The sequence below is a fragment of the Streptomyces humi genome, from assembly GCF_001005085.2.
Classification (GTDB): Bacteria; Actinomycetota; Actinomycetes; order Streptomycetales; family Streptomycetaceae; genus Streptomyces; species Streptomyces humi.
This window is the reverse complement of record NZ_LBMU02000136.1, coordinates 1-56,200: the sequence shown is the minus strand read 5'-3', so window position 1 is coordinate 56,200 and position 56,200 is coordinate 1. Positions and strand designations below refer to the sequence as shown.

Sequence of the window (56,200 nt, the reverse complement as noted above, 5' to 3'; positions counted from 1 at the left end):
GATCGAGCACGGTTCCCTCTACGTAGGCGCCCCGGAGACGGTGGCCCGCAAGATGGCCCGTGCCATCAAGACCCTCGACGTCGGCCGCTTCGACCTCATGTACGGCAACCAGTCGATCAGCGCCCGCCTGCGCGCCGTCGAGCTGTACGGCACCAGGGTGCTCCCGATGGTCCGTGACCTCCTCGCGAGCTGACACCGTGGACGGAACCGCGCGCGATGCTCTTCCGCTTTCCGGAGACGGAGTGCGGAAGAGCCGTCCTTGATGCGCGGGCCGCCGCTCACGGTTGATGTGTCGCCCTTGCCTGGCCGGCACGGCCCACCGGTCCGTGCCGGCCGCGTGACGCCGGATGACACAGCGCCGCGGACGTCAGGGGCGCGGTATGTTGCGCAGGTTGGCGCGGGCCAGGTCGAGCATCCTGCCGACGCCGCCGTCGAGCACGGTCCGGCCCGCCGCGAAGGCGAACCCCTTGACCTGGGCGGCCGAGATGTGCGGCGGGATCGACAGTGCGTTGGGGTCGGTCACCAGGTCGACGAGGAACGGTCCGTCATGGGCGAGCGCATGCTTGAGGCCCTCGACGACATCCTCCGGGCGTTCGATGCGGACAGCCTCGATTCCCGCCCCGCGGGCGATCGCCGCGTAGTCCACCGGCCCGTGGTCGGTCTCGTGTTCGGGCAGCCCCTCCACCAGCATCTCCAGTTTCACCATGCCGAGGGAGGAGTTGTTGAAGACGATGGTCTTCACCGGCAGGTCGTGCAGTTTCACCGTCAGCAACTCGCCCATCAGCATGCCCAGTCCGCCGTCCCCGGACATCGAGATCACCTGGCGGCCGGGGTAGGCGAACTGCGCGCCGATGGCGTGCGGCAGCGCGTTGGCCATCGTGCCGTGCAGGAACGAACCGATCACCCGGCGCCGCCCGTTGGGAGTCACATAGCGCGCCGCCCAGACGTTGGACATGCCGGTGTCCACGGTGAACACCGCGTCGTCGGCGGCGAGTTCGTCCAGGACCGCGGCCGCGTACTCGGGGTGGATGGGCAGGTGCCGCTCGACGTCGTGGGTGTAGGCGGAGACCACCGTCTCCAGTTGCCTGGCGTGTTTGTGCAGCATCCGGTCCAGGTAGGCGCGGTCCCCCTCCGCCTCGACCAACGGCAGCACGGCACGCAACGTCTCCCGTACGTCGCCGTGCACGCCCAGTTCCAGTACGCTGCGGCGGCCGAGGCGGCCCGCGTCGTGGTCGATCTGCACGGTTCGCGCCTGCGGCAGGAAGTCGTTGTAGGGGAAGTCGGTGCCCAGCAGTACAACCAGGTCGGCCTCGTGCATCGCCTCGAAGCAGGCTCCGTAGCCCAGCAGTCCGCTCATGCCGACGTCGTACGGGTTGTCGTACTGGATCCACTCCTTGCCGCGCAGGGTGTGCCCGATCGGGGCGGCGGTCTTCTCGGCGAGGGCCATCACCTCGGCGTGGGCGTCGCGGACTCCGGCGCCGCAGAACAGCATGACCTTGCGTGCGGCGTTCAGCCTCTCCGCCAGCGCGCGTACCTGGCTGTCCGGCGGGACGACCCGGCCGAGCTCGGTGACCAGGTCGCCGGCCCCGGTCGGGTGGCTGGCCTCGGCGTGTGCGACGTCGCCCGGTATGACGAGGACCGACACCGCGTTGTTGCCCACGGCCCGCTGCATGGCGATGCGCAGCACCCGGGGCATCTGCTCCGGGGTGCCGATCATCTCGCAGTAGTCGCTGCACTCGGTGAACAGCCGCTCCGGGTGCGTCTCCTGGAAGAAGCCGGTGCCGATCTGGCGGGAGGGGATGTGCGAGGCGAGCGCCAGGACGGGCGCCCCGGAACGGTTCGCGTCGTACAGCCCCTGGATCAGGTGGGTGTTTCCGGGGCCGCAGCTGCCGGCGCACACCGCGAGCCTGCCGGTCAACTGGGCATCGGCCGCCGCGGCGAACGCGGCGGCCTCCTCGTTGCGGACGTGCACCCACTCGATGCCGTCGGTGCGCCGCACCGCGTCGACCACCGAGTTCAGGCTGTCGCCCACGACGCCGTAGATCCGCTCCACGCCCGCCTGACGCAGGATGTCCACCAGCTGCTGGGCTACGTTCAGGTTCCGCATCGACGCGCTACTCCCCTCGGGCTGCACACCCGTGCCAGGTGACTCTCGACAGCCTCAATATAGTTGATGCGTCTACCTTGAGTGCGCGGGTATCCCCGTGGGTACCGGTCGCCGCTCCCGCGCGGCTCCCCCGCTGGCGCGGCACATCGTCCCGCCAGCAGCCAGAACTGACGCAATGTCGCATCAGCCACGGTGGGAACACATTCACTGTCGCCTTCGACATTGGCCTGCGTATGGCCGCGCCCCCATGCTCCTGCACACCGAAGGCACCGCCTCATCTCCGACGATGCCCTGGAGCGATCAAGGAGCACGGCAGTGACCGTTCTGGACATCACGACGATCCACGCAGCGCAGCACTCCGGCCGTCCCGACCGGCGCCGCTTCACCCGCACTCCGGCGGGGCCGGCGCTGTTCGACACCCCGCCCCACAGAACCGACCGGCCCGCGCCCGACCGCACCGCCTGACCACCCCGTCGGCAGCCTCTCCTGACCCAGGGCCCGCGGTCCGCTCCGGTCGCAGGGATGTCGCCCACTGGCGCCCGCTACCGCGGCGCCCCCTTTCCGTCCTCGCCGTTCCGCGCCGCTCCGAAGAACGCCGGGCGACCGCGAGGCGATCCGAACCCTTTCACCAGCAAGGAGCCGCACACATGAATGAGCCGCAGACCAACGGCACCCAGCCGGCTGTCTCCCCGGACCCCGGATCCGTCACACGCCGCCGCTTCTGGCAGGTCGGCGCCGCCGCGGCGCTCACCGTCGGCGCAGCGACCTTCCTTCCGGGAAACTCCGCCGGAGCCGCCACGTCCAGGCCCTCGGGCAAGCCGTCGAGCACTGCCTCCAGCACTCCCACCAGCAGCCCCTCCAGCACGAGCAGCGGTGGTACGACGTCGACGTACTACTTCGACGAGGCTTCCGCGCTGGCCGGCACCAACCCGATCCTGACGGACCTCGTCACCACGCTCACCTCCGGCTTCACCCCGCCGCACCCGGACGCGCCCGACCCGACGATGATCTTCGACGACGTCGCGGTGCTGAGCGTCGGCTGGGTGTCCGCGACGGCGATCCTCACGTCTGACGGAATCATCCTCATCGACTCCCTCACCTCGCCCAGCGACGCCGAGAACACCATCGCCGCCGGGCTACAGACCCTCGGCTACGATCCGTCGACGATCAAGTACGTGGTCGTCACCCACGCCCACCCCGACCACTACGCGGGCGCCCAGTACCTCGCCGACACCTACGGCGCCCGCGTGATGATGTCACCGACCGACTGGACCACCCTCGCCGGCAGTTCGGGGTCCAACATCCCGACCCGGGATCTGGACATCAGCGACGGCGAGCGGCTGACCCTCGGCGACACCACGATCACCCTTCACTACACGCCGGGCCACACGCCCGGCACCGTCTCCGCGATCTTCCCCGTCACCTGGCAGAACGCCGCGCACACGGCGATGCTGTGGGGCGGCACCGGCGTGCCCACCGCCACCGCCGACAAGGAGACCTACCTCTCCTCCGCGATCAGCTTCGCCTCGACGATGTCGCAGCAGGGCGTCGATGTCGAACTGAACAACCACGCGTTCGCCGACTACGGGCTGGAGCGCATGGCGGAACTGAGCAGCACCGACAACCCGTTCGTCGTCGGCACCTCGGACACCCAGCTCTTCATGGAGGTCATGCAGGACATGCTGAACGGCCGCATCCTCGAGGACGGGGAGTCCTCGTCCTCCAGCACGACGGTCACCACCGCCGCGTTCACCACCGGCGCGGCGGTGGCCGCAACGGCCACCCACAAGGGGGCCTGCAACTGCTGACGCCCAGGTGAGCGGCTGGGCGTGACTGGTACGACAGCACCGGCCACGCCCAGCCGACAGCCCGCCCGAATGCCCCTCCACCCCGCAGGGAACCCGCGCACCGCCGGGCTGCACCACCGGGGAGTCACTGGACTACGACCGCCCCCGCCACCACATCCGCTCCGCTCCCGCTTCGAGGAGTCGGACTGCGTCGTGGTCCTGGACGACGAGGACGAGGCGGAACCCGATCAAGCAGGTTCCGCCTCGAACCGGGGCCGTCGTGGTGGCGGCTCGGAAGGGTGTGGCTGTCAGCAGTAGCAGCCGGCCCTGCCCGGGCTCGTCCCGGCCAGCGCCACAGCCGTTGTGGCGGTGCTGGCGGCGGCGGAGCTCGAGGACTCCTGGTCCTGAAGGATGCGACCGTTCACCATGGTTCGCATGACCTGCATGAAGAGCTGGGCGTCGGCGGTGCCGACGACGAACGGGTTGTCGGCTGTGTCCGGCGCGCCGCTCAGCTCCTGCATGCGCTCCAGACCGTAGTCGCAGAACGGGTGGTTGCTCAGTTCGACGTCGACGCCGGCCCGCTTCATGAGAGAGCCGAAGGTGCGGGCCGAGGAGAGGTACGTCTGCTTGTCCGCGGTGGCGGTGGGCGGGTTGGTGCCGCCCCAGAGCATCGCCGTGTGTGCGGTGCCCTGCCAGTGGACGGGGAAGATCGGGGAGACGGTGCCGGGGGTGTGGCCCGGGGTGTAGTGGAGGGTGATCGTGGTGTCGCCCAGGGTCAGCTGCTGGCCGTCGGTGATGTCCAGGTCCCGGGCAGGGGCGTTGGCCGGATTGCTGGTGGCCAGGGTGGTCCAGTCAGCCGGCGCCATCATCACCCGGGCGCCGTACGTGTCGGCGAGGTACTGGGCGCCGCCGAAGTGGTCGCCGTGGGCGTGGGTGACGACGACGTACTTGATCGTCGACGGGTCCGCCCCGAGCGCCTTCAGGCCCGGGACGAGGGTCCCCTGCGCATCGGTGGGCGAGGTCAGGGAGTCGATCAGGATGATTCCGCCAGACGTGAGGATGGCCGTCGCGGACACCCATCCGACGCTCAGCACAGCGACGTCGTCGAAGATCTTCAGCGGATCCGGCGCGCTCGGGTGCGGAACGGTGAAACCTGAGGTGAGCGCGCTGACGAGATCCGTGAGGATCGGGTTGTCACCGGCCAGCTTGGCGGCACGGTCGAAGTAGTCCTGCGAGGAGGCGGCGGTCGCGGCGCCGGCGAACTGGCCTTGCAGGAGCGACGCCGCGCCGGCGGTGACTGCTGCGGCGGCGCCGAACTGCCAGAACCTGCGGCGGGTGAGGGACCTGTGACGGGGGCCTTCGGGAAGCGCCGGACGTGTCGTGTCGGCCGTCGGGTCGTTCATGTGGTTGTGGCTCCTTACCGGGGACGTCATGGGTAGTTGATACATCATCAATATGTGTGCTGACGGCCGGCGGGCGACCCTGGGGGTCGGCCTCCGGCCGTCAGCGGTTCATCAGGCGGTGACGCTGGTCTCCTCGCTGCGCTGCTCGGTGTGGGCGCCGGTGTCGGAGAGGGGGGTGTCCCGCCGTTCCTTGAGGAAGAAGGTCACACTGAGCCCGACGAGAGTGACGGCTGCGAGGTAGACACCGACGGAGTACACGGTGCCGGTGCTGGTCTGAAGGGCCTCGGCGATCATGGGGGCGAAGGCGCCACCGAGGACGGCCCCCAGGGCGTACGAGAGCGCGGCGCCGCTGTAGCGGACGGCGGTGGGATACATCTCGGCGAACAGGGCGGACTGCGGGCCGTAGGTCAGTCCCAGGCCGATGCTGTAGACGACCAGGGCCAGCACGATCAGACCGGTGTTCGCGGTGTTGAGCAGGGCGAAGAACGGGAACATCCACACGAGTTGGATGAGGAAACCGATGCGGTAGACGCGGATGCGCCCGACCCGGTCGGACCAGATGCCGCCTGCGAGAGTACTGGCCAGCCAGCCCACCGCCGCGGTCATGACGCAGATCAGGATGGTGGTGGGGTTGATCTCGAGGTGGTTGACCGAATAGGCCTGGACGTATCCGCCGGTGGTCATGTAGCCGACGGCGTTGTTGGCGGCGAACAGCAGGGCGCCGGCGATGACCAGGGGCCAGTGGTCGCGGAAGAGTGCCGCGAGCGGGGTGCGGGCGCGCTCACCGGTGTCCTTCAGCTCCCGGTAGACGGGGCTCTCCTCGACGCGGCGGCGGATGACGAAGCCGGCGGCGACGAGGACGACGCTGAGCAGGAAGGGGATGCGCCAGCCCCAGGAGAGGAACTGCTCGTCGGTGGTGAGGGCGGTGACGAGGGCGAGGACGCCGTTGGCGAGCAGCAGGCCCAGCGGGGCGCCGAGCTGAGGGAAGGCACCGAACCTGCCGCGCTTTCCGGTGGGGGCGTGTTCCACGGAGATCAGGGCGGCGCCGCCCCACTCCCCGCCGGCGGACATGCCCTGAAGGATCCGCAGGAAGACGAGGATGACCGGGGCGGCCATGCCGACGGAGTCCCGGGTGGGCACCAGGCCGATGACGGTGGTGGACACGCCCATCAGCACCAGGGTGGCGATCAGCATCGCGCGGCGGCCCAGCCGGTCGCCGAGGTGGCCGGCCACAGCGGCACCGACCGGGCGGAAGAAGAAACTGATGCCGATGGTGGCGAAGGAGATGATCAGCGAGTCCTCGCCGAATCCTTCGAAGAACACCTTGCCGAAGACCAGGCCGGTGCACAGGGCATAGATGAAGAAGTCGTACCACTCGATGGTGGTGCCCGCCATGGCGGCAAGCGCGACCGTACGGTGCTGGCGGCCTGATGCCGTTGAGGGCTGGGACATGGCTGGTCCGATCGTCTGCGGGTCGTCATCGACCCGGAACGGGGAGGTGAGCGGTGGGGGTGTGGACAAAAAGGGTTCGGGTGTGTGTCAGACGGCGTAGTCCGGGGCGATCCTGTCGACGCGCCGACGCAACGCGGTGAACAACGTCCGCCCCGCCTGCGTACGGTCCCCCATCTGGAAGGACTCCCTGGTCGAGCGCACCGCCGCTTCCGAGGTCACCGGCATCAGCGGCTGCCCGGACGACTGGGCGGCCAGTTGGATCTCGCAGGCCCGCTGCAACGTCCACAGGGCGGAGAAGGCGGCCGGCAGGGTCGGGCCCAGTGCGAGGAGGCCGTGGTTGCGCAGGACCATCAGGTTGCGCTCGCCGAGGTCGGCCACCAGTCGTGGCTTCTCCTCGGGGTCGACGGTGACGCCCTCGAAGTCGTGGTAGGCGACCATGCCGTGCAGCTGTGCGGCGTAGAAGTTGTCCGGGTCCAGTCCGCCGCGCAGGCAGGCCACACCCGTGCCCGCGGTGGTGTGGGTGTGCATGATGCAGTGGGCATCGGGCCGGCTGGCGTGGATCACCGAGTGGATCAGCAGTCCCGCCTCGTTGACGGGCCAGTCGGAGTCGGACAGGACGTTCCCGTCGAGATCGATCTTCACCAGGTTCGAGGCGGTGACCTCGTCATACATCAGGCCGAACGGGTTGATCAGCAGGTGCCCGTCCTCGCCGGGCACGCGCACGGTGATGTGGTTGAAGATCATCTCGACCCAGCCGAGGTGGTCGAAGATCCGGTAGCAGGCAGCCAGTTCGAGCCGCGCCTGCCACTCGGCCTCACTCATGCCGGCAGGCTTCTTCGTGCTCGTGGGGATGTCCAGAACCGTCACTGCCGCGCTCCTTGGGCCATGGGTGTCGCCGCAGGCGTCTCCTCCGGGGGAGGTTTGCCTCGGTGTCCAGGAGCATGAGTGCGTGCCCCCTCGGCGGCCAATGTCGAGGACGCCACGAAAAGCGCTCGCGCGCTGTGCGATCCGACACTACGGCCCCGTGAGTGCGGTGAGTTCCAAGGTCAGCAGAAGGCGTCTGGTCGGGTCGGCGAGCGACACCCCGAAGAGCTCCTCGGCCCGGCGCAGCCGCAGCCGCAGTGTGTTCTGATGGATGTGCAGCGCCCCGCTGGCCGCGACGACGTCTCCGAAGTGCCGCAGATACGCGTGCAGGGTGGCCGCGTACTCGGTGGCGTGTTCGGCGTCGTGCGCCCGCAGGCGGTCCACGAAGCCGGTACGCAGTTCACCGTCGTCACGCACGGCCCGGACGAGCCGCCGCAGCACCAGCTCCGGCCGCAGGTCCTCGGTGCGGTACGCGCCCGGATCCGCGCACTGCCCCCGGAGGTGGTCCAGCGCGGCGTCGATGTCGCGGCGGGCCCGGAGGAGGGGTGAGAGTGCCCCGACGGTCGGCGAGCAGACCGCGACGAACGACCGATGCAGGCTGTGCCGGGCCCGGTCGAGAAGGTGGTCCAGCAGGACGCCGGTGGAGACTCGCCCCGAACCGGCGGCGGGCAGCAGTACGTAGACGTGCTCTCCGAGCAGAGCGGCCGCCGGTTCGTAGCCGAGGGAGCGGCCGTCGAGGACGGCGAGATCGACCAGTCGCAGCAGAGCGGCGTGCAGCCGGGCAGCCACACCGGCGTCGCCCGCTTCGTCGCCTTCGTCCACGGCCTCGCTCAGCCCGACCAGGACACCCGGGAGGCAGACACCGCCGGGCAGGTCGCTCTGCCCCGACCGGCCCTCCAGCGCGGAGCGCAGGGCCCGGTCGCGTCTCTCCTGTTCCGCGTCGACCTGGCGGCGCAGCGCCAGCATGTGCAACGCGGCCACCCGGGCCGCCTCCTGCAAAGTGGGACCGCAGTCCGGGACCGGGGTGTCATCGGGGAACGCGGCCCACAGGGAGCCGAGCACGTCCTCCCCCGCCCGTATGACCACGGCCATACGCGGCAGGCTTCCGGTCCGCTGGTGGTGCACGACCGTGTCACTCGTCCACACCTTCCGGTCCAGGTGGTCGGCGATGGCGTCCTCGGGCACGCGGCGGCCCAGGATCCCCTGTCGCCGGATCTCGTCGATGGGCTGGTCCGGCAGGTTCGAGTAAGCGACGATGATCTGCTGCGTGTCCATGATCGCCACTGCCCCACCGACGATGCCGGCGACCGCGTTGGCCAGGGAGAACAGATCACCTCCCGTGGGTGGACCGCCGGGTTCGGAATCCGCCGCCCGCGCGGCCAGCACCGTCGTCGCCAGGCGCTGGACGCGCGTCCACGGCATCTGCGGATTGACCGCGAGCACGGGAACCCCGGTGGCGCGGATCCGGGCCAGCAGATCCTCTCGTGCGGGAACGGCACACTTGACGGCGAGCGCGCACGACGTGTCGGCCGCCGCGCGGAGGGCGGCGTCCATGACGTCGTGGTCCGCGATGTCCACACCCACTCCGAGCAGCAGGTGGCCGGACGCGGTCGCCCGCACTACCTCGGGAGAGTCCAGCAACTCCACGCCGACGACCCGCGGTTCGGCCTCGGCGCCCTCCGACAGCACGCTGACCACGTCGTCCTGAAGAGCGACGACGAGCTGCTCCAGGAGCATGGCGGTCATACGGGTTCCTCCCGCCCGACGGAAATGAGGTGATGGCGGAATCTACATCAGGCGATGGCCGCGAGTGTAGGTGTCGACATTGTCGTGGCCCGTGCCGCGGCGCATGCTCGCTGCCATGGGACATCGGATCACCATCGTCGGCCCGGGCGCCGTCGGAGCCGTCCTCGCCGGGGCGTTCGCCATGTCGGACGCCGAGGTCTCGCTGCTCGGCAGGCCGGGCCCGCACTTCGACGCGATCGCCGCGCACGGGCTCGCGCTGCGTGACCGGCAGACGGGAGCCGCGCACCGCCACTGGTTCCCCACGGCGTACGACGCCTGGCGGCTTCCCGTCCCGGATCTGGCGGTCCTCTGCGTCAAGAGCCAGCATCTGCTCTCGGCGGCACGCTCCGTCCGGACGTGGATCGAACACGGTACGGACGTGCTGGTCGTGGCCAACGGAGTGCCCTGGTGGCTGCTCTCCACGGTCGAGCACTCCGCGGAGGACTCCGTCCTGCGCCCGGTCGACCCCGACGGGGAACTGCTGGACCTGCTGCCCGCCGAGCGTGTGATGGCGGGGGTCGCGCACTTCAGCAGTGTCGTCGAAAGTCCCGGCCGGGTGGCCCAGGTCAGCGGCACCAGGCTGATCATCGGCGACCCGGCAGGCGGAGTCTCCGACCGGGTCACACGGTGCGTCGCCGCGCTGTCCGCGGCGGGCTCCGTCCGCCCGGAGCCCGCCGCGGACATCCGCCGGGACATCTGGGAGAAGCTCCTGGGCAACGTCAATCTCAACCCGGTCAGCGCGCTCACCGGCGCCACCGTCCTGGACATCCTCGACGATCCCGACACCCGGCGGCTGTGTGTCGCCATGTTCGAGGAGACCGCGGCTGTCGGCGCCGCACTGGGCCTGGACAGCGCCATGACGGCCGAGGAACGGCTCGCCGTCACCCGCGGCCTCGGCGCGTTCCGTACCTCCATGTTGCAGGACGCGGACCGCGGCCGGCCCCTGGAACTCGACGCCGTCGTCGGCGCCGTGCGCGAACTCGCGCGCCGCACCGGTGTCCCGTCCCCTTCCCTCGACTCCGTGCACGGCCTGCTCGCCCTGCGCGAGCGCGTCCGCGGCCACGCCCAGACGCCCGGCACCTGAAGGAGCCCCGTGCCACACCCGTTGGGGAACACCCCGTCCAAGATCGTCGCTGTCCATCTGAACTACCCCAGTCGCGCCAGGGAGCGCGGACGGGTCCCGGCCCAGCCCTCGTACTTCCTCAAGCCCCCCTCGTCGTTGTCCGGCACGGGCGAAGCGATCGTCCGGCCGGACGGCTGCGAACTCCTGGGCTTCGAGGGCGAGATCGCCCTCGTCATCGGCGCGCGCGCCCAGCACGTGACGCCGGACGACGGCTGGTCGTACGTCCGCTGGGTGACCGCCGCCAACGACGCGGGCGTGTACGACCTGCGGTACGCGGACCGCGGCTCCAATCTCCGTTCCAAGGGAGCGGACGGCTTCACCCCGATCGGACCGCGTCTGCTGGACGCCGCCCGACTCGACCCGGCCGCACTGCGGTTGCGGACCTGGGTCAACGGTGAGCTGGTCCAGGACGACACGACCGACACGCTGCTTTTCCCGTTCGGGCAGCTGGTCGCCGACCTGTCCCGACTGATCACTCTGGAACCCGGGGACGTGATCCTGACCGGTACTCCGGCCGGCGCCTCGGTGGTCTCGCCCGGCGCTGTGGTCGAAGTCGAGGTCACCGGGGGAGAGTTGTCGACCGGGCGGCTGCGCAGTCCGGTCGTCGCCGGTTCCTCGCTGGAGCCGTTCGGTGCGATGCCCAGGGCGGATCCGGTCGAACGGGAAGCCGCGTACGGCACCGCCCTGCCGCTGCTGGACCCGGCCTTGCGAGCAGGGCTGGCCTCCGTGGCGGTCGCGACGCTGAGCGCCCAGCTCCGTGCCCGCGGCCTGCCGCACATGTCCGTCGACGGGGTACGAAGGCTGCGGCCGGCTTCGGCGAACATGGTCGGCGTCGCCCACACACTGCGGTATCTGCCGCTGCGCGAGGACCTGTTCAAGCGGTACGGCGCCGGCATGAACGCCCAGAAACGGGCGATCGAGGAGCTGCGTCCCGGGCACGTCCTGGTGATGGACGCCCGCCGGGACGCGAGCGCCGGCACGCTCGGCGACATCCTCGCCCTGCGGGCGGCGAAGCGGGGCGCGGCCGGGGTCGTCACCGACGGCGCGGTCCGCGACAGCGCCACCGTCGCCGACCTGGACCTGCCGGTCTACGCGGCCGGCGCCCATCCGTCCGTGCTCGGCCGCCGCCACGTCCCCTGGGACACGGGCGTGCCGATCGCCTGCGGCGGCGCCCTCGTCCAGCCCGGTGACCTGGTCGTGGGTGACGCGGACGGCGTGGTCGTCGTACCCCCGGAGCTGGCCGCCGAGTTGGTCGCCGACTGCCGGGAGCAGGAGCGGCAGGAGCGGTTCATCGCCGAGCAGGTCGCCGCGGGCGAGAGCGTCGATGGTCTGTATCCGCTGGGTCCCGTCTGGCGGGACGCCTATGAGAACTGGTGCGAGGGAGAGACACAGTGAAGTTCCGCAGCGATCCATCGGTCATCCGGGGGTCCATAGCTCCCGTCGTGACGCCGTTCACCGATGAGGGAGCGGTCGACCACGACGGTCTCGCCGGACTGATCCGCTTCCAGCTGGACAACGGCTCGCACGGTATCTCCCTGGGCGGGTCCACCGGTGAGCCGAGCGCGCAGAGCGTCGCCGAGCGGATCGCCGGTATGCGCACCGCGGTGGAGGTGATCGGCGACCGGGTGCCGTTCCTGCCCGGCACCGGCTCCCACAAGCTGGGCGAGACCATCGAACTGACCGCCGCAGCGCATGAACTGGGTGCCGACGCGGTCCTGGTGATCACGCCGTACTACGCACGGCCCACCCAGGACGCCCTCTACCAGTGGTACGCGACAGTGGCCGGCGAATTCCCGGACCTGCCGATCGTCGCCTACAACGTGCCCTCGCGTACGGCCGTCGACATCGCCCCGGAGACGGTCAAGCGGCTGTTCACCGACTTCGACAACTTCGTCGGAGTGAAGGAGACCACGAAGGACTTCGAGCACTTCTCCCGCGTCCTGCACGCCTGCGGGCGTTCCCTCCTCGTGTGGTCCGGCATCGAGCTGCTGTGTCTGCCCCTGCTCGCCCTGGGCGGCGCCGGCTTCGTCTCCGCCGTGGCCAACCTGACACCGGGCGCGGTGGCGCGGATGTACGAGCTGTGGGAGGCGGGCGACTTCGACGCGGCCCGTGACCTGCACTACCGGCTCCACCCGCTGGTGGATCTGCTCTTCGTCGAGACCAACCCGGCGCCCGCCAAGTGGGTGCTCGCACAGCAGGGCCGTATCTCCTCCCCGCACGTCCGGCCACCGCTGACGACACCCACGGACGCGGGCCTGGCGAAGATCCGCGCGCTGCTCGCCGAGGGCGGCGACCTCACCGCAGGGATCGGAGCCGGCCGGTGATCCCCGAGAACCTTCCCACGGTCATCCGGCACTGGATCGGCGGCGACCTCGTCGACGCGGCCGACGGCCGCACGTTCGATGTCGCCGATCCGGTGTCCAACACGGTGTACGCGCAGGCCGCGCGTGGTTCGGCGGCCGACGTCGACCGAGCCGTGACCGCCGCGCGGGCCGCCTTCCCGGCCTGGTCCCGGATCTCGAACCGGGAGCGCGCGGGCGTGCTGTACCGGATCGCTGACGCCGTCGAGGCACGCCACGACCGCCTCGCCGCCTTCGAGACGTACGACACCGGACTGCCCGTCACACAGGCGAAGGGCCAGGCGCGCCGCGCCGCGGAGAACTTCCGCTACTTCGCGGACGTGATCGTCGCTCTCGGCGAGGAGGCCTTCCGGCAGGGCGAGGAGCAGTTCTCCTACGTCGTCCGCACACCGGTCGGAGTGGCTGGGCTGATCACACCGTGGAACACCCCGTTCATGCTGGAGAGCTGGAAGCTGGCCCCGGCCCTGGCCGCCGGCTGCACGCTGATCCTCAAGCCCGCGGAGTGGACCCCGCTGTCCGCCTCCCTGTGGCCGGAGATCTTCACGGAGGCGGGCGTGCCCGCGGGCGTCGTCAACATCGTCCACGGCATCGGCGAGGAGGCCGGCCAGGCCCTGGTCGACCACCCGGACGTGCCGCTGATCTCCTTCACCGGCTCCACTGACACCGGCCGTCACATCATCCGGTCGAGTGCCCAGCACCTGAAGACCACCTCGATGGAACTGGGCGGCAAGTCACCGGCCGTCGTCTTCGCGGACGCCGACGTGGAAGCGGCCCTGGACTCGGTCGTCTTCGGCGTTTTCTCCCTCAACGGCGAGCGCTGCACGGCCGGTTCACGGGTCCTCGTCGAGCGCCCGTTGTACGAGGAGTTCACCCGGCGGCTGGCCGAGCGGGCAAGCGCTGTCCGGGTGGGGCTGCCCGCCGACCCGGCGACCGAGGTCGGCGCGCTGGTCCACCCCGAGCACTACGAACGAGTCCTGAACTACGTCGAGATCGGAAAGAAGGAGGCCAGGCTGGTCGCCGGCGGCACCCGCCCCGGCCACCTCGCCGAGGGCAACTACCTCCAGCCGACCGTCTTCGCCGACGTCGAGCGCGACGCCCGGATCTTCCAGGAGGAGATCTTCGGCCCGGTCGTCGCGGTCGCCCCCTTCGACACCGAGGCCGAGGCGGTCGAACTGGCCAATGCCACCCAGTTCGGCCTGGCCGCCTACATCTGGACCTCGGACCTGAAGCGCGGCCACCGGATCGCCCACGCCGTCGAGTCCGGCATGATCTGGCTCAACTCACACAACGTCCGGGACCTGCGCACCCCCTTCGGCGGGGTAAAGGCCTCCGGCGTGGGCCGCGAGGGGGGCGCCCACTCCATCGACTTCTACACCGAGTCGAAGATCGTGCATGTCGCCCTCGGCGCCGTGCACACCCCGCGCTTCGGGGCCGCCTGATGATCCTGCCCGACGCACCCGACGTCATCCGCTCCGCCTACGCCCAGCTGGCCGTCACCGACCTCGGCGCGGCCCGCTGGTTCTGGGTGGACATGCTGGGCTTCCACATCCAGTACGAGGACCCCGGCATCCTCTGCCTGCGCGGCACGGACGAACTCACCCACCATTCACTCGTGTTGAGGCATGCCGAAGTGGCGGCTCTCGACCACATCGCCTACCGGGTCCGCACCCCGGAGGACGTCGGCAAGGCGGAGCGGTTCTTCACCGCACTGGGTCGGACGGTCCGGCGCGTACCCAAGGGCGAGGGCACCCCCGGCGTCGGCGACGCAGTCCGCGTCATCGACCCGCTCGGCTTCCCGGTCGAGTTCTTCTACGACATCGAGCGCGCCGAACGCCTCATCCAGCGCTACGACCTGCGCCACGGCGCCGAGATCGCCCGCCTGGACCACTTCAACATCTGCACCCCGGACATCCCGGCCGCCTACGACCACTACAGATCTCTCGGTTTCGGCTGCTCGGAGACCATCGAGGGCGACGAGCACGAGCTGTACGCGGCCTGGATGTACCGCAAGCAGACCGTCCACGACGTCGCCTTCACCTGCGGGGCCGGACCGCGCCTGCACCACCTGGGCGTGGCCACCCACGAGTCGCATCAGGTGCTGCGCGCGGCGGACATCTTCGGCGCGCTGCGCAAGGAGCACCACATCGAGCGCGGACCGGGCCGGCACGGCGTCTCCAACGCCTTCTATCTGTATCTGCGCGACCCCGACGGTCATCGGGTGGAGATCTACACCTCCGACTACTACACCGGTGACCCGGACCACGAGACCCATCGCTGGAACGTCCACGACGACCGCCGCCGCGACTTCTGGGGCAACGCCGTCATCGAGTCCTGGTACAAGGAGGCCACCCCGGTCCTCGACCTGGACGGCGCCCTCCAGCAGGTGACCGACGGCCTCGTCGACGAGTCGGCCGTACAGGTCGGCGCCGACGGGCTCGGCTGACGCCGGACCGGAGGGCCCACTTGTCCCGTCTCGCAGTCGTGCCGGCGACCGCGGTCGCCGCCGTCGTCGCCGTCGTTCTCGCATCCGGGAAGGTGGCGAACGCGCCGCTTGGCTTCGCCGACCTCTGGTGCGACGTGATCGCCCTGCTCTCCTCCACCGGTGCGCCGTTCGCCGGCCCGCGCGAGCGGCTCCTGGTCGGTCTCGGGGCGCTCGCGTCGAGCATGCGCGAACCGATTCCCGTGTCGCATCGTCGGCGGAAACCCGCAGGGAAGGTGGCGGTCGTGCCGCGGTACGGCCCCGGGCAGGGACATCTGGAGGCCCGGCCGGGCACTCCATTCGAACAGGACGCCTGGCACGCCACGCTGTTCCGGCGCGCCGTAGAGATGTCCACGCTGTTCCAGCGCGCCGTAGAGGTGTCCATGCCGTCCGCGGAGAGGTCCTGGTGAGACCGCTGTTCGCGCAACGTCGCGCACGAACCGACGCGCCCGGTCCCGCCCCGGCCGTTCTCTCCCTCAGCCCGAACGCGGCCCGCCTGACCGCAGGCATGCGGCAGCGACGCGCTCAGGAGCGCCTGGACCACCGCGCCCACCTGGCGGCGCACGGCCCGCTTCCTGTCCCCGGGGAGTTCGGACTCCGTGACCTGCTCGTGCTGACCGAGCGGATCGCCCTGCGTGATCGCGGTGCAGCGGGCTTCCCTTTCCACCGCGAGGTGCGCGCCTTCCGGAACTCGACCCGGCGAAGCGGGCCACCGACGGCCGTCATGGTCGACGCGACGGAGGGCGAGCCGTCGTGCCGCAAGGACGAGCTGCTTCTCCGCGGCGCGCCGCATCTGGTGCTTGACGGCGCGCTGTTGACCGCGGCGGCTCTGGACGCGAGGCAAGTGGTGGTCCAGGTGTCCCATCCGTCGGCAGCGGCCGCCGTGCAGGCCGCGGTCGCCGAACGGAAACCATGGCGGCGCTCCCGCGGAGCACCGGTACGAGTGGTGCGGCAGCCGGAACGTTTCTTCACCGGAGAACGCGGCGCCACGGTACGCGGACTCGACGGGCTGCCGACGCTCCTTGCGAACGCCGAGACATGGGCGCAACTGGCGGTCGCGGTGCGGACGGGCGCGGAACGGTTCGCGGCGATCGGGGAGCGAGACGAGCCGGGAACGTTCCTGGCGACGGTGACCGCCTATGCCCCGGACGACGGACGGCTCGCGCAGACGGTGGTGGAAGCGCCGCTCGGCGCGCCCTTGCCCGCGCTTCTGGAGCGCTGCGGGACGGACGCCGGACAAGCGGTGCTGGTCGGCGGCTACCACGGGGCCTTCCTGGGGCGCCAGGCGGCGGCCACCGCTGTGATGACCCGCCGGGGAATCGAAGCCGCGGGCGCCACGTTCGCAGCAGGCTCCGTAGTGCGGATCCCGGAGGAGACCTGCCCGCTGGGAGAGACGGTGCGGGCGGCGCACGGTCCGGCAGCGGAGATGGCGGCGCGCTGCCGGCCCTGTTTCCGGAAGCTGTCGGCGATCACGGCGGCTCTGGACGATGTCGTGTGCGGTGGCGGCTCTCCGGCGATGGAGCGGCTGCGGGAGTACATGGCCGCGGTCGGGAGCCGGCGCTGGGGTGACTGTTCGCATCAGGACGGGGCCGCGAGGTTCGTGGTGTCGGCCGTGTCGACGTTCGCGGACGACCTCACGGCGCACCTGTTGGGGCCCGGTTGCGGACGGCCGGTGCTGGGGGCGCTGCCGTTGTTGACCGCTCCGGAGGTGACGGCGGCGGGGACGGCCGATCGGTTCGCGGTCGACTGGACGCTGTGCGACGGCCACGCGCTGTGCGCGGACGTGGTGCCGGAACTGATCCGGATGGAGCAGGACGGCTTTCCGGTTCTGTCGGCCACGGCGATCCCCGCGGCGCTGGCCGCGCGAGCCCGGATCGCGGTGCGACGGTGTCCTGCGCTGGCCCTTCGCGTGGAAGCCATGTGACAGGAGGGGCACCGCCGCCACGGGTCTGCCGGCAGTGCCCCTTCCGCTTAGCTGAGGCGCTGTCGCGTCAGAGCCGGACGTGTGGCTCGCTCCAACTGCTGGATGACCGAGGTGTAGGCCGCCCCGGTGGCATGGTGGAGGCCGATCTCGCAGGTGCGGTTGGCGCTGAGATGGGCCTGCGCGTCGAGTCGCCCGACCTCGTCCGCCTCGGGCGCGGTCGCGCTCTCCGTCAGCTCGCGGTGCAGGAAGCCGCGGTCACCGGCGAACCCGCAGCAGGACTCGGCGATCGGCTGGACAACGCTGTCGGCGACCGCCTGTGCCACGGCCTTCAGGGCCGAACCGTTGTCGGTCTGCTGCATCGAGCAGGTGGTGTGGATCACCGCGGTGGGGACCCGGTCGGTGACCGTGAGGTGTGGCAGCAGTTCTTTTTGGGCCCAGTCGACGGCGTCATGGACGGCCAGGCGGCTGTGGCGGTCCCGGTCGGCCGGGCTCAGGTGGGGCACCACGTCCCGCAGGGCGCCGAGTGAGCAGGAAGAGGCGTCCATGACCACCGGTAGCCGTCCCTCGTCGCTCCACCGCCACAACCGTTCCACGAGCACCCCCGCCATGGTGGCGTGGCCCTTCTCGTAGCCCTTGCTGTGCCAGATGGTGCCGCAGCAGGTGCCTGCCACGTCGGCGGGGATCCACAGCGGCCTGCCGGCCCGCTCCGCGAGCGTGACGAGGGCCTGGACCACGGTAGGCGCGTTCTCGCCCGCGGGCGCGCCGAAGATCCGGTTGACGCAGGCGGGTACGTAGACGGCGTGTGCCGTCTGCCGCCGGGTGGCGGGCAACCGCTTCGGGGCGGCCTGGGGCACTTCGGGCAGCCAGGCGGGGATCAGTTCGGCGCCGAGTACGCCGCGAGCCGCGGAGGTGACGGCGCGCAGCGGCGCGTCTCCGGCGATGTCCGCGGTGCGCCGGGCGATGCCGACGGCGACCCGGGCGCCCCCTTCCAGACCTGCCCAGTGCCGTGCGGCCCAGGTCGCGGCGCGTTCGGCGAGGGGGCCGTGCCCGGCGTGCCGCAACTTCTTCATCGCGGCGCCGGTGTCGATGCCGACGGGACAACTCACCGCGCAGCTCGAATCCCCGGCGCAGGTGTCCACCGCGTCGTAGGCGTAGTCCTCGGTGAGGGAGAGCACGAGTGGGGACTCGGCCCGGTGCCGGGCCATCTCCCGTTGCAGCACGATGCGTTGGCGAGGTGTGGTGGTCAGGTCATGGCTGGGACACGCCGGTTCGCAGAACCCGCACTCGATGCACGGGTCCAGGGCCGCGTCGACCGGGGGCAGCGTCTTCAGGTTGCGGACGTTCGCGTCCGGGTCGTTGTCGAGGATCACGCCCGGGTTGAGGACGCCGTGCGGATCGAAGGCGGCCTTGAGCCGCCACATGAGCCCGACGGCGACGCCTCCCCACTCCTGGGTCACGAACGGCGCCATGTTGCGTCCCGTGCCGTGTTCTCCCTTGAGCGCGCCTTCGTAGGTGTTCAGTACCAGGTCGGCCACTGCCTGCATGCAGGTGCGATAGCGGTTCACTTCCTCGGGCGAGGAGGGGTCGAGCATGAGCGGGAAGTGCAGGTTTCCGGCGGAGGCGTGCCCTGCGATGGGCGAGGCGAAACCGTGGGACCCAAGGAGCAGGAACAGATCGCGGGCGGCGTCGGCCACCCGGCCCGGAGGGACACAGACGTCCTCCACCAGCAGCACGGTGCCCGGGGGACGGGTGCTGCCGACGGCGGCCAGCAGGCCCTTGCGGACCCGCCAGTACGCGCCGGCGGTGGCGGCGTCCCGGGTGAACTCCCCCATGACCGGCACCGATGAGGCGGCCAGCACGGCTTCGGCACGCTGCTGCTGGGCACTCAGGTCGTCCGGATCGGCGGCCCGGAACTCCACCAGCAGTGCGGCGTCCTCCGCGTCCTCGGCGAGTTCGGCGAGCCAGCGGGGGGCTCCCGAGACGCCGGCGGTGGAGCGCAGGGAGGGAGCGTCCAGGAGCTCGACGGCGTGCGCACCGGCCTCGACGAGATCGGGGACGAGGGCAGCCGCGTCGTGCAGCCCTGGCAGGCGCAGCAGCGCGGTGGCGTGATGGCGGCCGAAGGGCACGGTGTCGAACACGACTTCGTCGAGGAAGCCGAGCGTGCCCTGGGAGCCGACCATGAGCCCACGCAGGATCCCGGCGGGAGTGTCGGCGTCCAGGAAGGCGTCCAGGCGATAGCCGTTGGTGTTCTTGATGGCGAACTTGGTCCTGATGCGGTCGCACAGCGCGGGGTCGGCCTCGAGTTCCTTCTTGATGGCCATGAGTTCGCGGGCAAGGGCGGGTTCGGCGCGTTCCAGGTGCTCGTCGGCCGCCGGGTCGGCGGTGTCCACGACCGTTCCCGAGGCGAGGACGACGCGCAGGGACCGCACCGTGTGGTAGGCATTGCGTACCACTCCGCACGACATTCCGCTGGCGTTGTTGGCGACCACCCCGCCGATGGTGGCGGAGGCGCTGCTGGCGGGGTCGGGACCGAGCATCCGGCCGTGCCGGGCCAGTTGCGCGTTGGCGCGGGCGATCACGGTTCCCGGGCGGGCGCGCAACGCCCGGCCGTCCTCCTCGACCACGGCACCGGCGAAGTGCCGGCGCACGTCCACCAGGATGCCCGATCCCTGGGACTGTCCGTTGAGGCTGGTGCCCGCGGCCCGGAAGGTCACCGGCAGGTCGTGGCGGCCGGCGAAACCCAGTACGGCCGCGACATCCGCCGCGTCGCGTGCCATCACGACCACGCGGGGAAGGTAGCGGTACGGGCTCGCGTCGGAGGCGTAGCGGGCGAGGTCGATGGGCCGGGAGAGCACCTGCTCCGCGCCGACCACGGCCGCCAGCCCCTCGCGCAGCCACTCCGGGGTGGCGACGGGAGAGTCGTCCGCTCCGTGGGCCTCTCGGCCGCCGGGCAGCGCGGCACGCAGCCGAGCCAGTTTCTTCATGTCGTCTCTCCTGAGATGTGCGCGCCGGCCGACGGTCGCGAGCCGGCACGTCGGCTGGGCACCGAGTGGGGCTCGTGGGCCGAGCCCGAGTGGCGGCCGCCGGGCGAGTGGGGCATCCATGCGGCGCCGGGGCATACGAGACACCCGACCCGCTCACGTGGTCGCGGACAGCGAGCCGAGCAACCCGGGCGCGGTCGCGGTGACGACCGGCACCAGCTGTGCGACGTCCGGCACACGACGACCGGCACGGCCCGGCACACCGGCCCCGAGCGGCACAGCGCCGACGGGGAACGGAAACGGCCGGGCCCAGGACCAGGACCGCTCGCCGGGCGGACTCGTGACGACGAAGCCCCCCGGTCGCCGCCCGGACAGCGGGGCGGGGGCGGCGAGGCCGACACCGAGGGTCGCCGGTCCCATCGCGGTCATCGTGCTCCTCGTAAACGGTTGCGGGATGCAGTTGTTCGAGTGTGTCCCCCGCTTTCCCCGGCTGCTATGTTGATTTCACTCAAGAGCGCGGGGTTGAGTGAGGTAATGGCACAAACATGTCCCGCTCCCGGCAGGAGTGAGCATGGCCCGAACAGAGACCCGTGCCCCGGAGGATCAGGTCGTGGAAGCGCCGGCTTCGGCGACGCTCGCGTCACTGCTGAACGCGGTCGGCGACACCCTGCTGAGGGCGCTGGAGGCCCCTTTCGGCCTGGACGTCCCGGTGAGCGAGCTGGAGATCCTCGATCCGCCTCACGCGGTCAGCGCGGCCCCGGGCACGATGCTGTTCGGAATCGGTATGCGCCCCTCCTCACCCGAGGCCGTGGCAGCCCTCCGCCTGGCCGCCCGCGACCGGTGCACCGCCCTGGTCCTCAAGCTCCACGGGGAGGACCCGACCGAGCTGCGCGCTCTCGCCCACGAGCACGGCATCGCTCTGCTCGCGGCGGACGACGAGGTGAACTGGCGTCATCTGGACACGCTCCTCTCGGCGGTGCTCGCGACCCGGTCCGGACAGGGCGCGACGGACAGCGACGACGGAGAATGGGACGACCTGTTCGACCTCGCCAACGCGACCGCCGCGCAGTTGCGCGGCGCGGTGGCGATCATGGACGACCGCTACCGGATCATCGCGTACTCCACGATCTCCGGTCAGCCCACCGACGAGGTGCGGCGCCAGGGGATTCTGGGCCGGGAGGTACCGGAGGCCTTCCAGCCACTGCACGCCGACCCCCGGTTGCGGCAGCGCCCCCAGCCCGTGCGGTTCACCGGGCACGGGGCTCTGCCCCGCCTCGCCGTCGGCATCCTGGCCGGCCGCGTCATGCTGGGGTCCATCTGGGTCATCGACGCCGACAGCAGGCTGGGAGCAGGCGAAGAGCGGACGCTGCGGGACGCCGCCGACCTCGCGGCGCTGCGCCTGTTGCGGCACCGCAATTCGCGCGACATGGCGCGCCGGGCTCGTGAACAGGCACTGCGCGGCGCGCTCCTCGGTGAGGACCTGCCCCACGCCGGCTCGCTCGGCTCGCACGACGCGGGATTCGTCGTCGTCGCCTTCGAGCACGCGGAGATGGACACGGATGTCAGCGAACCGGAAATGGCTCACATCATCGAGCTGATCACCAGTAGTGCACAGGTCCAGCACTTCAGGGCAAGCACCGTCCAACTCGACGGAGTGGTCTACTCGCTGCTGCCGGCCGACCCGTCCACAGCCGCCGCGGTGGGAGGAGAGCTGGCAGCCGGTGTCCTGGAGCGCATCCGGGTCATGCTGGGGGTCAGGCTGCGCGCCGGGATCGGCGGCCACGCGCCCGACCTGTCCGCGGTGCAGCGGTCACGCCAGGAAGCAGAGGCCGCCCTCGGCGTTCTGGCCCACCGCGGGCAGGAATACGCCGTCGCGGACTTCCAGGAAGTGCGCGCGGAGTCCTTCTTCCTGCGGCTTCGCGCGGATCTCGACGCTTTCGACGCCGCGCAGCCCGACGCGTTGGAGGCGATGCGCGAGCACGACGAACGCAACGGCACGGAGTACACCCGCACCGTCTACGCGTACCTGCGGTGTCTGGGCGACAGCACACGCGCCGCTGCCGAGATGTACGTGCACCCGAACACACTGCGCTATCGCATCAAGCGAGCGGGTGAACTCTTCGGCATCGACCTTCAGGACCCCGACGAGGCCCTGCTGCTCTGGCTCCGGCTTCGCCTCCAGCACTGACAGGCCGCCCGCGCCGGACCTTGTGCATCCGCACCAGGCGCACCTGATCCGCTGAGTGAATCCAACATGGCCAACGGTTGTGGCAGCGGCCATTCTTGGTGCACCCCAGCGAGGGGCATTGCGGGACAAGTCAAGTCACCCCCTCGCGTTCCGTGACCGCGCCGAGCCGTGACCATTCGCATTGCGGGCTGCGGTGAACCGGACATGTTCAAGTGGAGGATGCACTCATGCGGCACACCAGACATCTCACCGCGATAGGTGCGATGCTCGCCCTCACCGCCACCGCCTGTAGTGGCTCGGGCGGAGGATCCGGCAGCAGCGGCGACACCATCGAGATCGGCCAGATCGCCTCGCTGACCGGGAACTTCACCCCGCTCGGCCAGACCGACAAGCTCGGCGCCGCGCTCGCGGTCCAGCAGATCAACGCCGCCGGCGGCGTCCTGGGCAAGAAGCTGCACATCACCGTCAAGAACGACGAGAGTGATCCTCAGCAGGCCATCACCGGCTTCAACGACCTGGCCGGCAGCGGCGTCGTCGCGTTCGTCGGCACCCCGGTCTCGAACGCGGCTCTCGCCGTCGAGCCGCTGGCCAAGCAGAAGCAGCTGCCCTATGTCTCGACCGCCGCCGTCGACCAGCAGGTGAAGCCGCCCTCTCCGTACGTCTACATGACCCCGCTCACCGCGGGGGTGGTCAGCGAGCAGCTCCTGAAGTACTTCAAGGCGAACGGCATGACCAAGATGGCGGTCGCCTACGACACCCAGAACGCCTTCGCCAAGACGGGCTGGGAGGACATGAAGGCGAAGGCCGCGCAGTACGGCATCACGTTCGTGGACACCGAGACGTTCACCACCACCCAGACCAACTTCACGTCGGTCCTCCAACACGTGCGGGGCAGCGGCGCCAAGGGCCTGATGGTGTGGGCCACCGGCGCGCCGGCGGTCATCCTGGCAAAGCAGTTCGCCGGCGCCGACATGGGCGGCACGAAGCTCGTGTACAGCCACGCCGAAGCGAGCTCGCTGTTCACGGAGCCGGTGGGCGCCGCGGGTGAGGGCATCATCCTGGCGAGTTCGCTCGCCGTCATCGGCAACGAACTGCCGACGTCCGCCGCCAAGACGGCCGCGCTGAAGATGGCGGAGCCGTACCAGAAGGCCAACGGCTCCTACCCGCCCGGGTTCGCCTTCGACGGCTACAACGCCGTCCAGCTGATCGCGGCGGCCATCAAGAAGGCCGACAGCACCGATCCCAAGAAGATCGCGAGCGCGCTCGACACCCTGACCCTCCAGACCTCGGTGGGCACGTACAAGTACACCTCGAGCGACCACGCGGGTCTCGGGGTCGATCAGGTCGCCGTCAACACCATCAAGAGCGGCCACATCGTCCCGACAGACTGGACGAAGGTGCAGCTCAAGGCCAGCCTGACGCCTTGATCAGCCAGGAGATCACAGAGATGCTCACAACCGAGAACCTGGCGCGGTCCTTCGGTGGCGTGTTCGCCGTGAACGACGTCTCGATATCGGTGCCGAAGGGCGAGTTGCGCGGGATCATCGGCCCCAACGGGGCCGGCAAGTCGACGCTGTTCAACCTGATCAGCGGACACCTGGCGCCCACCCGTGGCGAGATCACCTACGTCGGCAGGTCTCTCGCGGGTACGGCGCCCCACCGCCGTGCCCGCGAGGGCGTCGCCATCGTCTTCCAGGGCGCCCGGCTGTTCCACGGGATGACCGCCCTTGAGAACGTCATGGTCGGCGCACACGCCCGTACCAGCCACGGATTCGCCTCGGCCGCGCTCCGGCTGCCGGGCCACCGGCGCGAGGAGCGGCTGATCGCCGAGCGCGCCAAGGAGGCTCTGGAGCAGGTCGGGATGTCCGACTTCGCCGATGTGTACGCCGAATCCCTGCCGCTCGGCCAGCAGCGCCGGCTTCAGGTGGCGCGCGCCCTGTGCGGGCAGCCGGAACTGCTGCTGCTCGACGAGCCGGCCTCCGGACTCCGGCTCGGAGAACGGCAGATACTCGCGGACCTGCTCCGCGACCTGCACGAGAAGGGCATCACGATGCTCCTCGTCGAGCATGACGTCAGCATGGTGATGAGCCTCGCGGACCGGATCACGGTCCTCGACCTCGGCACGGTCATCGCCGAGGGCACGCCCGACGCCGTGAGCCGCGATCCCCGAGTCATAGCCGCCTATCTCGGTCAGGAGAGCAGCGATGCTGCAAGTCGATGACCTCGTCGTCCGCTACGGGTCGGCGGTCGCTCTCGACGGCGTCGGCCTCCACGTGGGCCGGGGCGAGATGGTCGCCCTCGTCGGTCCCAACGGAGCCGGCAAGTCGACCCTCGTGAACGCCCTGTCCGGCGTCGTGCGTCCGGCCGGTGGCACGATCCGCATCGACGGACGGCTCGCGCATGTCCCGGAGGGCCGGCAGCTCTTCGCCGACCTCTCCGTGGAGGACAACCTGCGGCTGGGCGCCTGGCGCTCGCGCAACCGCGATCCGCGGCGCATCTACGAGGTCATGCCCGTCCTCGGCGAGATGCGGCGGAAGGCGGCCGGATCGCTCTCCGGCGGGCAGCAGCAGATGGTGGCGGTCGGCCGGGCGCTGATGGCCGACCCCGACGTGATCGCGATCGACGAGCTGTCGCTCGGACTCGCGCCGATCGTGGTCGCGGATCTCGCGCGCCACCTGGCTCAGCTCAACTCCGAGCGGGGCATGGCGATCCTGCTCATCGAACAGAACGCAAGGCTCGCCTTCGATCTGTGTCAGCGGGCCTACGTGATCGAGTCGGGTCGGATCGTCGCGGAGGGGGACAGCGGGGAACTCTCCCGCAGCCCGGAGGTCGCACGCGCCTACCTCGGTGGGATCACCGGCTCCGACACGGAGACTCTCCTGGAAAGAACGGCGGAATGAGTTCCTTCATTGCCTATCTGGTGTCCGGCATCGCGATCGGCTGCACCTACGCCCTGGTCGCCAGCGGCTTCGTGATGATCCATCGGGTCACCCGCGTGGTCAACTTCGCCCAGGGCACGTTCGCCGTCGTGGGAGGCATGGCCACGGCGTCGCTGCTGCGCCACGGTCTCCCGCACGGCCTCGCGGAAGTGGTGGCACTGGCGTCGGCGGCCGCACTGGGACTGCTCATCGGGGTCGTCGCGATCGGCAAGCCGGGCACCCCACCCCTGTCCTCGGTGATCATCACCCTGGGGCTCGCCATCGGCGCCTACGCCGGGGAAGTGATGATCTTCGGCGACCAGCCGTTGTCGTTCACCATGGCACACGGCTCCACCAGCTTCCTCGGCGCGCACGTCGACCGGCAGCTGTTCGTCATCATGGGCGTCACCGTGGTCAGTTACGCCCTCCTGCAACTGTTCTTCGGCCGCACCTACGTCGGCAAGGCACTGACCGCCTGCTCGTCCAACCCCTACGCGGCCCGGCTGTCCGGCATCAATCCCAGCCGGATGGGCCTGCTGGCGTTCGCGATCGGCGGGGCTCTCGGCGGGCTCGCCGGGGTCCTGATCACCCCGATCCAGCCGGTGTCGTTCGACTCCGACTCCCTGCTGGCCGTCAACGGTTTCGCGGCGGCCATCTTCGGCGGGCTGATGCATCCCTCGACGGCACTGCTCGGCGCGCTCGTCCTGGGCGTCTCCGAGTCGATGATCGGGGGCTACGTCGGAGCGTCCTACGAAATCGAGGTGGCTCTGGTGCTGATGCTCGCCATCATGGTGTGGCGCGCCGCCCGCACCCCGGTGATGGCGGAGGAGGTCGCATGACCGGCCGACTGACATCCGCGAGGCTGGTGGGCGCCGGCGCCGCGGCGGTGGTCGCCGTCGTCACCGCGCTGCTGCCGCTGTTCCTCGACAGCTCACAGCTCACCGTCTACACCGAGCTGCTGCTGTCCGCGGTGGTGACCACCGGAGTGTCCCTGCTGCTCGGCTACGCCGGGCAGATCTCCCTCGGCCACGGCGGGTTCTACGCCGCGGGCGCCTACACCGCGGCACTGATGGCGACCCACGGCATGCCAAGCCTGTTGGGACTGGCCTGCGCGCCGCTGGTCGCGGGACTGCTGGGCCTGTTGGTCGGCATGCCGTTGCTGCGCCTGCGCGGGCACTATCTCGCCTTCGCGACACTGGCGTTCCAGCTCATCCTGCTGGCGGTGATCGGACAGCAGTCCTCGATGGGCGGGGACATCGGTCTGAGCGGCATCCCCGCCCTCGGGATCGGTTCGCGGCACATCTCCGATTTCCGGGGCTACGCATGGGTGGCCTGGCTGGCACTCGTGGCGGTCATGATCCTCACCAGGAACATCGTGCGCTCCCGTCCCGGCCGGGGCCTGCGCGCGCTGGCCACCAGCGAGATGGCGGCGTCGTCCTCGGGTGTGCCGGTCGGCCGGTACAAGCTCGTGGTCTTCAGCCTCTCGGCGGCGTTCGCCGGGCTGGCCGGCGGGATCTTCGCGTTCTTCATCGCTTACGTCGCCCCCGGTTCCTTCGGGGTGCTGGTGTCGTTCCAGTTCGTCGTCATGGCGGTGGTGGGCGGACTGGGCACCCTGTGGGGGCCGCTGGTCGGCGCCGCGACCATCACGCTGCTGCTGCAATGGCTGAACGACCTCGGAGCGCGGCCGGGCATGCCCGACTACGCGCCCCAGGTCTTCTCCTACGCGGTCTACGCGCTGCTTCTGGTGCTCGTGGTGCTCTTCCTTCCGCGGGGTCTGGTGCCCGCGGGGACCGATGCGCTACGACTGCTGGCACGACGACGGCTCGCCCGGGCGCAGCCGGGTGCCGATGCAGCCGGAGCAGCCGATGCAACTGGTGCAGGTGTCGAGGAGCCCGTGCCGAGTCCGCAGCGGCAGTGATCGCGAACGGCACCTCGCAGGAAAGCCCTCAGCCCCACCGTACGAACCACGGTTCGTACGGTGGGGCACTTGAGTTGTCCGCGGTCAGGGCGTCCGGCCGGCCGGAGGCGGGGAACTCACCGGACATCGGCACCCGCCGGTGTGGCCGCTCCGCCGGAGAACGGCGAAGCGGGGCTTCGACTGCTCGGCGCACCGGCAGTCTCCGCCCCGCGACGTGATCACGGCTCCGTACAGGCTCTAGAAGTTGCCGCGCTTGGCCTGCTCGCGCTCGATCGCCTCGAAGAGCGCCTGGAAGTTCCCCTTGCCGAAGCCCAGGGAGCCATGGCGCTCGATGAACTCGAAGAACACCGTGGGCCGGTCACCGATCGGCTTGGTGAAGATCTGTAGCAGGTACCCGTCCTCGTCGCGGTCGACGAGGATGCCGCGCGAGGCGAGTTCCTCGATGGGCACGCGGACATGGCCGATCCTGGCGCGCAGTTCAGGATCGGTGTAGTAGCTGTCGGGCGTGGCGAGGAACTCGACGCCCCTGGACCGCAGTACGTCGACGGTCCTGATGATGTCGTTGGTGGCGAGGGCGAGGTGCTGGGCGCCCGGGCCACGGTAGAAGTCGAGGTACTCGTCGATCTGCGAACGCTTCTTCCCGACGGCCGGCTCGTTGAGCGGGAACTTCACCCGGTGGTTGCCGCTGGCGACGACCTTGCTCATCAGCGCCGAGTACTCGGTGGCGATGTCGTCCCCGATGAACTCGGCCATGTTGGTGAAGCCCATGACACGGTTGTAGAAGTCGACCCACTCATCCATGTGCCCGAGTTCCACGTTGCCCACGACGTGGTCGAGCGCCTGGAAGAGGCGCTTGGGCGCGCCGTCGGGCTTCACGTGTCCGGAGCTGCGGGCCACATAGCCGGGCAGGTAGGGACCGGTGTAGCGGGAGCGGTCCACGAGGGTGTGGCGGGTCTCCCCGTAGGTGGCGATGGCCCCGGTCCGGATGGTGCCGTGCTCGTCGGTGACGTCGTGCGGTTCCTCCACCACGGTCGCGCCCTGTGCACGGGCGTGCTCGATGCACTTGTCGACATCGGGGACTTCGAGAGCGATGTCGATCACGCCGTCACCGTGCCGGCGGTGGTGGTCGAGCAGCGGGCTGTCCGGGTCGACGCCGCCCTTGAGCACGAACCGGATCGCTCCGGAGCGGAGCACGAAGGCGTGGTGGTCGCGGTTGCCTGTCTCCGGACCGGAGTAGGCGACCAGCTCCATGCCGAAGACCGCCTGGAAGAACGACGCCGCCTGCGTCGCATTGCCCACCGCCCAGACCACCGCGTCCCAGCCGGTCACCGGGAAGGGGTCGCCCTCCGCGTCGTACTCCACGAGCCCGACCAGCTGCCTGAGCTGCTGAAGGTCGAGCTCTGCCAGTCGTTCCTGGCTTGTGAGGGTCTGTTCCACGCTCATGCGTCGTCCTCCTGGGTTCCTGCTTCCAGCGCGTGGCGTTCAGGACACACCGACTGCCCTTACCTGCACAACAGACACCTTTTATGCTGTTCAAGCTGCTCACTTTGCCTGCCAGAAGGCGGCAGCAGGTGTGCAATATGCCTAGTTGGAAGAAGGTGATCGTGGTGACTGACGGGCAGCCGCTGGACTCGCTGGACATCGACCTGCTCCGCTTGCTGCGGGACAACCCGCGCACCGGCGTCCTCGAACTGTCGCGGACGCTCGGGGTCGCGCGCGGAACCGTCCAGGCACGGCTCGACCGGATGGAACGCAGCGGTGTCCTCATCGGGTTCGGCCCCGAACTGGACGTGGCCGCGGCGGGATTTCCGGTCCAGGCGTTCGTGACCCTGGAGATCGCCCAGGGCGCGCTCGACGACGTCGCCGCCGAGCTCGCGGCCCTGCCCGGCGTGCTGGAGGCGTACGCGACGACGGGAGCCTCCGACGTGCTGTGCAAGCTGGCGGCCTCGTCCCACCAGGACCTACAGGAAACCCTTCTCGCCCTCAACCGCTCACCCACGGTGGCCCGCTCGACGAGCGTGGTCGTGCTGTCGGTGGTCGTGGCACCCCGGGTCCTGCCGCTGCTTCAGTCCCGTCAGCACCGTGCGCCCCGGCGGTCTCCCGCCTACAACGACGCGCAGTGAGGCCTGCCGACAGGCGACGCAGGGGTACGGGGGCACCCCGCAGGCTCAGGACGCGCTGAGCGACGCCAGCCGGGAGGCCGCCTCCTTCACCTCTGCGGCCACCCGCTCGGCGTCGAACTCGTGCATGGCCACCACGCCGACCGAGGCTCCCGCCGCGCCCGCGACCTCGAACCCCGCCGCGATCCCGGTGGCCCCCTGCTGGAGTTGTCCCGAGGTGATGCTGTAGCCCAGCTCGCGGGCGCGCGCGACCTCCGCCGGCTCGTCGGGCCAGGGCGGCCGCAACGACAGGATGGCGATGCCGTTCGCCCCCCGCTCCAGCGGATGCCGCACACCGATGCGGTAACCCACCTGGACGGGGCCGTGCTGGACGGTGGGCTCCGCCCCCGCCACGGGCACGCATTCCCGCGCGCCATGGGCCACCGACAGGAACGCCGAGGTGCCCGTGGCGTCGGCGAGATCTTGCAGAACCGGCTGGGCCGCCAGGACCAGCTGACGCTGGAACCGCCCGGCCAGCGTGGCGGCACCGGCGCCGAGCCGCACCCGCTTGCCCTGCCGGGTGACCAAGGCGTGCTCCTCCAGCGTCTCCACGATCCGGTACGCGATGGAGCGATCGATCTCCAGCTGCGCGGCCAGGTCCGCCACTGTCAGGCCATCAGCCGTCAGCGAGATCGCGTGCAGTGCCCGAAGCCCACGGTCCAGGCCTTGCAGGGTGGCCATCGACACCTCCTGATCCTGGGCCGCACCGGGCACCCACACGAACTACAGATCTTCTTCGGGCGCCACGTTAGGGCACGGGAGCCCGGCCGCACATGATCACGGACGCCGGGACGGGCCTTGACGGGGCTGCCACCGCGACCTAACTTCACCTTGTCGCTTTCTCCGCACAAAAATGTGCGCTCAGCGCACAACGACAGTGTGGCACCGCGGCTCCCAGTCACGAGGAGACAGACTTGCCGTACTACCACCGGGCGGGCGCGGTCCCGCCGAAACGTCACACCCAGCACCGTGACCCGGACGGGAACCTCTACTACGAGGAGCTGATGGGCGAGGAGGGCTTCTCCTCGGACTCCTCGCTGCTCTATCACCGGCACATCCCCTCGGCGGTGCGGGAGTTCCGTGTCTGGGAGCTCGGGGACCAGTCCCTGCTGCCCAACCATCCCTTGCTGCCCCGTCACCTCTCCACGCACAAGCTGTTCGCGGAAGGCGCGTCGGGCGTCGACGCGGTGACCGGACGCAGGCTGCTGCTGGGCAACGAGGACGTACGGCTGGCATACGTCGTGGCCGACGCGGCCAGTCCGTACTACCGCAACGCGATCGGCGACGAGTGCCTGTACATCGAGGCCGGGCGCGCCCGGGTGGAGACGGTCTTCGGCGACCTGGAGGCCGGCGACGGCGACTATGTCGTCATCCCGCGCGCAACCACCTACCGGATCGTGCCCGACGGGGACGTACGCATCTACGTGATCGAGGCGAACTCGCACCTCGGCCCGGCACAGCGCTACCTGTCCAAGCACGGCCAGCTTCTGGAGCACGCCCCGTACTGCGAGCGTGACTTCCGCCTGCCGGACGCGCCGCGGACCGTCGAGGACGAGAACGTCGACGTGTACATCAAGCACCGGGGACCCGGCGGCGTCGCAGGGACCGTCCACACGGTGCCGAACCACCCCTTCGACGTCGTCGGCTGGGACGGCTGCCTCTACCCGTACATACTCAGCATCCGTGACTTCGAGCCGATCACGGGCCGGGTCCACCAGCCACCGCCGGCCCACCAGGTCTTCGAGGGCCGCAACTTCGTGGTCTGCAACTTCGTTCCCCGCAAGGTGGACTACCACCCGCTGTCCGTTCCGGTGCCCTACTACCACTCCAACGTCGACTCCGACGAGGTGATGTTCTACTGCGGCGGGGACTACGAGGCGCGCAAGGGCTCCGGCATCGGACAGGGCTCCATCTCCCTGCACCCGGGCGGCCACCCGCACGGCCCCCAGCCCGGTGCGATGGAACGGTCGATCGGGGCGGAGTTCTTCGACGAACTCGCCGTCATGGTGGACACCTTCCGGCCCCTGCAACTGGGTGAGGCCGCCCTCGCGACGGACGACGGGTCGTACGTCCACTCCTGGGAGCCGAAGCGATGAGCGAGCCCCGGACGTTGGAGATTCCCCAGGTGCTCGCCGGACTGTTCGACGACGCCGCGGTCTTCCCGCCCGGCAGCCTGCCGATCGAGAAGGCGGTCGCCGCTCATGTGCGGCACACCCACGGCGCCCATGCCGGGCTGGTCGGTCCGTTCGTCGTCGCCGCCGGGGAAGTCGGCCGGCTCGCGGACCTGACCGGCGGTCTCCCCGAGGGGTCCTTCGGTCTCTCGGTGACCGTGCCGCTGCCGGACGTCGCGGGCGCGATCACCGCGGCGGACCGGGTCCCGGCCGTGCGGCTGGTCGCGCTCGAGGTCGCCGTCCCCGACCAGGTGCCCGCCGAGGACGTCGTCCCGGCCCTGGCCGAGGCGCTCGGCGAGAACGACACGGCCACCGTGTACGTCGAGGTGCCGCGCGACGACCGGCGCGAGGCGCTGCTCGCCGAACTCGCCGGAACCCCTTACCTGGCCAAGTTCCGCACCGGAGGCGTACGCCCCGACCTCTACCCGGACGAGCACGAACTCGCGACGACCGTCCTGACTGCGGTGCGGTCCGGTGTCGCTTTCAAGGCGACCGCGGGGCTGCACCACGCCCTGCGCAACACCGATCCGGAGACCGGGTTCGAGCAGCACGGCTTCCTCAACCTGCTGGTCTCCGTCGACGCGGCTCTGCGGGGCGCCGAGGAGACGGAACTGGTCCGGCTGCTGGCCGACCGCGACGGCGAGCGGGTCGCCGCGCGGGTGCGCGCTCTGTCGCCGCGGGCGCGTGACCTGTTCCGCTCCTTCGGCACCTGCTCCATCGCCGAACCCGCCGCCGAGTCGGTCGCGCTGGGTCTGCTGCCCGCCGCGACCGTCGCCGCCCTGACCGAGGTGTCCGCATGACCCGCACCCTCCAGCTGACCGCGCCGGCCGACTCGCTGTTCGGCCTGGCCAACCTGCCGTACGGCGTCTACTCGGCGCCCGGCCGGGAACCGCGGGTGGCGACCCGCTTCGGTGACCACGTCATCGACCTGGCCGTGCTGCTGGACGACGACGTCTTCGCCCGGCCCAGCCTCAACGCCTTCATGGCCCAGGGCCACACCCGCTGGGTCGAGGTCCGGACCGCGCTCGCCGAAAGGCTGCGGGGCCCGGTCCCCGCGGACGCCGTCCACGACCTGCGCGCGGTGACGCTGCACCTGCCGATCGAGGTCGCCGACTACGTGGACTTCTACGCCTCCGAACACCACGCCTCCAACCTGGGCAGACTGTTCCGGCCAGGCAATCCCGAGCCGCTGATGCCGAACTGGAAACACCTGCCCGTCGGCTACCACGGCAGGGCCGCCTCCGTCGTCGTCTCGGGCACCGACATCATCCGGCCCTCGGGCCAGCGCAAGGGCCCGAAGGACCCGACACCGGTGTTCGGACCCTCGACCCGCCTCGACATCGAGGCCGAACTCGGCTTCGTCGTCGGAACCGGCAGCGCCATGGGCGAGACCATCGCCGCCGACGACGCGGAACGGCACATCTTCGGAGTGGTGCTCTTCAACGACTGGTCCGCCCGCGACATCCAGGCCTGGGAGTACGTCCCCCTCGGCCCCAACCTGGGCAAGTCCTTCGCCTCCACCGTCTCCCCGTGGGTGGTTCCCCTGCTCGCCCTGGACACCGCCCGTATCCCGGTGCCGCCCCAGGAGCCGGCCGTCCTGCCGTACCTGCGGATGGCACAGCCATGGGGACTCGACGTCGACCTCGTCGTCGAGTGGAACGACCAGGTCGTCTCCCGGCCGCCGTACGCCGCGATGTACTGGTCCCCCGCGCAGATGCTCGCCCACCAGACCGTGAACGGCGCCCCCTCGCGCACCGGTGACCTGTTCGCCTCGGGCACCGTCTCCGGACCGGAGAAGGAACAGCGCGGCGCCTTCATCGAACTGACGTGGGGCGGCACGGAGCCCATCACCGTCGCCGGCCGGCAGCGCACCTTCCTGGAGGACGGCGACGAGGTCGTCCTCACCGCCACCGCCCCCGGGGCCGACGGTACGCGGATCGGCTTCGGCGAGGCCCGCGGCCGGATCATCAGCAGCAAGCGGGAGGACCGATGAGCAAGACGGTGGCATCGACGGCCGAAGCGGTTGCCGACATCACCACGGGCAGTTCCCTGGCTGTCGGCGGGTTCGGGCTCTCCGGGATCCCGGACCGCCTGATCGAGGCACTGGCCGGACAGGGCGCCGACGGCCTGGAGGTCTTCTCCAACAACTGCGGAGTGGACGGCATCGGACTCGGTATTCTGCTCGACCTCGGCCGGATCCGCCGGGTCACGGCCTCCTACGTCGGGGAGAACAAGGAGTTCGCCCGCCAGTACCTGTCCGGCGAACTCGAAGTGGAACTCACCCCGCAGGGCACACTCGCCGAGCGGCTGCGGGCCGGTGGCTCCGGCATTCCCGCGTTCTACACCCCGGCGGGCGTGGGCACGCCGGTCGCCGAGGGCGGCCTGCCATGGAAGTACGACCAGGGAGGGAACGTGCTGGTCGCGTCCCCGTCCAAGGAGGTCCGCGAGTTCAACGGCCGCCGGTACGTCCTGGAAGAAGGCATCGTCACCGACTTCTCGCTCGTGCACGCCCGGCTCGGCGACACCGACGGGAACCTCGTCTTCAACAAGGCGACGATGAACTTCAACCCGCTGGCCGCGATGGCGGGGCGGATCTGCGTCGCGCAGGTCGAGGAACTCGTCGAGCCAGGGGAGATCGACCCCGCCCGGGTGCATCTGCCCGGCATCTACGTCCAGCGGATCGTGCACACCGGCCCGCAGACCAAACACATCGAGAAGCGAACCGTCCGAGAGAAGGCGGCATGAGCGAGCAGCAGACCGGCTGGTCCCGGTCGCAGATGGCGGCGCGCGCCGCGGCGGAACTCCGTGACGGCGAGTACGTCAACCTCGGTATCGGTCTGCCGACCCTCATCCCCAACTTCCTCGCGGACGGGGTCCGGGTCACGCTGCACAGCGAGAACGGCATCCTCGGAACGGGCCCCTACCCGAGCGACGACCAGGTCGACGCCGACCTGATCAACGCGGGCAAGGAGACCGTCACGGTCGGCCCAGGGGCCTCGTTCTTCGACTCCGCCCAGAGCTTCGGCATGATCCGCGGCGGCCACATCGACACCGCCGTACTCGGGGGTATGCAGGTCTCCCGAACGGGCGACCTGGCCAACTGGATGGTGCCGGGGAAGATGGTCAAGGGAATGGGCGGCGCGATGGACCTGGTCCACGGCGCCAAGCGCGTCATCGTCCTCATGGAGCATGTGGCCAAGGACGGCTCCCACAAGATCGTCGAGAAGTGCACCCTGCCACTCACCGGGCAGGGCGTGGTACAGCGGGTGATCACCGACCTGGCCGTGCTCGACGTCACGGCCGAAGGGTGTCGCCTCGTCGAACTGGCGCCGGGCGTCACCCTCGACGAACTGCGTGCGAAGACGGGGACTCCCGTGGCGGATTGATCTGGCGGATTGATCTGGCGGATTGGACTGGCGGATTGGACTGGCGGATTGATCTGGCGGATTGGTCTTTCCGGCAGACAGCACCTCGGCGAGCACGCACCGGTCCTCCCCCGGGGCGCGGCCCGTCAGGGGGCGCGGCGATGCTCACGGCCACTGGACGCCGCACGGTCCCAGGGCGGGTCTTCCAGCCCCTCACCGGTCGGGCACAGGTCGGTGCGGCCTCGGGTGTGAGCCCGCAACCGCACTGGCCGGTCGGAACCTTGCCGGGCTGTTTTTCCCCCGCGTAGCGTGTGTGGTGGCCTGGTGCCCGAGGGGTGTCGTCGGGCCAGGGCGGCGCCGGTGAGAAAGCCGGCCGGCGAGGGGAGCATACGGACGGTGTGCGCGTCTGACCGCCGGGGGTCGTAGTGGTGACGTTCAGACTTCTCGGGCCCGTGGGGTTGGTGGGCCGTGGCCCCGTCGACGCAGGTCCTCCGCAGCGGCGGTGCGTGATGGCGGCGCTCGCGGTGGACGCCGGCCGGGCGGTGCCACTCGAGACGTTGATGAGGCGGGTGTGGGGTGAGGACCCGCCGGAGGGGGCGCGTCAGGCGCTGTACGCGCATGTGGCCCGTATCCGGCGGGTGTTGGCGGACGACGGCGACGCAGCGGTCCACACGCCGCGCCTGCTCCGGCGGGACGGCGGTTACCTGCTGGACACCGACTCCCAGGACGTGGACCTGCACCGGTTTCATCGCCTGGTGGCCGACGCCCGCAGAGCCCGCCGCGGCGGCGCCGAGCAGGTGACGATGCTCCGTGAGGCCCTGGACCTGTGGCGCGGGGAACCGCTCACCGGACTGTCCGGGGAGTGGGTGTCGCGGATGCGGGACACCTGGCAGCGGCACCGGCTGGACGCGGTCACGGCGTGGGCCGACGTCGAGACGGCGGTGGGCAACCACGCCGTGGTGATAGGCCGGTTGCCCGAGCTGATCGGCGAAAACCCGCTCGTGGAACCGCTGGTGGCCGCCCTGATGCGCGCGCTGTACGAGGCGGGGCGCGGTTCCGAGGCCCTGGAGCGCTTCGCCGAGACCCGGAAGCGGCTGGCCGACGAACTGGGCGCCGACCCCGGGGCCGAGTTACGGCGGCTCCACCAGTCGATCCTGCACGGTGCCGCCGGGCCGGCCGAGGCCACGGATCCGCCGCCCACGGCACGGCCGCCGCGGTCCGCGCCGGCACCGGCCCGACTGCCCCTGGACGTACCGGCTTTCACCGGCCGGAAGGAGGAACTGGCCCAGCTCGACGGCATTCTCGCGGAGGGCATCGGCGGCTCCGCGGTGGCGGTGGTCTCGGTACTCTCCGGAAGCGCGGGCGTGGGGAAGACGGCTGTGGCCGTCCACTGGGCGCACCGGGTGGCCGACTGGTTCCAGGACGGCCGGCTCTACCTGAACCTCCATGGTTTCGAGCCTTCGCGGCCACCCGTGACCCCGGCGGAAGCACTGCCCCGGCTGCTGGAGGCCTTGGGCGTGCTCCCCCAGCACATGCCGGTGGGCCTGGAGGCGCAGGCCGGACTGTACCGCGGCATGCTGGCGGGACGGCGGATCCTGGTGGTGCTCGACAACGCCCGCGACGCCGAACAGGTACGGGCGTTCCTGCCCGGCAGTCCGGGCTGCTTCACCCTGGTGACCAGCCGAAACCGGCTCTCCGGCCTGATCGCCCTGGAAGGCGCCCGGAGCATCGTCCTGGACGTGCTGCCCGCTGCGGAGTGCCGGCGGCTGCTCGTGCGCCGGATAGGGGCCGAGCGCGTGATGTCCGAACCGCTGGCCGTGGACGAGATCGTGAGCCGGTGCGCGCGGCTCCCGCTGGCCCTGGTGATCGTGGCGGCCCGCCCGGCGAACGAGCCGCGGCTCGCGCTGGCCCGGCTCGCCGCCGAACTCCGGGACGCCCAGCACTCGCCCGACGGGCTGGACAGCTTCGGCGACGAGAACACCCGGACGGACATCCGGGCCGTGTTCTCCTGGTCGTACGGCACTCTGAGTCCTCCGGCCGCCAGGATGTTCCGGCTGCTCGGCGTGCACCCCGGCCCGGACCTCAGCGTGGCCGCCGCCGCGAGCCTGGCGGGGCTTCCCGTCGAGCACGCGGGCCTGCTGCTGACGGCACTGGCCGACAGCCACTTGGTCACGGAGTACTCGCGCGGCAGATACGTACTCCACGACCTGCTGCGGATGTACGCGGCCGAGCTGGCCGGCACCGTGCACGCGGCCGACGAGACGCGAGCCGCCGAAGACCGCGTGTTCTGCCACTACCTGCACTCCGCCCACGCCGCCGACCGCATGCTGGATCCGTACCGCGACCCGATCGCCCTGCCACCCGTGGTCCCCGGCGTCTCCCCCGAGCACGCCGCGGACCACGGGGCGGCCCTCGCCTGGTACACGGCCGAGCACCCGGCACTCCTCGCGGTGGTGCACCGGTCGGGCACCGCCACGCGGGCACCGGACGCCCCGGTCTGGCAGCTGACCCGCGCCCTGAGCACGTTTCTACAGCGCCGCGGCCACTGGTCCGACTGGGCCACCGCGCAGGAGGCCGCGCTGGCCGCGGCACTGCGCTCGGCGTCCTCGGCCGGCGAGGCCGACGCCCACCGCGGCCTCGGTCGTGCCTGCACCCGCCTGATGCGAACGGACGACGCGCTCACCCACCTCGCCCGCGCCCTGGATCTGCACAAAGCCCTCGGCGACCGAACCGAGCAGGCCCACACCCACCTGGACCTGGCCCGCCTGCACGCCCGGCGGGACGCCTACGCCGAGGCGCTGGCCTGTGCCGAGGAGGCCCTCGATCAGTACACCTCCTTGGGCCATCGGACCGGACAGGCCCGCGCCCTGAACTCGGTCGGCTGGTACCACGCGCAGCTCGGCGACCACCGCCGGTGTGTGGTGTTGTGCGGGCAGGCCCTGGTGCTCTTCACCGAACTCGGCGTCCCCGACGGCCAGGCGGACACCTGGGACAGCCTCGGCTACGCTCACCAGCACCTCGGCGACCACCACCAGGCCGCGGCCTGCTACGGCAACGCGGTCGCGCTGTTCCACGGTCTCGGGGACCGCTACTTCGAGGCCGACGTGCTGGCCCACCTCAGCGAGTGCCACCGGGCCGCCGGCGAGGCCCGAGCGGCGCGACGGGCCGCCCGGCGCGCGGCGGACATCCTCGACGAACTCGGTGTGCCGGACGCGGACGGCGTCCGCGCCCGGCTGCGCCGCCTCGGCCCGCAGGCCGCCCCTGGAGGACCGGTCGACACACCGGGCGACGGGTGAGGCCGGAGCACCCCGGATCATCCGTCGCAGCAGACGGTAGTGCAGGGCGTCCCGGTTGTCCGTGCAGTGTCCGTGCATCTGTCCGCGCATTGTCCGTGCGCGCTGACGGGGCATGGCGTGCATGGTCAGGACCGGGCCCCCGTACACCGCCGAGCAGGGGGCCCGGGAGCGCGCCGCTTCCCGCTATCCCTCGCGTCGGCGGGCGCTCGAACGGGCACATCGGCCCGAACCCTCGCCCTTCATTCCCGAATCAGCCCGGAAGCGGATGCGTCCTCGTGCACAGAGGTGTGCGGGTGGCGCGCGTGGGTAGTCACACCAACCGGAACGAATGATTCCGAATCGCCGCACGGAGCCAGGAGGAGAAGAGCATGAGGTTGACGCGACGGATCACTGGCGCGGCCGTCTGTGCCGCGCTCGTCGGAGGCGCCGTACTGGTCGGTGGCGGATCGGCGACGGCGGCCCCTTCCGGGCCGGGCGGGCATCACCCGGTTGCCGACGCCGCGGCCGGCGCCAGGGGCGGCGGCACCGCACAGCAGGCCGCGGACCCGTGGATCGCCGACCAGCTGGCGGCTTTCTACCCCTCGGCGGCCCACCGACTGGCGGCGTTCGATCCCTGGGTCAAGGACCAGCTGGCCCAGCCACAGACCGGATGAGCACGGCTGACCGGCCCATGCGCATCGGCCGTGCCCGCGGGGGAACTCGGTCGGCATGATCCGGACCATTGTGCGTGGCGGGGCGGCGGGTGCCGCCGGAACGACCGTACTGAACACGGTGACCTACGCCGACATGGCATGGCGCGGCAGAGCGTCGAGTCAGGCCCCGGCCCAGGTCGTGGACAAGATCGCCCATGATGCCGGGTACGAGGTTCCCGGCTCGGGCGAGACCCGGGACAACCGTCTGTCCGGCCTCGGGGCGCTCTCCGGAATCCTCGTCGGATGCGGTACCGGGGCGGCCGTCTCGCTGCTGCACCGCGCGGGGATCCGGCCGCCCTGGTGGCTGGGCGGGGCGGTCACCGGCGCGCTGGCGATGGCCGCTGCCGACCTTCCCATGGCGCGGCTCGAGGTGAGCGACCCGACGAGCTGGTCGGTGACGGACTGGGTCTCCGACGTCGTACCGCATCTGATGTACGGACTGGTGACCTACGGCCTGGTCGCGGCCTCGGACAACAGCGTGTGACACGACGTCCTCACTCCTGAGCAGCAGAACGGAGCAGCAGAACGGGGCGGGCCGACCGCTTCCTACCGGGCGTCGCCGTCCTCGTTCTCGTCCTCGTCCTGGTCCTCGCCCTCCGCCTGTGACGGCGTGGTCCTGGGTACGTCGGGACGGCCGGTCTGCTCCGGCTCGCCGTCCGTACCGTCGCCTGCGTCGCCCTCTGCCTGCGACGGTGTGGTCTCGCTCATGATCGCCTCCATGCTCCGTGCGCTGTCCTCCGGCTCATGGCGCCGTCCTCGGTGCCCGTGGCCGCCGGGTACCCGGCCGGCTCCTCTCTCACCCGGGGCCGAGGTCCACCGTCGTCGTGACCCGGGTGAGCGCGGGTTTCCCCGGCACCGATCCGAAGCCGAAGCGCACGGGGGGTTCGACGGGCGCCGTCACCCCCAGATCGACGCCTTCGAAGGACGCGGACACGAGGCTGATCGGCCGCAGGTCCCGAGCGCCGTACCACTCGCGGCGGCCCGCGCGAGCACTTCCCCGGGTCCGCACTCCGCGCAGCAGCATCCGGGCCGGCCAGTCCGTGAGAGCGCTCCACGCCGGACGGCGGGCGAGCGCGCGGGGCACGGCGCGCAGCAGCAGGCCCAGGGGCCCACGCCGTCCGGTGACGAAGCACAGCTCCAGCGAGCCCGCATTCACCGTCCAGGTGTGGGCCGAGACGCTGACTCGCACCGGCACGACACGGACGGTGTCGAAGACGTAGGTGGCACCGATGAACTCCGCCGTCTCCCTGGTGGGGGCCAGCAGCAGACGCTCACCGTCGGCCCGCTCCAGCATCACGTCACTGAACGCGCCGAACGGTGACCGCTGCCAGTGGCCGAGCACGACGCGGGTCCCGGAGGAAGTGCCGACGCCTGCGATCCAGCCCTCGAAACGCACCCGGCGGCGCGCGGCCGATGCCGAGGCCCCGGTGTCACCTGGGTTCATCGGCCCGCTTCCGCCGGAGTGGACTCACACGGGTTCCCACTGTCTCCCAGCCGCACATGCCTGACTCCTCCCTAGAACTTCCTCACCGTCTGCTCGGTCTTGCTCCAATCGTGGACACCAAGCGCCCGAACAGCGGTACGGCGGCCCATCCGGCACCTGCCCCGCAGGCCAAAGCCGCAAGGATGATCCCCGTGACTGTTCTCAACGATCCGGACCATCCGGCCGCCGACTACTACGAGAGCGAAGTGCCACTCCGTGGCCGGCAGCCGGGCAATGTCGTGATCAAGTGGCTGACCACCACCGACCACAAGACCATCGGAACGCTGTATCTGACCACGTCGTTCGCGTTCTTCCTGATCGGCGGTGTCATGGCGCTGCTCATGCGCGCCGAGCTCGCCCGGCCGGGCTTGCAGATCATCTCTCAAGAGCAGTACAACCAGGCGTTCACGATGCACGGCACGGTCATGCTGCTGATGTTCGCGACGCCGCTGTTCGCCGGCTTCACGAACTGGATCATGCCGCTCCAGATCGGCGCGCCGGACGTCGCCTTCCCGCGGCTGAACATGTTCGCCTACTGGCTCTACCTGTTCGGCTCGACCATCGCCGTCGGCGGCTTCCTCACCCCGCAGGGCGCGGCCGACTTCGGCTGGTTCGCCTACTCCCCGCTGTCGGACGCCATCCGCTCGCCGGGTCTCGGCGCCGACATGTGGATCATGGGTCTGGCCTTCTCCGGCTTCGGCACCATCCTCGGCGCGGTCAACTTCATCACCACGATCATCTGCATGCGTGCGCCGGGCATGACCATGTTCCGCATGCCGATCTTCGTGTGGAACGTGCTGCTGACCGCCGTCCTGGTCCTCTTCGCCTTCCCCGTCCTCGCCGCCGCGCTGTTCGCGCTGGAGGCGGACCGGAAGTTCGGGGCACACGTCTTCGACGCGGCGAACGGCGGAGCGCTGCTCTGGCAACACCTCTTCTGGTTCTTCGGCCACCCGGAGGTGTACATCATCGCGCTGCCGTTCTTCGGCATCATCACCGAGGTCATCCCGGTCTTCTCCCGCAAGCCGATCTTCGGCTACATGGGTCTGGTGGCCGCGACGATCGCGATCGCCGGTCTGTCCGTGACGGTGTGGGCCCACCACATGTACGTCACCGGCGGTGTGCTGCTGCCGTTCTTCTCCTTCATGACCTTCCTGATCGCGGTACCGACCGGTGTGAAGTTCTTCAACTGGATCGGCACCATGTGGAAGGGCTCGCTGTCCTTCGAGACACCCATGCTGTGGGCGGCGGGCTTCCTCGTGACGTTCCTCTTCGGTGGTCTGACCGGTGTCATCCTGGCCTCGCCCCCGATGGACTTCCACGTCTCCGACTCGTACTTCGTGGTGGCCCACTTCCACTACGTGGTCTTCGGTACGGTCGTCTTCGCGATGTTCTCCGGCTTCCACTTCTGGTGGCCGAAGATGACGGGCAAGATGCTCGACGAGCGGCTCGGCAAGATCACCTTCTGGACGCTGTTCGTCGGCTTCCACGGCACCTTCCTGGTGCAGCACTGGCTGGGCGCCGAGGGCATGCCGCGTCGTTACGCCGACTACCTGGCGGCCGACGGCTTCACCACCCTGAACACCGTCTCGTCCATCGCCTCGTTCCTGCTCGGCCTGTCGATCCTGCCGTTCCTCTACAACGTGTGGAAGACCGCCCGCTACGGCAAGCCGGTCGGCGTCGACGACCCGTGGGGTTACGGCCGTTCGCTGGAGTGGGCCACCTCCTGCCCGCCCCCGCGGCACAACTTCGTCACGCTGCCCCGCATCCGCTCCGAGTCCCCGGCGTTCGACCTGCACCACCCGGACATCGCCATCGCCGAGGCCGAAGCCCACAGGCTCCACACATGACCGACGCGGAACATCGCGTGCGAGACGGACAGCCGCCGGGAGCAGGCGGGGACCTCGCCAACCAGGCCGAGGGATACCTGTTGTGGCAGGCCACGATCGCCGAGGCCGAACGGCGGGCGCGGGAGTTCACCGAACGCATGGACTGGCTGACCACGTCCCAGCGCCACGAGGTCGAACGCCACCACGTCGAGGACAGCCTGCGCCGGGCACGGCAGGATCTCGAACGGATCGCCGCCCGGTGCCGGTCCCTGCGCGGAGAGTACGAGCGGCGCTACCGCTCGCTGCGTCTGCGCTGTACGGGATGGACGCTGGCCGTCTGCGCCGGTCTGGTTCTCTCGGCGGCGGTGTCCCTGATCCGCTGACGCAGGCAACCTCTGCCACCGGGCTCAAGGGATCGGAGCCGCACCGGAAGTCGCATCGACGGGCGTGACGACAAGCGCGTCCACCTGACTCCTGTGTCCCCGGGCTGAAGGCCGAGATCAGCGCGTCCCTCCTGGTGGTCAGCGGATCGCTCTTCTCGGGTGTCAGGCACGGGGACGCACCGGCGTCCCAGTCTCCGCAGGGGGATGTGCGAGAGGCCATTTGGACAGGGAAAACGCAACTTCGACATGGCTCGCAGAGCCAGCTACCTTCACCTGGTCCTCGGTGATCGTCACGGCCGCTCAGGGGTTCCTTCCAGCTACCACCGACCAGGGAGAGACGACTCATGCCCCATCTTGCTCTGTACACGTTCGGCGTCCTGAAATCACCTCTCGCCGAACCGGCACCTCTCACGCGCGAGTTCTACGACATCGGTGCGGCCGTCTACCGGAAGATCAGCCGGCAGCCCGGGTACGTCGCGCACGCTGAAGCGGCAGACGGGGACCGGGGCGCGCTCTTCGGGGCGGACTGGGGTGCATGGGGAGAGTTCGACGTACCCACCTGGTACGACAAGGGCCGTACGGTGGAAACCACTGCCCTGGCCGCGACCCTCTCGCTCTGGACCGGCCCGCGCCCCGTCTTCGACGCCGTCTACACCGGTCTGCACCGTGAGGCGCTGAACAGGCGTTACGACTGGTTCGAGAGGACGGGGCACCCGAATTACGTGTTCTGGTGGGTCCCCGACGGCGTGATACCCGTCTGGCGGGACGGGGTTTCCAGGCTGGAGCACCTCCACGACCACGGCTCCGCGCCGCACGCCTTCACCTTCCACGACTCGTTCACCCCCGAGGGAACTCCCACCAGGACCAACGGCATTGGACCGAAGAGCGACTAACGGTGTGGTGCACGGCTGAAGTCGGGATGTGCCGACGCGGCGCCTCGACCGTGTGGGCCCACCACGCCGACAGTCCTGCCGGGCGGCGAACACTTCAGTCGAAGAGGGCAACGAGGCCGTTCACCCAGATCGCCAGGACCGCAAGGGTCGCCACCAGGCAGCCGGCGCCCGCCAGCACGCCGCCGACGGTCCACGGCTCGGAGGGCGCCTCGTGCTGCCCTTCCAGGTCGTCCCGGTAGGAGGCGGGGTCGTCCCAGTCGACGGGGTGCCCCAACTCCTCGGCGCACGCGGTCCGCACCGCGACCAGCTGCTCCGTGGCGAAGACGGTGGCGGCCTTCGCCTCGGGGCCCTGCCAGGCGAGGGCTTTCATCCGCCACCCAGGAGACCCGTACCGCGCCTCGAAGGCAGCGGTCTCGTCGGCGTTCCGGTCCTCGTCGAGGTACATCCAGCGTCCAGCCTCGGCGGCGTCGCCGTAGAGCCGGTACACCTCGGCCAGACGACGGCGAAGCGTCAGGTCGTGCGGGAAGGACGAGATGAGACCGCGCAGGCGCTGGCGCGCGACGGGAACCCGGCCGGCGGCCAGGTCTGCATCGACTCGGGCAAGGGTCTCTCTCAGGGGCACGAACGCATGATCGGGTACCGCCCTCACCCATGTCGACCTGGTTTCGCCGCCCAAGAGGGAACATCGCCAGTTACCAGCAGGCAACGCCTGAATGACCAGGTCCAGCGGGTGCCTGCGGGGGGGTGCGGGGGTGAGCGGTCAGGTGTCGGGGTCCACTTCGGGGTGCGTGAACCGCACGGGCTTGCCCAGCGACCGGGCGTAGGCGATCTCGGCTCGGGTGCTGTCTCCGATGTAGTCGCCGACCACGAGCACGTCATCAGCGAGCCGGATCTTCGCTCGGTGCAGATCGTCGAGTCGAACCTTCAGCACCTCGGCCTCGGCAGGATCGGACCAAAGCGGGTGCGACGACTTCATGTCGCAACCCGGCTTGACGACAATCCTCCCGGCCACGGTCTCCCGCAGATCGGCCTCGGTCATCTCGGTCATGAAACGGGTGGAGCCGCAGATCACGACGATACGCGGGAGGCTCAGCCGCCTCTTCACGTCGGCGAGGCTCTCCTCGGGGGTGAGTGGTTGCGGGTATGACACGGCGAGTTCCTCCCGGTGGTGTGGTCCGCCACATCCTCCCCTGCCTGCCCCAGCAGCGCGGCTTCGCCAAGCGGCTGCGCAGGGCCGCCGGACTGATGCGAGGCGCCTACCGGTGGGGGCCGGGAGGCTCGAAGGTGTCTCCGAGGAACCGTTCGAGCGCGTCCAGCAGGGTGTCGGGCTGTTCCAGATGAAGGTCGTGTCCGGCCCCCGGCAGGCTCAAGGCCACTGTCTCCGGCCGCTGTTGGAGCATCTCGCCGCATTCCTCCGGAGAGATGATGCCGGACTGGCCGAGCACGGCCAGCGTCGGGCAGGTGATGCTCGCCCACTCGTCCCAGTAGGAACGCCGGGCGTTCCCCGCCAGAGAGTCGACCATCACGTCGCGGTCGAAACGCGGCCACCAGGCGCCGTCACGTTCCTCCAGTCCGGCGGCCCAGCCCTCGCCGACCGGGCCGCCGCCGAGGAACGCCGCGGCGGCCTCTCTCGGTGCCAGACGTCCCAGGGCGGCGCCCCGGCCTCTTCGTGGTCGACCTGGACGGGGCGATGATCGGCTTCGTCCAACTGCTCGATCGGCGCGACGCGGGGCGTCCGGGTCATGTCCGTCCGGAGGGCGAGGAGGCCGAGCTCGGTTACATGTTCCTGCCGCAGGTATGGGGGCACGGGTACGCCGCCGAGGCGTGTGCGGCGGCACTCGACTGGTTCACCGGCGTTCTTCCGGACGAACCGGTGGTGCTCTGCACCCAGACCGCCAATGGCCGCGCCATGCGTCTCGCGGCGAGGCTGGGGTTCACGGAGGTGGCGCTGTTCGAGGAGTACGGCGCCGATCAGTGGTTCGGCGTGTGGTCCTCGGCCATGCCCGCTGGTCACAGCGCATGAGGGGGTCGGCTCAGGTGGGGGGCTACCGGCATCGCGGAGCCCGGTCGTCTGCTCGACCCCCGTCTTCTAGCGGTCCGGCCCGCCTCGCGGTAGACCCGACGGCGCACTGCCGAGCACGGAGGGCTCACCGGAATGGCAGGCACACTGGTCGCAGTCAGCCGGTTCCGGCGGGAGCTGTTCTTGCGGAGGTGCTGATGGCGGGAAAAGGCGGTCTTCCAGAATGGGCAGCCCGAACAGCAGAAGCAGCGGGACCATCGGGGCGAGCAGAGCTATCACGATCACGACGTCTCCCCGCGAAGCTGGCGATCACGACGGTCACTTGACGGCAAGCCGACACTTTCACCATGCGACCGAACGGGGGACGCCGCACCCGGGAACGACACCCGTGTAGGCCGATCGGGTGATGTGTTGCCTGCGGACGTGCGCTTCCCGGTCTTCACGGCTGCTCGAACCCCGTTTGACCTTGACACGGTGACAAGGTCTTCACTGCCTCCCAGGAGGTGGTCCCGATGGCCATGACGAGACAGGGCACGGATGCGGCACGAGCGCTCCGGGCATTGGAAGACAGTCGTTCGTCTGTACGATTGCAGGCTGCTCTGGCAGTCGGTACGGCGCCCGACCCGTCCTTCGTCGGCAAGCTCGTCGAGCGGTGCGCCGTAGAGCCCGAGTTCTTCGTCCGCGACATGTTGACCTGGGCACTCACCCGCCATCCGGTGTCCCTGACGCTTCCCGAGCTGCTCCGCGAAGTCCGCTCGGAGCGTGCGCAGGCACGCAGCCAGGCGCTGCACACGCTGTCCAAGATCGGGGACCGGCAGGCGTGGCCGGCGATCACGCGGGCGCTGTTGTCGGACACGGACCCCGAGGTGGCGAGGAGTGCCTGGCGGGCCGCGACCGTGCTCGTACCGGAAGGCGAGGAGCCCCAGCTGGCCGCAGTCCTGGCGACCCAGCTCGGGCGCGGCGACCAGGAGACACAGCTGAGTCTCAGTCAGGCGCTGGCCGCCCTGGGAGAACTGATCACACCGACTCTGCGGGTCGCGACGACGAGCCCTGACCCACACGTGCGGACGCACGCGCTCGCCACGCAACGGCTGCTGCGGGACCCGGACACCGGATTCGAATCGGCGATCGAGGAGGCCAAACGGGTTGTGGCCGTCACCGGTGCCCCTCAGGGCGGATGATGAGAACCGTGCTGATCGGTGAGGTGTCGAGACGGTCCGGGGTCAGTGCCCGCATGCTCCGGCACTACGAATCGCTCGGCCTGGTGCGACCCTCGGGCCGTACGGGCTCCGGCTATCGGGAGTACTCCGGCGAGGACATCCGGCGGATCTTCCACATCGAGAGTCTGCGGTCGCTGGGTATGTCGTTGCGTGAGATCGGGCGGGCGCTCGACGATCCCGGTTTCATGCCTTCGGCGCTCGTCGCCGACCTCGTCGGTCAGGCGCGCGACCGCATCGCGGCCGAGACCGAGCTGCTCACGCGCCTCCGTCGGATCGATGCCGCGGAGCCGACGGGCTGGGAGGACGTCCTCCAGATCGTCGCGCTTCTCCAGGGACTCGGGGCGAAGAGCGCCGAGGTGCGCCAGCGCACGGCCCTGTCCGCCAGCGCCGAGGTTCCGCTGCCCGTGGAGGCCCTGGTCGAGGCGGCGCTCAGCGAGACGGAGCCCAACGTCGCCGGCGCCCTGCGCTGGGCGCTGGCGCGATCCGGCGACGACGGCGGTCCCGCACTGCTCGCGAAAGGCCTCGGATCGCCGGTGGCCGCGGTGCGGGAGCGCGCGGTCCGAGCTCTCGCCGAGATGCCCGGCGCCGAGGCGACCGCGTGGCTGGGCGACGCCCTGGCGGACCCCGACGTGACGATCCGCGGGCATGCGGCTCTGGCGCTCGGGACCCGTGGCGTGTTCGACGCGGTACCGACGCTCATCGACATGATCGTGGAGGGGAGGAACGACACGGACGCGGCTGACGCACTGAGCATGCTGGCGATCGACGCGGCGACGACGGAGCGGATCGCGGCCGGGCTGGTGGACCGGCTCGGCCACGGAAGCACCGGAGCGCCTGCGCGCGGACGGCTGACCCAGGCGCTGGCGGACATCCCCGGGACCACGGCGTCCCGTGCTCTGGTGGAGCTGTCGCACGACGAGGACCGCGCCGTCGCCCTGACTGCCGCGTACCTTCTTCAGCTCCGCGACCTGCGGTGACGGTTCCCCACGGTCGCCGAAGAACCCCGAAACGGCGTAGCCCGCCGCGTACTTGCCCGGCGGGCCATGTACCGGGCGTGGGTGAGGAGAGGAGCCACTGCACTGTCACGCTGAGGGCGACAGTGACGGCGACGGCGACGGTGGAGAGCGTGTCTGGAGAAGGACGCCCCGCGCAGAGAAGACGTCATGGGGTGCTTCGCGCGTAAACCACGTTAGTCCTCGGCTGCCGGCCGCCGTTTTGCCGCACGCCACTTGGCCGTCGGCAACGTAAGAGGTCGGTATGAAGAGCGAATCACTGCGCGGAACGGGTCCCCTGAATGGCGATATCGTCCACAATGCGGACAAAACTATTGTCTTACGGTTACCTGGCGGGGTCGGTTCCGGAGTCTCCGCAGAGCTCACCGGGCGCCGTTGACCGCCCCTGACGGTGCCGTGCGTGTGGGGCGGCGGCGCGGCGGACACCGATGAGCGCGACGTCATCGCCGAGACGACCGCCGGTGTGGGCGATCAGGTCGCGTCTGACGTGCTGGAGCAGCGCGTCGGGGTCGCTGCCGGCCCACTGTGCGGCCCGGTCCGCGAGTGGGTAGAAGGTGCCGTCGCGGTCGCGGGCTTCGATGACGCCGTCCGTGTAGAGGAGCAGCGTGTCCTCGGTGGCGAAGGACAGCGTGTCGAGGGGGTGGTCCTCGGCATCGGTCAGGGCGATTCCGAGCGGTGGCGCGGGATGCAGGTGTGGGACGGTCACGCTGCCGTCCGCGGCGAGCAGGAGGGGCGCCAAGTGGCCGCAACTCGTCAGCCGAACCGCCGGTTCGTCATCGGGAACCTCCAGCAGGAGGACCGTGACGAAGCGTTCCCCGGCCTCGTGTTCCGGCTCGAAGTCGACGAGGTAGCGGGCGACGCTCCGGTCCAGTGCGGCGGCCAGCTCGGGCAGACCGGCATGCTGATGGGCTGCTTCCCGGAACGCGCCGAGCACGACGGCGGCCTCGCCGATCGCGGGCAGACCCTTGCCGCGCACATCTCCGATCAGCAGACGGACCGCGTTTCCGGTGCGCGCGGCGGCGTAGAGGTCACCGCCGATCTGGGCCTCGTCCTCGGCGGCCAGATAGACGGAGGCGAGGCGCAGACCACCCAGCCGGTTCGGCAGCGGCCACAACAGCACCCGTTGGGCAGCCCCGGCGACCGAGCGCACCTGCGCCAACTGGCGGCCGCGACGGTCCCGCACCGCACACATGACCACGATCAGGCCGGTGAGCACCGTCAGCGCGACGAGCTGGACGATCACACCCCTTGACGTCAGGAGGCCGGACCGCCAGCCGATGAGCGTCTGGGCCGCCACCGCCAGGACTCCGACGCCGCCCGTCGCCCAGGGGCCCTCGAACCAAGCGGCGAGGGCGGGCGCGATCACCAGCAGAGGGCCGAGAACGATGTCGGCAGGGGTCACGGTGTCCGCGACCGTGATCAGGGCGACGAGCACGACCGGAATCAGCAACCCCATGTGACGCGCCTGCTGTATCCGCCCGGGGCCGGAAGAACGTAGCTGCCAGGAACCCACAACTTCCACAGTGGACCGTCAGGCGGCGATCAGCGAGCGAACGCGAGCAGCCCGGCGCACATCCGGACCCGCCGCTCCCACGAGCAGCAGCGCGTACGGGGGCCTCACGACGTGGAAGGCAATGTGCGGGCAAAACAGCACGCCCGGCGAAGTCGCCGCCGCGCTGAACGTCACGACGCCCACCGTCGTCAAGACTGCCGACCGGATGACCGCCGCCAGGCCGCTCACCCGCCTTCGCGACGACCGGGACCACCGCCTCGCCCGGCTCCGGCTCACCGACGCGGGGCGTGCGCTGCGGGAACCGATCGAGGCGGAACGGCGGTTGATCGAGGAAGAGGCCACCGCGGACCTCACCGAGACCGAACGCGAATCCCTCTGGAACGCCCTGACGAAGGTGCACCGGGCGGCGAGCGAACTGCTGAACGGGCCCATCGAGTACCGCGACTCGGCAGGTCCGCGCGCGGGCACGGGCAAGGCGGTCCGAGTCGGTCGCGGTCTCGGGGCTTTGATGCCTGACGAGCCCTTATGCCCCACCCTTGCGCCGGCGAGGTGCCGCCGAGCGAGGCGGCGTCGAGCGCATGTGGTCGCGCACCGGCGCCAGCAGGCCGGCCAGCGCCTGGACGTCGTCACGCGAAAGCGGCTCGAACAACAGGCCGCTGACCACCTCGACATGCCCCGGCAGCACCTTGGCCAGCAGCTCACGTCCGGCATCGGTGACGGTGACGGTGATGCTCCGCTCGTCGTCCAGCGAGGGAGCCCGGACGACCAGGCCTTCCTTTTCGAGCAGGCCCACCTGGTACGTCAGGCCGCTGCGGCTGTAGACGACGCCGTCGGCCAGGTCGGTCATGCGGTGGCTGCCGGTCGGCGAGTCACCGAGCCGGGCCAGCAGCTGGAACTGCACATAACTGAGATCACCGGCCTCACGCAGCTGCTGCTCGACCGCGTGCCGCAGCAGGCTGGTCACCTCGATGAGGTCGAAGTAGGCGCCGAGCTGCACGGGGTCGAGCGACGGCGACGGATCAGGCATGGCCGGATTCTACTGCTTCGAATTCGAAGAGTGCGGCCGCCCCGCCTCCGGGACTTGCTTCGAATTCGAAGCAGAGCTACAGTCCATGCATGTGCTTCGAATTCGAAGCACCAACGAACTCAATGAAGGCGAGATCCGACATGAAGGCAGTGCGCTTCCACGAGTACGGCGACCCCGACGTCCTGCGCTACGAGGACGTGGAGCAGCCCGCACCCGGAGCCGGCCAGGTCCGCGTCCGCGTCGCCGCGACGACGTTCAACCCCGTGGACGGCAACATCCGCGGCGGCTTCATGCGCGGCCCCATCCCGGTGGCCCTTCCGCACACTCCCGGCATCGACGTCGCCGGAACCGTCGACGCACTCGGCGAGGGCGTCGACGGCCTCACCGTCGGCGACGACGTCATCGGCTTCCTTCCGATGAACGGCAGCGGAGCCGCCGCCGAGTACGTCCTCGCACCGGCCGAGGTCCTGACCCCGGCCCCCAGGAGCGTCCCCCTGGCCGACGCCGCCGCGCTGCCGCTGGTGGGCCTGACGGCATATCAGGCGCTGTTCGACCAGGCCAGACTGACGGCCGGCCAGCGCGTGCTGGTCAACGGCGCAGGGGGCGCGGTCGGCGGCTACGCCGTGCAACTGGCCAAGAACGCCGGCGCCCACGTCATCGCCACCGCCGGCCCCCGCAGCACCGCCGCGGTCACCTCCGCCGGCGCCGACGACGTCATCGACCACACCACCACCAGCGTCACCACGGCGGTGACCGAACCGGTCGACGCCGTCCTCAACCTCGCACCCGTCGACCCGGCCGAGCTGGACGCGCTGCTCACCCTCGTCCGCCCGGGCGGAGTGCTGGTCAACACGACCGTGTGGATGCCCGCGCCCTCCGACCAGGAACGCGACGTACGGGGCATCGACCTGTTCGTCCGCAGCGACGCCGAACAACTGGCACGGCTGGTGACGTTGGTCGACCGCGGCCGGCTGCACATCGCCGTCGCCGAGCGGGTACCGCTGGCCGGACTGCCCACCCTGCACGCCCGCGCCGCGCAAGGCGCCGTGCACGGCAAGGTCGTCGTCATCCCGGCCACCGACTGAACACCAGCTGAGCGGGGACGGCGGCATACCCCACCTCGCCCTCGAACATCAGCTCACAGCCATACAACAGAGAACAACACGGCTGCCGTCCGTACTATCGGTACAACCGACATGTGCGTCAGTAACGGCTGCCACTCCCCCGGCGGCAGGCACAGCGACATGCACCTTCGACTTCGCCAACGCCCATGAGTTCACCGCTCGTCGGCGACAGCACCCGGAAAGAGTGTGAGCCCCATGTCCGAAACCACCGCCCCGACCAGCGAGTTGACCTCTCAGTACAGTGCCCAGGTAGCCGGCGACCTGGAGAACAACCGCAAGGAACAGCAACGCATCACCGCGGAGATCGAAGCCTTGCAGGAACAACTGGCCGCCGTTCGGCACGATCACACCGTCCTGGTGAACCTCCAGGAGGCCCTCGGTGTGCCGGCCGCCCTGTCCGAGTCGACTGCGGCCGAGCCTGTCACGTCCGTGCCCGCTCCCCGCAAAAGGACCGCGTCGACCAAGGCGGTCAAGCAGACGACGGGCGACAAGGCCGCCACGGTGAAGAAGAAGCAGACCGCCAAGAAGGCCGCCGCCGCGAAGCCGGAACCGCGCCCGGCGGGAACCAAGTTGGTGGATCTGGTACGCGAACACCTCGCCGCCCAGACCGAACCCCGCTCCGCCGCCGAGATCACCACCGCCCTGGCACAGCAGCACCCCGAACGCGCGGCGAAGACCACCGTCGTACGCAACGCGCTCGAAGGACTCGTGGCCAAGAACCAGGCCCAGCGCACCAAGCAGGGCACCTCCGTCTTCTACACCACCGCCGAGACCACCGTTCCCACGGCCGAAGAGGAGACTCCACAGCAGCCTGCCTGACGGTCGGCGCCTCCACCTTCGGGGCCTGTTCCCCAGCTCGCACCGGTCACCCGCGGCGCAGCAGCTCCGCCAGGACGGCTTCCCAGTCCAGGTACGAGCCTTCCGTGCCCGCGGGCACCGCCCGGAACGTCTCGGTCAGCCAGTCCTCGAAGGGTCCGGCCGGTATGTACAGCACGGCCGCCTCGCCCATGCCGCGCAGCAGGACGCGCATCGTGGTGGGCCCGTGGCAGGGGCACGGCGGCCAGACCCGGACGCAGCCCTCGCCCACCGGAACGCCCAGGCCCGTCTGGAGCAGGTCCCGGGAGAACAGCCAGGGCGCGGCGGCCTCGGGACCACCGGGCCAGTCCAGGCGTACGGCGAACGGGTCGGCCGAGTCGTAGCTGAACCGGACCTGGAGCCGGAGGGCTTCCCCGTCGCTTATGACCAGGTCGATGGTCAGTTCGGTGTGCAGACGCTTGGTCCGGTCGGTGGGGTGCATGGCGCTTCCCGGATGGGCTGGGGTCGTGGGCTCCGCCCTGCGCGAAGCCCCGCATTCCCCACTTCGGGGCGGGGGCGGCCGATGGATGCAGCCGGCCGGCCCGGGTCGCGGAGGTGCCTGAGGATCCGCGGACGGTGGGGTGCATCCGATGCGTGCGCGCCGCCGGAAGAGACGGTGACACGGGCGGGCCCGGTGACCCGCGCCCGCCCGGTTCTGGGGGGCCTGGCACGCATCGGAAAGGATGTGTCATGAGGCTTCGCGACGAACTGCCGGTGGACCACAGGCTGGCGACGGTCTACCGGTACGGCGCCGGACTGTGCGGCGCCGTCCTGTTGCTGTTCGGCTGTCTCGGCTTCGCCGACGAACTCAGCCCCTTCGGCACGGACGGCGTCCGTATCGCCGGCATGTCGACGAACGGACTGCTCAGTCTGCTCTCCGTGCTCTTCGGGATGCTGCTGGTCGGCGGCGCGGTGGTCGGCGGGAACTTCGCCTCGACGCTGAACATGGTCGTCGGGACGCTGTTCCTGCTGAGCGGGTTCGGCCACGTCTTCATCCTGGACCGGAGCGCCAACATCCTCGACTTCGGCGTGACCAACGTCCTCTTCACGTTCGTCATGGGGCTGCTGATCCTCACCTTCGGGATGTACGGCCGGGTCACGGGCGGGCTCGCGCACGACAACCCGTACTGGCGCCGCCGCCACCCGCGGCAGGCGGCGCGCGAGTCCCTGGCCGCCCGGCGCCGGGACCGGGCCCGGACGGCCCTGGCCCCGGCGCGGAACCCTGCCACGGGGCTCCCGGCCACGGGGCTCCCTGCCACGGGGCTCCCGGGTGACGGCCTCCCGGCCACACACCCGCGGCCGGGCTGCTGAGCCGCGGACCGATCCGGCGGGGCGTTCCGGCAGGACCGGGACGGCGTCCGGGCGGAACTCACGGCTCCCGTGACTCCCGGACGCCGCCCTCCGCCAGGGCCGCCGCCCGGCGCAGGACCCCGAGGCGGCCCCGGTCGGGGACGGTCCACAGGTCGTGGCCGCGCAGGCCCCAGCGGCCCAGCAGTTCGTTGGCGGCGAGAAAGCCACTGGTGGCGGCGCGTTCCATCAGGGCCACCGGCAGACCGGTGCGGACCGTGTCACCCGCGACGACCAGGCCGGGCGTCGGGGTGGTGACCGTGGGCCGGTCCGCGTGGCCGCCCACCGCGAACAGGGGGCAGTCGGCCCGCCACTCGTGACGGGCGTCGACCACGCGCGCCCGGGCCGTCTCCGGGTAGAGCCGGTGCAACTGGCCGAGCAGTTCCTTCTCCGTGGTCTCCCGGCCGGCGTCCTCGGGCACGGCGTAGGCGTGCAGCTCCACGACCGAGCCGCCGGTGCGGGCCGCCCACCGGGCCGCCTCGCCCTCCCAGCCGCTGAGCACGCTGACGTTGTCCAGTGCCCCGTGGCCACTGGTGCCGAGGAAACCGGGCCGGTCCGCGCGCACCGGACGGTCCAGCCACAGACGGGACACCAGGAACGGCGGGGCGGTGCGCAGCCGCGCCACGCGCTCGCGCCACTCGGCGTCCCCGAGGTCGCCGCAGCGGCCCACCAGGGCGCGCAGCCCCGCCGGGTCCAGGGCGAGCACGACCCCGTCGTACGGCTCGTCGCCGCCCGCGGTGGTCACGCCGTAGCCGCCGGACGGCAGGACGCTGACGCCCTCCACCGCCGTGTTCGTGCGCACGCGCGCGCCGAGCCGTTCCAGGCGTGCGGCGATCGGATCCCACAGCGCCTGCGGGAACGGCTCGCGCGGCACGTCGAACAGCAGGCCCTCGGCCGAGCCGAGGAAGTAGATGTGGAACATCAGCGCCATCTCCGCCGCCGACAGCGTCCGGGGGTCGGCGAAGAAGCTGCGGGAGAACACCTCGAAGGCCAGGTGCCGGGCCGCCGGAGGGAAGCGGATGTCCTCCAGGAAGTCGTACGCGCTGACGTGGTCGAGTCGCTCGTACACCTCCGGCACCCGCACGTCGAGCAGCGGCAGCGCCGCACGCGGGCGCATCCGGACCAGGTCGCGCACGGAGAACGACTCGCTCAGCGCCACGAACCCGAGCGCGCTCAGCGGAGGTGTGCGCGGCACGTGGCGGAAGCTGTCCTGGCGGCCGCTGCCGTGCCGCAGTGGGTAGTCGGGCAGCCTGGTGAGGCGAGCCAGGACCGGGTCGGTGCGGCGCAGCAGGGCCCGCAGGTTGTAGTACTGCCGGAAGAAGGCGTGGAAGCCGCGGCTCATCGTCACCGTCGTGCCGTCGGCCAGCCGCGTGGACCAACCGGCCAGCCTGCCGCCGAGCTGTGCGTCGCGCTCCAGGACGGTGACCCGCACGCCGCGCTCCGCGAGCGCGGTGGCCGCCGTCAGCCCGGCGATGCCACCTCCCACGACCGCCACGCGCGGCGCGGCGGACTCCGGCGCGCGGGCCGCGCCGGGCGGTGCGGGCAGCAACCGGGCCAGCCGGTCCCGACCGGGGCGGGGGCCGCGGCCGAGGCGAGGGGCGCGGGGGTCTCGGACGGTGGAGGAGGTGGGACGGCGTGGTTCGGTCATCGTCCCGCCTCCTCGCCGGCGCGCCTGGCCGCCGTCCCGGCTCCCCCGTCGGCGGTGAACGGGCGGCGGGCGACGACCGTGTGGGTGATGCCGGTCTGCCAGCCGGGCAGCGGCAGCACCCGCACCCGCTCGAAACCCGCCCGCTCCACCCGCCGCGCGAGCTGCCTGGCCGTGTCGAAGGCGACGACACTGTGCCGCAGGTGCCGGTAGAGCGCGCCGTCGCCGAGCAGCGTGGCGACCGGCAGGACGAACCCGCCGCACACCGCGTTCCACACGGCCCGGTGCGCCGCCCGCCCGCTCAGCGCGTACTCGTGCACCGCCAGCCGCCCGCCCGGCGCCAGCAACCGGTGGGCCTGGGCGAGCACCGCGTCCGGGTCGGCGGTGTTGCGCAGCAGGTACGCGGCGAACACCGCGTCGAAGGGACCGTGCACACCGGCCGCGGCCAGCCGCTCCACCGGCGACTGCACGAAGCGCACCGGCGTCGGCCAGGGCCGCAGGGCCGCCCGTCGCAGCATGCCTGCCGAGGCGTCGACGGCGGTGATGTCGGCGCCGGGCAGGACGGCGGCCAGGGCCGCCGTCGAGGCGCCGGTGCCGCAGCCCAGGTCGAGCACCCTCGGGGCCGGGCCGCCACCGGACAGTCCGAGGCGCCGCGCGGAGCGGCGCAGGTGGGCGTGGTAACCGGGATTCGCCGCCACGAGCGCGTCGTAGCTCCGGGCGGCGTGGTCGAACGCGGTCGCCAGTTCGGCGTCGCGCAGCACGGACATGCCATCTCCGTAAGAGGTCGTCGGGGGAAAGACGGTCGAGGGGAAGACGGGGCAGGAGGGAGGGGCAGGGCCACGGGCAGGGACAGGGGCAGGGACAGGGGCAGGGGCAGGG

The 56,200-nt window shown here is 70.6% G+C and carries 51 protein-coding genes and 2 pseudogenes (1 of these 53 cut by a window edge); 34 read left to right on the top strand and 19 right to left on the bottom strand.

The window, feature by feature from the left end:
- Positions 1-193, top strand: a pseudogene (locus tag AAW13_RS42620) (LLM class flavin-dependent oxidoreductase) (it extends 466 nt beyond the left edge of the window).
- 174 nt (positions 194-367) lie between these two features.
- On the opposite strand, the gene AAW13_RS42615 reads toward AAW13_RS42620, so the two are convergent.
- Positions 368-2,107 carry a pyruvate dehydrogenase gene (locus tag AAW13_RS42615; protein ID WP_046728040.1) on the bottom strand — a complete coding sequence of 580 codons (1,740 nt, stop codon included), beginning with the start codon at positions 2,105-2,107 and terminating at the stop codon, positions 368-370.
- 315 nt (positions 2,108-2,422) lie between these two features.
- On the opposite strand from AAW13_RS42615, the gene AAW13_RS46290 reads away from it, so the two are divergent.
- The gene (locus tag AAW13_RS46290) at positions 2,423-2,572 is read left to right on the top strand and encodes a hypothetical protein (protein WP_167391801.1); all 150 of its coding nucleotides are present in this window, start codon (positions 2,423-2,425) and stop codon (positions 2,570-2,572) included.
- A 182-nt stretch (positions 2,573-2,754) separates the two neighbouring features.
- The gene (locus AAW13_RS42610) at positions 2,755-3,915 is read left to right on the top strand and encodes an MBL fold metallo-hydrolase (RefSeq protein WP_063777047.1); all 1,161 of its coding nucleotides are present in this window, start codon (positions 2,755-2,757) and stop codon (positions 3,913-3,915) included.
- 287 nt (positions 3,916-4,202) lie between these two features.
- On the opposite strand, the gene AAW13_RS42605 is transcribed toward AAW13_RS42610, so the two are convergent.
- From AAW13_RS42605 to AAW13_RS42590, 4 genes are all read right to left on the bottom strand, one after another.
- Positions 4,203-5,297: an MBL fold metallo-hydrolase gene (locus AAW13_RS42605; protein ID WP_046728041.1), complete on the bottom strand. Its 1,095-nt coding sequence runs from the start codon at positions 5,295-5,297 to the stop codon at positions 4,203-4,205.
- 111 nt (positions 5,298-5,408) lie between these two features.
- Complete coding sequence (locus AAW13_RS42600) at positions 5,409-6,749, bottom strand: MFS transporter (protein WP_107483545.1); 1,341 nt, start codon at positions 6,747-6,749, stop codon at positions 5,409-5,411.
- An 87-nt stretch (positions 6,750-6,836) separates the two neighbouring features.
- Positions 6,837-7,616 (bottom strand): class II aldolase/adducin family protein, encoded by a 780-nt coding sequence (locus tag AAW13_RS42595; protein ID WP_071659868.1) that lies wholly within the window; start codon positions 7,614-7,616, stop codon positions 6,837-6,839.
- 147 nt (positions 7,617-7,763) lie between these two features.
- Positions 7,764-9,359, bottom strand: coding sequence for a PucR family transcriptional regulator (locus tag AAW13_RS42590; protein ID WP_046728043.1), 1,596 nt, complete (start codon positions 9,357-9,359; stop codon positions 7,764-7,766).
- A 115-nt stretch (positions 9,360-9,474) separates the two neighbouring features.
- Here AAW13_RS42590 and AAW13_RS42585 point away from each other — a divergent pair, with 115 nt between their 5' ends.
- The 7 genes from AAW13_RS42585 to AAW13_RS42555 are packed head-to-tail and all read left to right on the top strand — an operon-like array spanning position 9,475 to position 17,284.
- The gene (locus tag AAW13_RS42585; protein WP_046728086.1) at positions 9,475-10,482 is read left to right on the top strand and encodes a ketopantoate reductase family protein; all 1,008 of its coding nucleotides are present in this window, start codon (positions 9,475-9,477) and stop codon (positions 10,480-10,482) included.
- Positions 10,483-10,491: 9 nt separating this feature from the next.
- Positions 10,492-11,916, top strand: a complete 1,425-nt coding sequence (locus AAW13_RS42580) for a fumarylacetoacetate hydrolase family protein (protein WP_046728044.1) — start codon at positions 10,492-10,494, stop codon at positions 11,914-11,916.
- Positions 11,895-12,845, top strand: coding sequence for a 4-hydroxy-tetrahydrodipicolinate synthase (gene dapA, locus AAW13_RS42575; RefSeq protein ID WP_338059087.1), 951 nt, complete (start codon positions 11,895-11,897; stop codon positions 12,843-12,845). The genes AAW13_RS42580 and dapA overlap by 22 nt, the downstream gene beginning before the upstream one ends.
- Complete coding sequence (gene hpaE, locus AAW13_RS42570; protein WP_046728046.1) at positions 12,842-14,320, top strand: 5-carboxymethyl-2-hydroxymuconate semialdehyde dehydrogenase; 1,479 nt, start codon at positions 12,842-12,844, stop codon at positions 14,318-14,320. Before dapA ends, hpaE begins: the two co-directional genes overlap by 4 nt.
- Entirely contained in the window at positions 14,320-15,324 is a 1,005-nt protein-coding gene (gene hpaD, locus AAW13_RS42565; RefSeq protein WP_046728047.1) for a 3,4-dihydroxyphenylacetate 2,3-dioxygenase, read from the top strand. Before hpaE ends, hpaD begins: the two co-directional genes overlap by 1 nt.
- A gap of 20 nt (positions 15,325-15,344) precedes the next feature.
- A complete protein-coding gene (locus AAW13_RS42560) occupies positions 15,345-15,770 on the top strand; it encodes a hypothetical protein (protein WP_143145105.1) in 426 nt (141 codons plus the stop codon).
- Positions 15,767-17,284 carry a ferredoxin gene (locus AAW13_RS42555; RefSeq protein WP_143145104.1) on the top strand — a complete coding sequence of 506 codons (1,518 nt, stop codon included), beginning with the start codon at positions 15,767-15,769 and terminating at the stop codon, positions 17,282-17,284. Before AAW13_RS42560 ends, AAW13_RS42555 begins: the two co-directional genes overlap by 4 nt.
- A 47-nt stretch (positions 17,285-17,331) precedes the next feature.
- Here AAW13_RS42555 and AAW13_RS42550 read toward each other — a convergent pair whose 3' ends face one another.
- Both AAW13_RS42550 and AAW13_RS42545 read right to left on the bottom strand, forming a co-directional pair.
- Positions 17,332-20,268: an FAD-binding and (Fe-S)-binding domain-containing protein gene (locus AAW13_RS42550; RefSeq protein WP_071659867.1), complete on the bottom strand. Its 2,937-nt coding sequence runs from the start codon at positions 20,266-20,268 to the stop codon at positions 17,332-17,334.
- A 153-nt stretch (positions 20,269-20,421) separates the two neighbouring features.
- On the bottom strand, positions 20,422-20,694 hold the full coding sequence (locus AAW13_RS42545; RefSeq protein WP_046728049.1) for a hypothetical protein: 273 nt from the start codon (positions 20,692-20,694) through the stop codon (positions 20,422-20,424).
- A 142-nt stretch (positions 20,695-20,836) separates the two neighbouring features.
- Here AAW13_RS42545 and AAW13_RS42540 point away from each other — a divergent pair, with 142 nt between their 5' ends.
- The 6 genes from AAW13_RS42540 to AAW13_RS42515 all read left to right on the top strand — a co-directional run bounded on the left by AAW13_RS42540 (position 20,837) and on the right by AAW13_RS42515 (position 27,289).
- Positions 20,837-22,453 (top strand): PucR family transcriptional regulator, encoded by a 1,617-nt coding sequence (locus AAW13_RS42540; protein WP_046728050.1) that lies wholly within the window; start codon positions 20,837-20,839, stop codon positions 22,451-22,453.
- A gap of 227 nt (positions 22,454-22,680) precedes the next feature.
- Positions 22,681-23,880: an ABC transporter substrate-binding protein gene (locus AAW13_RS42535; RefSeq protein WP_046728051.1), complete on the top strand. Its 1,200-nt coding sequence runs from the start codon at positions 22,681-22,683 to the stop codon at positions 23,878-23,880.
- A gap of 20 nt (positions 23,881-23,900) precedes the next feature.
- A complete protein-coding gene (locus AAW13_RS42530) occupies positions 23,901-24,674 on the top strand; it encodes an ABC transporter ATP-binding protein (protein ID WP_046728052.1) in 774 nt (257 codons plus the stop codon).
- Entirely contained in the window at positions 24,658-25,353 is a 696-nt protein-coding gene (locus tag AAW13_RS42525; protein WP_046728053.1) for an ABC transporter ATP-binding protein, read from the top strand. The genes AAW13_RS42530 and AAW13_RS42525 overlap by 17 nt, the downstream gene beginning before the upstream one ends.
- Positions 25,350-26,210, top strand: a complete 861-nt coding sequence (locus AAW13_RS42520) for a branched-chain amino acid ABC transporter permease (RefSeq protein WP_046728054.1) — start codon at positions 25,350-25,352, stop codon at positions 26,208-26,210. Before AAW13_RS42525 ends, AAW13_RS42520 begins: the two co-directional genes overlap by 4 nt.
- Complete coding sequence (locus AAW13_RS42515; RefSeq protein ID WP_063777048.1) at positions 26,207-27,289, top strand: branched-chain amino acid ABC transporter permease; 1,083 nt, start codon at positions 26,207-26,209, stop codon at positions 27,287-27,289. The genes AAW13_RS42520 and AAW13_RS42515 overlap by 4 nt, the downstream gene beginning before the upstream one ends.
- Positions 27,290-27,526: 237 nt before the next feature.
- On the opposite strand, the gene hppD is transcribed toward AAW13_RS42515, so the two are convergent.
- Complete coding sequence (gene hppD / locus AAW13_RS42510; protein ID WP_046728055.1) at positions 27,527-28,732, bottom strand: 4-hydroxyphenylpyruvate dioxygenase; 1,206 nt, start codon at positions 28,730-28,732, stop codon at positions 27,527-27,529.
- Between the two features lie 137 nt (positions 28,733-28,869).
- Here hppD and AAW13_RS42505 point away from each other — a divergent pair, with 137 nt between their 5' ends.
- Positions 28,870-29,412 carry an Lrp/AsnC family transcriptional regulator gene (locus AAW13_RS42505; protein WP_046728056.1) on the top strand — a complete coding sequence of 181 codons (543 nt, stop codon included), beginning with the start codon at positions 28,870-28,872 and terminating at the stop codon, positions 29,410-29,412.
- A 45-nt stretch (positions 29,413-29,457) separates the two neighbouring features.
- Here the strand turns inward: AAW13_RS42505 and AAW13_RS42500 are convergent, their stop codons facing one another.
- Positions 29,458-30,129 carry an IclR family transcriptional regulator gene (locus tag AAW13_RS42500; RefSeq protein ID WP_046728057.1) on the bottom strand — a complete coding sequence of 224 codons (672 nt, stop codon included), beginning with the start codon at positions 30,127-30,129 and terminating at the stop codon, positions 29,458-29,460.
- Between the two features lie 233 nt (positions 30,130-30,362).
- On the opposite strand from AAW13_RS42500, the gene AAW13_RS42495 reads away from it, so the two are divergent.
- From AAW13_RS42495 to AAW13_RS42460, 8 genes are all read left to right on the top strand, one after another.
- Positions 30,363-31,544, top strand: coding sequence for a homogentisate 1,2-dioxygenase (locus AAW13_RS42495; protein WP_046728058.1), 1,182 nt, complete (start codon positions 30,363-30,365; stop codon positions 31,542-31,544).
- Entirely contained in the window at positions 31,541-32,419 is an 879-nt protein-coding gene (locus AAW13_RS42490; protein WP_046728059.1) for a hypothetical protein, read from the top strand. Before AAW13_RS42495 ends, AAW13_RS42490 begins: the two co-directional genes overlap by 4 nt.
- Positions 32,416-33,612, top strand: coding sequence for a fumarylacetoacetase (fahA, locus tag AAW13_RS42485; protein ID WP_046728060.1), 1,197 nt, complete (start codon positions 32,416-32,418; stop codon positions 33,610-33,612). The genes AAW13_RS42490 and fahA overlap by 4 nt, the downstream gene beginning before the upstream one ends.
- Positions 33,609-34,364, top strand: coding sequence for a CoA transferase subunit A (locus AAW13_RS42480; protein ID WP_046728061.1), 756 nt, complete (start codon positions 33,609-33,611; stop codon positions 34,362-34,364). The genes fahA and AAW13_RS42480 overlap by 4 nt, the downstream gene beginning before the upstream one ends.
- Positions 34,361-35,005: a CoA transferase subunit B gene (locus AAW13_RS42475; RefSeq protein WP_046728062.1), complete on the top strand. Its 645-nt coding sequence runs from the start codon at positions 34,361-34,363 to the stop codon at positions 35,003-35,005. The genes AAW13_RS42480 and AAW13_RS42475 overlap by 4 nt, the downstream gene beginning before the upstream one ends.
- A 488-nt stretch (positions 35,006-35,493) precedes the next feature.
- A complete protein-coding gene (locus AAW13_RS42470; RefSeq protein ID WP_079179196.1) occupies positions 35,494-38,280 on the top strand; it encodes an AfsR/SARP family transcriptional regulator in 2,787 nt (928 codons plus the stop codon).
- Positions 38,281-38,648: 368 nt separating this feature from the next.
- Positions 38,649-38,933: a hypothetical protein gene (locus tag AAW13_RS42465; protein WP_046728064.1), complete on the top strand. Its 285-nt coding sequence runs from the start codon at positions 38,649-38,651 to the stop codon at positions 38,931-38,933.
- A gap of 55 nt (positions 38,934-38,988) precedes the next feature.
- On the top strand, positions 38,989-39,456 hold the full coding sequence (locus AAW13_RS42460) for a hypothetical protein (protein ID WP_046728065.1): 468 nt from the start codon (positions 38,989-38,991) through the stop codon (positions 39,454-39,456).
- Positions 39,457-39,518: 62 nt separating this feature from the next.
- Here the strand turns inward: AAW13_RS42460 and AAW13_RS46285 are convergent, their stop codons facing one another.
- Both AAW13_RS46285 and AAW13_RS42455 read right to left on the bottom strand, forming a co-directional pair.
- A complete protein-coding gene (locus AAW13_RS46285; RefSeq protein ID WP_167391800.1) occupies positions 39,519-39,680 on the bottom strand; it encodes a hypothetical protein in 162 nt (53 codons plus the stop codon).
- An 88-nt stretch (positions 39,681-39,768) separates the two neighbouring features.
- Positions 39,769-40,416 carry a hypothetical protein gene (locus AAW13_RS42455; RefSeq protein WP_046728066.1) on the bottom strand — a complete coding sequence of 216 codons (648 nt, stop codon included), beginning with the start codon at positions 40,414-40,416 and terminating at the stop codon, positions 39,769-39,771.
- A gap of 191 nt (positions 40,417-40,607) precedes the next feature.
- Here AAW13_RS42455 and ctaD point away from each other — a divergent pair, with 191 nt between their 5' ends.
- From ctaD to AAW13_RS42440, 3 genes are all read left to right on the top strand, one after another.
- Positions 40,608-42,302 carry an aa3-type cytochrome oxidase subunit I gene (gene ctaD, locus AAW13_RS42450; RefSeq protein ID WP_046728067.1) on the top strand — a complete coding sequence of 565 codons (1,695 nt, stop codon included), beginning with the start codon at positions 40,608-40,610 and terminating at the stop codon, positions 42,300-42,302.
- Complete coding sequence (locus tag AAW13_RS42445) at positions 42,299-42,664, top strand: hypothetical protein (protein ID WP_046728068.1); 366 nt, start codon at positions 42,299-42,301, stop codon at positions 42,662-42,664. Before ctaD ends, AAW13_RS42445 begins: the two co-directional genes overlap by 4 nt.
- Before the next feature lie 344 nt (positions 42,665-43,008).
- Complete coding sequence (locus AAW13_RS42440; RefSeq protein ID WP_046728069.1) at positions 43,009-43,557, top strand: DUF3291 domain-containing protein; 549 nt, start codon at positions 43,009-43,011, stop codon at positions 43,555-43,557.
- Positions 43,558-43,651: 94 nt separating this feature from the next.
- Here AAW13_RS42440 and AAW13_RS42435 read toward each other — a convergent pair whose 3' ends face one another.
- From AAW13_RS42435 to AAW13_RS42425, 3 genes are all read right to left on the bottom strand, one after another.
- On the bottom strand, positions 43,652-44,179 hold the full coding sequence (locus AAW13_RS42435) for a DUF6584 family protein (RefSeq protein ID WP_046728090.1): 528 nt from the start codon (positions 44,177-44,179) through the stop codon (positions 43,652-43,654).
- Positions 44,180-44,317: 138 nt separating this feature from the next.
- Positions 44,318-44,707, bottom strand: coding sequence for a hypothetical protein (locus AAW13_RS42430; RefSeq protein ID WP_046728070.1), 390 nt, complete (start codon positions 44,705-44,707; stop codon positions 44,318-44,320).
- A 106-nt stretch (positions 44,708-44,813) separates the two neighbouring features.
- Entirely contained in the window at positions 44,814-45,080 is a 267-nt protein-coding gene (locus AAW13_RS42425) for an alpha/beta fold hydrolase (protein WP_476756037.1), read from the bottom strand.
- Between the two features lie 107 nt (positions 45,081-45,187).
- Between AAW13_RS42425 and AAW13_RS42420 the strand changes: the two are divergent.
- From AAW13_RS42420 to AAW13_RS42410, 3 genes and pseudogenes are all read left to right on the top strand, one after another.
- A pseudogene (locus AAW13_RS42420) lies at positions 45,188-45,580 on the top strand (GNAT family N-acetyltransferase); the annotation flags it as partial.
- A gap of 509 nt (positions 45,581-46,089) precedes the next feature.
- Positions 46,090-46,758, top strand: coding sequence for a HEAT repeat domain-containing protein (locus AAW13_RS42415; RefSeq protein ID WP_046728072.1), 669 nt, complete (start codon positions 46,090-46,092; stop codon positions 46,756-46,758).
- Between the two features lie 8 nt (positions 46,759-46,766).
- Positions 46,767-47,774, top strand: a complete 1,008-nt coding sequence (locus tag AAW13_RS42410; RefSeq protein WP_046728073.1) for a MerR family transcriptional regulator — start codon at positions 46,767-46,769, stop codon at positions 47,772-47,774.
- 361 nt (positions 47,775-48,135) lie between these two features.
- Here the strand turns inward: AAW13_RS42410 and AAW13_RS42405 are convergent, their stop codons facing one another.
- Both AAW13_RS42405 and AAW13_RS42395 read right to left on the bottom strand, forming a co-directional pair.
- Complete coding sequence (locus AAW13_RS42405; RefSeq protein WP_046728074.1) at positions 48,136-49,266, bottom strand: PP2C family protein-serine/threonine phosphatase; 1,131 nt, start codon at positions 49,264-49,266, stop codon at positions 48,136-48,138.
- Positions 49,267-49,846: 580 nt separating this feature from the next.
- Positions 49,847-50,350, bottom strand: coding sequence for a MarR family winged helix-turn-helix transcriptional regulator (locus AAW13_RS42395; protein WP_046728076.1), 504 nt, complete (start codon positions 50,348-50,350; stop codon positions 49,847-49,849).
- 140 nt (positions 50,351-50,490) lie between these two features.
- Here AAW13_RS42395 and AAW13_RS42390 point away from each other — a divergent pair, with 140 nt between their 5' ends.
- Positions 50,491-51,435 (top strand): NADP-dependent oxidoreductase, encoded by a 945-nt coding sequence (locus AAW13_RS42390; RefSeq protein ID WP_046728077.1) that lies wholly within the window; start codon positions 50,491-50,493, stop codon positions 51,433-51,435.
- A gap of 234 nt (positions 51,436-51,669) precedes the next feature.
- A complete protein-coding gene (locus AAW13_RS42385; protein WP_046728078.1) occupies positions 51,670-52,293 on the top strand; it encodes a hypothetical protein in 624 nt (207 codons plus the stop codon).
- Positions 52,294-52,339: 46 nt separating this feature from the next.
- Here AAW13_RS42385 and AAW13_RS42380 read toward each other — a convergent pair whose 3' ends face one another.
- A complete protein-coding gene (locus AAW13_RS42380) occupies positions 52,340-52,771 on the bottom strand; it encodes an SsgA family sporulation/cell division regulator (protein ID WP_052768486.1) in 432 nt (143 codons plus the stop codon).
- A 248-nt stretch (positions 52,772-53,019) separates the two neighbouring features.
- Between AAW13_RS42380 and AAW13_RS42375 the strand changes: the two genes are divergently transcribed.
- The gene (locus AAW13_RS42375) at positions 53,020-53,640 is read left to right on the top strand and encodes a DUF4383 domain-containing protein (protein WP_079179195.1); all 621 of its coding nucleotides are present in this window, start codon (positions 53,020-53,022) and stop codon (positions 53,638-53,640) included.
- Positions 53,641-53,698: 58 nt separating this feature from the next.
- On the opposite strand, the gene AAW13_RS42370 is transcribed toward AAW13_RS42375, so the two are convergent.
- Both AAW13_RS42370 and AAW13_RS42365 read right to left on the bottom strand, forming a co-directional pair.
- Positions 53,699-55,324, bottom strand: a complete 1,626-nt coding sequence (locus AAW13_RS42370; protein ID WP_079179194.1) for an FAD-dependent oxidoreductase — start codon at positions 55,322-55,324, stop codon at positions 53,699-53,701.
- Positions 55,321-56,088 carry a methyltransferase domain-containing protein gene (locus AAW13_RS42365; protein WP_046728079.1) on the bottom strand — a complete coding sequence of 256 codons (768 nt, stop codon included), beginning with the start codon at positions 56,086-56,088 and terminating at the stop codon, positions 55,321-55,323. The genes AAW13_RS42370 and AAW13_RS42365 overlap by 4 nt, the downstream gene beginning before the upstream one ends.
- Positions 56,089-56,200: the final 112 nt, after the last annotated feature.

Excerpts from the sequence above, each read along its gene's own strand:
- AAW13_RS42515 (WP_063777048.1), top strand. The coding sequence starts at position 26,207 with ATGACCGGCCGACTGACATCCGCGAGGCTGGTGGGCGCCGGCGCCGCG.
- AAW13_RS42505 (WP_046728056.1), top strand. The coding sequence starts at position 28,870 with ATGCCTAGTTGGAAGAAGGTGATCGTGGTGACTGACGGGCAGCCGCTG.
- AAW13_RS42600 (WP_107483545.1), bottom strand. The coding sequence starts at position 6,749 with ATGTCCCAGCCCTCAACGGCATCAGGCCGCCAGCACCGTACGGTCGCG.
- AAW13_RS42365 (WP_046728079.1), bottom strand. The coding sequence starts at position 56,088 with ATGTCCGTGCTGCGCGACGCCGAACTGGCGACCGCGTTCGACCACGCC.
- AAW13_RS42550 (WP_071659867.1), bottom strand. The coding sequence starts at position 20,268 with ATGAAGAAACTGGCTCGGCTGCGTGCCGCGCTGCCCGGCGGCCGAGAG.
- AAW13_RS42395 (WP_046728076.1), bottom strand. The coding sequence starts at position 50,350 with ATGCCTGATCCGTCGCCGTCGCTCGACCCCGTGCAGCTCGGCGCCTAC.
- AAW13_RS42370 (WP_079179194.1), bottom strand. The coding sequence starts at position 55,324 with ATGACCGAACCACGCCGTCCCACCTCCTCCACCGTCCGAGACCCCCGC.
- AAW13_RS42490 (WP_046728059.1), top strand. The coding sequence starts at position 31,541 with ATGAGCGAGCCCCGGACGTTGGAGATTCCCCAGGTGCTCGCCGGACTG.
- hpaD (WP_046728047.1), top strand. The coding sequence starts at position 14,320 with ATGATCCTGCCCGACGCACCCGACGTCATCCGCTCCGCCTACGCCCAG.
- AAW13_RS42535 (WP_046728051.1), top strand. The coding sequence starts at position 22,681 with ATGCGGCACACCAGACATCTCACCGCGATAGGTGCGATGCTCGCCCTC.
- AAW13_RS42540 (WP_046728050.1), top strand. The coding sequence starts at position 20,837 with ATGGCCCGAACAGAGACCCGTGCCCCGGAGGATCAGGTCGTGGAAGCG.
- AAW13_RS42455 (WP_046728066.1), bottom strand. The coding sequence starts at position 40,416 with ATGAACCCAGGTGACACCGGGGCCTCGGCATCGGCCGCGCGCCGCCGG.
- AAW13_RS42415 (WP_046728072.1), top strand. The coding sequence starts at position 46,090 with ATGGCCATGACGAGACAGGGCACGGATGCGGCACGAGCGCTCCGGGCA.
- AAW13_RS42605 (WP_046728041.1), bottom strand. The coding sequence starts at position 5,297 with ATGAACGACCCGACGGCCGACACGACACGTCCGGCGCTTCCCGAAGGC.
- AAW13_RS42520 (WP_046728054.1), top strand. The coding sequence starts at position 25,350 with ATGAGTTCCTTCATTGCCTATCTGGTGTCCGGCATCGCGATCGGCTGC.
- AAW13_RS42440 (WP_046728069.1), top strand. The coding sequence starts at position 43,009 with ATGCCCCATCTTGCTCTGTACACGTTCGGCGTCCTGAAATCACCTCTC.
- AAW13_RS42610 (WP_063777047.1), top strand. The coding sequence starts at position 2,755 with ATGAATGAGCCGCAGACCAACGGCACCCAGCCGGCTGTCTCCCCGGAC.
- AAW13_RS42475 (WP_046728062.1), top strand. The coding sequence starts at position 34,361 with ATGAGCGAGCAGCAGACCGGCTGGTCCCGGTCGCAGATGGCGGCGCGC.
- AAW13_RS42375 (WP_079179195.1), top strand. The coding sequence starts at position 53,020 with ATGAGGCTTCGCGACGAACTGCCGGTGGACCACAGGCTGGCGACGGTC.
- AAW13_RS42390 (WP_046728077.1), top strand. The coding sequence starts at position 50,491 with ATGAAGGCAGTGCGCTTCCACGAGTACGGCGACCCCGACGTCCTGCGC.
- AAW13_RS42590 (WP_046728043.1), bottom strand. The coding sequence starts at position 9,359 with ATGACCGCCATGCTCCTGGAGCAGCTCGTCGTCGCTCTTCAGGACGAC.
- AAW13_RS42425 (WP_476756037.1), bottom strand. The coding sequence starts at position 45,080 with ATGGTCGACTCTCTGGCGGGGAACGCCCGGCGTTCCTACTGGGACGAG.
- AAW13_RS42380 (WP_052768486.1), bottom strand. The coding sequence starts at position 52,771 with ATGCACCCCACCGACCGGACCAAGCGTCTGCACACCGAACTGACCATC.
- AAW13_RS42470 (WP_079179196.1), top strand. The coding sequence starts at position 35,494 with ATGGCGGCGCTCGCGGTGGACGCCGGCCGGGCGGTGCCACTCGAGACG.
- AAW13_RS42480 (WP_046728061.1), top strand. The coding sequence starts at position 33,609 with ATGAGCAAGACGGTGGCATCGACGGCCGAAGCGGTTGCCGACATCACC.
- AAW13_RS42385 (WP_046728078.1), top strand. The coding sequence starts at position 51,670 with ATGTCCGAAACCACCGCCCCGACCAGCGAGTTGACCTCTCAGTACAGT.
- AAW13_RS42500 (WP_046728057.1), bottom strand. The coding sequence starts at position 30,129 with ATGGCCACCCTGCAAGGCCTGGACCGTGGGCTTCGGGCACTGCACGCG.
- AAW13_RS42460 (WP_046728065.1), top strand. The coding sequence starts at position 38,989 with ATGATCCGGACCATTGTGCGTGGCGGGGCGGCGGGTGCCGCCGGAACG.
- AAW13_RS42405 (WP_046728074.1), bottom strand. The coding sequence starts at position 49,266 with ATGGGGTTGCTGATTCCGGTCGTGCTCGTCGCCCTGATCACGGTCGCG.
- AAW13_RS46285 (WP_167391800.1), bottom strand. The coding sequence starts at position 39,680 with ATGAGCGAGACCACACCGTCGCAGGCAGAGGGCGACGCAGGCGACGGT.
- AAW13_RS42585 (WP_046728086.1), top strand. The coding sequence starts at position 9,475 with ATGGGACATCGGATCACCATCGTCGGCCCGGGCGCCGTCGGAGCCGTC.
- AAW13_RS42445 (WP_046728068.1), top strand. The coding sequence starts at position 42,299 with ATGACCGACGCGGAACATCGCGTGCGAGACGGACAGCCGCCGGGAGCA.
- AAW13_RS42530 (WP_046728052.1), top strand. The coding sequence starts at position 23,901 with ATGCTCACAACCGAGAACCTGGCGCGGTCCTTCGGTGGCGTGTTCGCC.
- AAW13_RS42525 (WP_046728053.1), top strand. The coding sequence starts at position 24,658 with ATGCTGCAAGTCGATGACCTCGTCGTCCGCTACGGGTCGGCGGTCGCT.
- hppD (WP_046728055.1), bottom strand. The coding sequence starts at position 28,732 with ATGAGCGTGGAACAGACCCTCACAAGCCAGGAACGACTGGCAGAGCTC.
- AAW13_RS42545 (WP_046728049.1), bottom strand. The coding sequence starts at position 20,694 with ATGACCGCGATGGGACCGGCGACCCTCGGTGTCGGCCTCGCCGCCCCC.
- AAW13_RS42465 (WP_046728064.1), top strand. The coding sequence starts at position 38,649 with ATGAGGTTGACGCGACGGATCACTGGCGCGGCCGTCTGTGCCGCGCTC.
- fahA (WP_046728060.1), top strand. The coding sequence starts at position 32,416 with ATGACCCGCACCCTCCAGCTGACCGCGCCGGCCGACTCGCTGTTCGGC.
- AAW13_RS42615 (WP_046728040.1), bottom strand. The coding sequence starts at position 2,107 with ATGCGGAACCTGAACGTAGCCCAGCAGCTGGTGGACATCCTGCGTCAG.